Genomic DNA, 57671 nt, shown 5'->3' with positions numbered 1-57671 from the left:
CAAAAGCCTGATTTTACATTCTTAAGCATATTTTAATGGTGCTATACAGTATATTAGGACTTAAAATTATATTTTTGACTGATATTTAATAAACAGGCCGCCTGAATGAAGATTCCGAAAAGTATAAACAGAATACGAAGAAAAGCTACACAAGGCTTAACAAAAAACATAGGTAATTCGGCACAAAAGCAATACAGCCCACTACCTGCCGGTGCTACCATAAAACGTATACTGATTAGCCGCCCTAACGGAAGGCTGGGCAACCTCCTGCTCATTACACCTTTATTACAGGAAGTTACTGCAACGTTTCCTGACTGTACTATAGATGTTTTTGTAAAAGGCGGCCTTGCACCCATACTTTTTAAAAACTACGAGAATGTAAATTTTGTAATACAGTTGCCCGGAAAGCCTTTTAAAGACCTGTTTAAATACATAGGCAAATGGGTATCTATAAAAAAACACCGTTACGACATTGCCATTAATGTGGTAAAACATTCGTCATCCGGACGCTTATCGGTTCAATTTGCCAATGCTAAATATAAATTTTTTGGGGATGATGCTACCGATGCCGTTATAAGCCATCCTGATTATGGGCACATGGCAAAGTATGCCGTATACAACTTCAGGCATTATATAAGCCAGTTAGGTTTTCCTGAAACTGACAGGCCGGTACCTTTATTAGACCTTAAACTAAGCACAGATGAGCTTGCCAACGGTAAACGCGTATTGCAAAACATTGTAAAGAACGATAAAGAAACCATTTGTGTTTTTACGTATGCTACGGGCGCCAAATGTTTTCCGCCGGAATGGTGGGAACCTGTTTACCAAAGGATGCTTGCCGAATATCCCGGGTACAACATTATAGAATTGCTGCCTAAAGAAAATGTGTCGCAAATAGGGTTTAAAGCACCTACTTTTTATAGCATGGACATCAGGGAAATGGGGGCAGTTTTAGCACACACTAAAGTGTTCTTGGGTGCCGATAGCGGTGTTATGCATTTAGCAAGCGCATCGCAAACACCTACAGTGGGATTATTTTCGGGCAATAACCAAAAGGTATATGAGCCCTATAATTCCGGCAGTATTGCCATTAATACAAACGAGAATGGTATTGACGATATAATAAATACAATTAATGCCATACTGAAAACAAGTTAGTTACAGTCTCATAAAAATTCATAGGGATTTCGCCCGCAGCATCACATTTAAAAAATTAAAATTATACTTTACAAATATATTTTTATTCACTATATTTGCACCCTGAAAATAATGGCTTCGTAGTTCAACGGATAGAATGGGAGTTTCCTAAACTTTTGATCCAAGTTCGATTCTTGGCGAGGCTACAAGACCGGAAAGGAGTGAGAAATCATCTTTTTTCCGGTTTTTTTTATTCCATAACTCACTGTTAAACAGAAACATAAGCCTTGCCGCTTCGTTCACTCTAAAAGTTCGATATTCAGTTCCGTCAAAACAAATCTTTTCAGGAAAAATCGAACTAATGATCTCTCTTTTCTTCCTAATATCACCCTCTTTATAGATTAAATCGAGCCTAGATAGCACATTTACAGCGACATTGAGTAAGTTCGATATAGTTCGAGAATTGTTTTGTCTTCCAGATGCCTCAGAAAGCTCAGCTTCTAATCGGTTGATCTTATTTTCGCATTCTGTTTTAATCTCTTTATATTCCCTTCCCTCTATAGTTTCAGATAATAACAACTCCCTTGCTTTAGACAATCGTGCGTTTAGCTTATCAATTTGCTCGGCTATATCCTTTGTCCCATTCTCCTGCTGTCTGGTGCGCCTCTTATACAGATCGTTTAGAATAACCTTGTACAAATCTTCAATGGCAGGGTGAGGTATATATTTTTGCAGTTCTTCCTCAAAAATCACATTAAGCTTATCAGCCCTGTATCTAAATTTACATGGAGAAACACAATGGTAGTAGTAATAAAGGCTATACATGCCTTTAGATGCACTCCCTGTAAGCATACGGTCGCAATGAGGGCAAACCAGAAAGCCTCTTAGTGGAAAGTTCTCTTTTACTTCAATAGTCGTTCTTATTCTCTCTTTGCGCTTTTTACCATCTAATAAATCCTGTACTTTATAAAATAGTGGTTCCGAAATAAGCGGCTCATGCAGACCCGGTACGAAGTGAGCATCTTCGTCTTTATATTTTGGGATAAAGATTTTACCACAGTAAACCGGATTGCGGACAAGCATCCAAAAATTGGCGCGGCTACAAACAAGGCCTTTCCGATTTACTTCTTGGCGAACTTGGTCGGCAGCAAGAATCCCTTTGCCAAGCTCCTTAAATGCCCAAATTATAAGCGAAGCTTGCGGTTCTTTAATTCCTATGTATTTTTTTCCATCGTCGCTTCTTAAATTTTTATAGCCTAACGGTGCAATGCCAAGGCAACGCCCTTCTTTTTTAGCTCTTCGCATTCCGTGGAACGTATTTAATGCCCTGCGGTCATTTTCCACTTCAGGAGCAGCAAGATAAAAAGCAAGCATCATTTTGTTTTCAGGTACTGATAAGTCTAATGGCTGCTCTATTGCCTGTGGTTCTACGCCGTATGACCTTAATTTATTAATCATTTGGTAAGCGTCTCCCGCATTACGGCTGAACCTATCCCATTTGGTAAATAAAACCAAATCAATTTTACTCATGTATTTTTTTAGGTTAGTCTCCAGTTTTTTCCACTCTGGCCTGATAAAAGTTTTAGCAGAATGATCTTCGTAAATTACATTACGAACCTGAATGGAATTAATCTCACAGTACCTTCTTAATACTTCTTCCTGATTACGTTGTGAATACCCTTTATCGGCTTGCTCATCTGTGCTTACGCGCACGTATAAATCTGTTTTTCTCATAATTTAATTTTTTAATCTGTGTTTGTAATAACCTCAATACTCACGTGGGAGTTTTAAATATTTTGTAACAGCGATATCAGCGATCAGGTAAAGAAAACTGAGTACTGCTACTGCCTGCTCCTTTGTTACATTTAGTCCTTTTCTCCTGAGAATCTGCATAGCAATTTCAGGAGTAATTTTGTCTCTTTCATTTTCCATTGCTCACCTCCGTTCCCATTAAATGAAAAAAGACCGTGTAACGGCCTGTTTTTCTGATATGTAATTAACTCACTCTTCCATAAAATATATCTTGCTTGCTTGTGTTTTCTTAAATGATGGCTTATAGATAATATACCCGTAGTCACTTAGCTCCTTGATACATCTAAAATAGGTAACATGTGATTTTATTTTTGAAGTTTTCATTATATCCCGGCTAAATGCAGATAGAGGATTTATACTACCCTCTATATACCAGTGATATATAAGTGAAACAAAAAGCGCAATATGGGTTATCCCTATGCGGCCATCTTTTTGCTGAGCCTTAAAAAAAGCGCAAAGTACATTCATCTCTTTCATCTTCCTCTTCATTAATAATTGTACTACAAAGAAAATGCGTGATAAATCACGCAGCAAGCGCAATAAAAATTGCGCCCTAAGTTGTGCCCCAGCAGTTTGTCTAAACAACCCAAAGTTATTTTTATAAATTTACGAAGTCTTTTTTAATTTATCCTACGCAAAATTTGTCTAGGATAGGGCGGCAAGCAAGATGTTATAGAACGTGGTTAGCAACTTATTTTATTCTGATTTTTCTTTTAGCTTTATATGAAGTTTATAGCATTCATCCAGTATCTGTGTTTCTTCAAGAGGTATCAATTGCACAGCAATTGCAAGTACATTCGAAATATTCATGCTTGATGCCGACATAGAGGTTTGGGTCAGGTGTTCTTCCCCATCGAGCGCACTCATACAGACTCTCATAATATCCATGACTGTTAACATGAGGTCATTATAGCCCGCAAAGCTCAATTCAGCAGCAAAGCTATCTTTTCTATAACGGTGAGTAAACAAATTGAATTGCTGAGCTTTTTCAAGTTTATCAGCGAAGTCATTGACTTCTTTAATTTTATCTGTTTCCATAATTTATAATATTTGGTGTGATTACATCTTTCTTTTAAATTTAAGCATCCTGTTTTGAAATTAGGTAATCATTTAATTCAGTAAGTGTCTGTCCGGTATCGCCGGGCAGCAATTTTTTTACTAACTCAAGTACACTTACAAGTTTTTGGGTTGGATGTCTTATCTGACCACTGTTTTCAGTTCCTGAATTATAAAGTGTGTGTAGTGATATTTCAATCAGGTCTTCAATAACTACAAACAAATCAAAATAATTATCAAATTTCAGTTCGCAGGTATAATTACCATCGTCAGTCATCATATACGTGGGAAGTACTGGCTTATATGAAATTTGTTCCTTCTGCTTTTCCTCTTCCTTAAAGTTTTCTATATCGGTATGAGAAACTTTATCAGACTCATCCGCTTCCTCACTTTCCATTTGAATTTTTGCCTTTTCATAGCAGTTCGCCACAGCCTCCTTGAATAGCTTTTCCACTTCTTGCCTTAGCCATTGGGTTTTAAACAGTAGTTTTTCTAAGTCTTTACGGGTAACATCAAAGCGATCCTTATTCGATATGCTTGATACGCAGAAAAGATTAATTTCTGTAAACGGGTTTCCTCTTCATCAACCGCATTAAATAGCGTAGCTAGGGAGGGAGCAAAACGAGAAAGCTCAGACTGGTGTTCAGCCATATCTTTAGAGAAAATTTCTTTACCTAAGATAAATGATTCGGCAAACTTAAATAGTTGCTCTATCATTTGATGGAGCACATATGCCCCATCGAGGAACTTTTCATATTTAAGGCATTTCGGAAAATTGGCATACCTCCCGTCAACTTTTGCCATAGCGCGTTTAAAATGTTTTTTTGCCCTGGGCAATAGTAAACCTGCAATTTCTCCATCAGGATCCACCTTATGTGTGGCTGATGGATTTGAATAGATCATAATGCCTAAAGTACAATGCCGCAGGAAATATAAGTTTCCCTTACGCACTGCATCTGCCGCATAATCGCACGAAAATATCCTGTATGCAATCCAATTATAGTTTGAAAAGATACGGTTTAGCGGCAGGAGTAATTCATTATCAATACGGGTATATGTCGTATCAATCAAGAAGGTGAAGATTATTTCTGGGTTTCCGTTATCCACAGAGATATAAGCCTCTCCGACATTAACAATATCAATAACCTGATTTGTGATCTGTTCCAAAAGGTGCGCATGTGAATGGCCTTCCGGAATTAAGGTGTAATGCCTCATAATTTAAAGATTTGAAGTGGTACATAATTGAAAAATTGTATTTTTGTATAGTACACAGCAAGTAAAGGAGTTATGGTAGCGTACCGAACCACAGGCACTTGTATCATACCAAATACAACTTGTATTTTACCGACTAAAATTATTCTTACAGAATTTTCAATATCTTTGAGTTATGAGCACAGCAACTAAAAACCATATAGGAAGAAAAATAAGCCGCATCCGTGAACTTCGCGACATGAAACAAGAAGCATTAGCTGCCGCCCTTGGCATCAGCCAACAGGCAGTTTCTACCATCGAAAACAGTGAGACTATTGAGGAAGGTAAACTTGTAGAAGTTGCAAAAGCATTAGGAGTTAGCGTGGAAGCAATAAAGAATTTTTCTGAGGAAGCCGTTTTAAATATTATTGGTAACACTTATCATGTTGATAATTCTTCGGCTGTAAATTATGGATGCACTTTCAATCCCATGGATAAATTAATTGAAGCTTACGAAGAAAATAAAAAGCTTTATGAAAGGCTTCTTCAAGCAGAGAAGGAAAAGATTATCTATTTAGAGAAATTAATTAATAATAGATAAAAAATATTTTAATATACCTATATTAATTTATGCTCACAGATGTAATGTTAAAGAATAGTGTAGGTTTGATGAGATTATATCTTTCAAATCTTTTTGAATATATTACAGAAAGTGATTTTCAACAATTTATTCAAAAAGCATACTCTTTCACTGTACAAAATGAAGGAGTATCTCTGGGTAGAAATTTCGTGTCAACTTTTTTTGAATTATTGAGAGAGCATAGGGAAAATAATGAATCAATAATTAGAAATGAGTTTAGTTATTTCAATTTTCTACTAGGAGGATTTTTACAATACGGCAATCATAAAGAATTTCGTTGTTTATTAATAGCGACATTACTTAATTTTAAATCAAATAATTTTCATCACGTTTTAGGTGAAATTGCCGCTTGTCGAGATTTATGTGAAAGTTTCATATTTCATAAATACGAAAATATCTTACCTAACTGCAAAAGTTTAGACTTTAGATTTTCAGATTTGGCAGGTAATATTTTCTTTGTTGACGTGGTTACAATTGAGTACGATATTTCAAAATATGAGAAAGAAAATTTTGAAAAATTTATTAAAGGAAGACTTGCTCAAAAATTTAACAGTAAAACGGTAAATCTTGAAGAGAAGGACAAAAAAAATATATTTATTTATCCTATTCTTTTCGGATTTAGCACTGATATTATTATTGAGCATTCAGAATTTTTAAAGTCACTACAATACCTTCGATATCCGGAATATAATTTTCAATGTTTTTCTCCTAAAGCATTTGGTAACATTCAAGGAACTTTTTTTAATATGTTTTCTATAGATGAAATTGTAAACCCAGTGAGGTACTTTAGAAATTAAATATTTTAGCAATCATATATTAAATGCAGTAAATTTATATTATAATATTAACATATATGATGGCAAGTTTATATATTTGCATTAGTGTTCTTATGGGACTAACGGATTGCACGACTGTTCACTGGTAAATTCCTTTGGACTAGGTGTAATTGTTCTTCTAAAAACAGTTATTAATTAAGAGCTTATTTTTAATTGTGTATTCCGTGAATTTGTCTTGCCTTGGCAGGGCATTTTTGTTTTATTGTTACCATATGGAGAAATTTTTACTTAAAGACATAGAAAAACAAGCGAGGGAACTCTGTGAGAAATATAACACATATCACAATTTTCTTCATTTGTCGATTGAACGGAAAAACAAAATTTATTTAACTCCTTTCACGAAAGATGTTAGAATTCCTAAAGAGTGGAATGAGGATAATAAATATAATCCATTCTACGTCTATAAAAGAAGGGCACAAATAGCAAAATCTGTTAGTCGCAAGATACTTAATGGAACATACCTTCCCAATGCGCCTATATTAAGGGAAATACCAAAACCGAACGGCGGAAAAAGAACAATAAGTATTTATCAAATTCAAGATTCCGCGGTATCAGACCGTTTTTATCATAACTTACTAAGCAAAAATAAACATCGTTTTAGTTCTTTAACGTATGCTTATAGGAATGACAGAAATATTCATTATGCCATTCAAGACATCGCAAATGAATTGAGACAAGTTCCTCGAATATTTGTTGCAGAGTTTGATTTTTCAGACTTTTTCGGATCGATTGATCACGACTATCTATTTAGCCAATTGAATCAAAACGCTTTTTTGTGGAGCGACCGAGATATGGAAATTATAAAAGCATTTTTAAAGGACCGCAAAAAAGGAATTCCGCTTGGTACGTCAATTTCACTATTCCTTGCAAATGTGGTTTGCTGGAAACTTGACAGAATGTTAGAAGACCAAGGTGTAAGATTCGCAAGATACGCTGACGATACAATAATTTGGTCTAAAGATTATTCTAAAATAACAAAAGCATTTGAAATCATAAATAATTTTTCACAAGAAGCAGGAATTGATATTAATTATAAAAAATCTGACGGAATTTCTTTATTACAAAGTAAATATATAAAGTCTGAATTTTTAAATACGAAAGAATATGTAGAATTTTTAGGTTACAAAATATCTACAGAGAAAATCAGTATAAAAGACCAATCCATAAAGAAGATCAAAAAACAAATTACCTATTTGTTATACAAAAACCTCTTACAACCTTTAAAAGTTCCAGTCGTGCATAATTACAACTTTCCTGTAAATGACATCGATAAAAATTTTTTAAGCGCCATTTCTGAGGTAAGGCGCTATCTTTATGGTAATTTAACTGAGTCCTCGTTAAGACGTTATCTAAATGGAACATATAAAATGCTTCGATTTAAAGGCATTATGAGTTTTTATCCACTAATAAATGACATAGAGCAACTTCAATATTTAGATAGATGGGTAATCTGTACTATTATGAACATATTAAAACGGCGTGAGAGAGAATTAAACCACTTAAATCCTTCTTGGCCTAACAATCAATTCCCTTTTAATTTAGACAAAGATGATCTTCTGAAAAAGTGTAAAACTACAGTAATTAACGGACAAAAAGGGCTTTTAGAAATACCAAGCTTTCTTCGTATTCATAATGCAATTCAGAAGGGTTTAAAAGATAACGGAATCGAGAAAGTAATGAATCCACACTCCGGGTATTATGAATAAACTGTGTCCCATTTTATTTTAATATAACAAAACCTTCCGGCGCACCGTCAGGATTTGTTTTTGCCATTGTTTCAAGAGCATGCACTATAAGGCATGCACTTGTAGCTCTAGGCCATTCCTGATTGAATCCAAAATGACTTAAAGACAACTTTTACTACTTATAGTTTTTTACTCCAAACGGATAAAAAGGCAGCTAAGTTAGCGTGCGTCGCAGCTGCGCGCGCATAATGGTTCTGCTCGTCCCTCACAGCCCCACCCTTCGGGACTTATAGCGCTCCACTTTGCTTACCGCCCGCTTTCAACTGGCTTTCTTTTTTTCCGTTTTTTGTTTTGAAAAACTTTTGTTTTTTATGATAGCAGACGGCTTTAAAAGAAAAGTGATGAATTCGTAACACGTACATTTTAAACTTTTAAATCTTAGAAATCATGGGGCACAATCTTAATTTCAACGAAAGCACAGGCCGTTATTCTTTTTTCAGTGTAAAAGAAAAAGCCTGGCATAATTTAGGGCAGGTAGTAACCGATTACCCAACAAGCGCAGAAGCCATAAAATTTGCAGGGCTGGATTATGACGTAGTTAAGTCCCCACTGTACACCACAGGCGGTGATTTCATACAGGCTGGTAAGAATTTAGAAACTGCCAATCCACAAATCAGTGTGCCGAATTACTTTGCCAACGTCCGCAGCGATAACAATGCAGTATTGGGTGTAGTAGGTAAGGATTACCATATTATACAAAACCGTGATGCGTTCGCTTTTTTCGATGCTATTGTAGGCGGTGAAGAGGGTATTTTATACGAGACTGCCGGAGCATTGGGTAACGGTGAGCGTATCGTTATTACGGCAAAATTGCCGGGCTATATCCGTGTAGGCAATGGTGATGATGTGACTGAAAAATATCTATTCCTTACTACCTCGCACGATGGCAGCGGAAGCATAACCGCAGCCTTTACACCCGTTAAGATTGTCTGCCAAAATACTTTGAACGCATCCTTAAAAAGCATGACCAATGTAGTCAGGATCAAACATACTTCGGGAGCAAAACAACGCCTTGAGGATGCCCATAAAGTTATGGGACTGGCCAACACATTAAGCAGCCAATTGGAGAATATTTTTAATAATTGGGCTACCATTAGGGTAAAAGATAGCGAAGTAAAAAAGCTTATACAGTTAGCACTTTGCCCTAACAAAGAAACCTACGACCTATTAAAAAAAGGTGCGGAAGATGAACTTTCAACCGCTTTTAAAAATATCGTTGAAGATGCCTTTGCCTACGCTATGGTAAACGACACCCAACAGATGGAAACCACTAAAGGAACTTTATTTGGAGCTTACAACGCCGTGACTGGTTACTACCAAAATGTGCGCAACTTTAAAGATAGTGAAGCCAAATTGCAATCCATAGTCATGGGTGGAACGGCACAAGCCAAAGCCCAAAAAGCATTTGAATTGTGCAGCGACTATGCTAAAAATGACAACGGTATTTTTCTTTTAAACTGATACAGGCTTCTATTACATTACAACTCGACAGGCTTTCACGCCTGTCTTTTTTTATGATCCTAACCAAAATTTGTCTAAGATTGGAAATCTGCTTCTATCCTTCTTAACTTAGTATAAAGCATAAAAAGTCTGCCGGAGTTTGCCTCTTTGAAGCAAACAGCAAGATGAACGGTTGTTAAACACAACCGACATCTTGCCGCCCATACTCCGAAGTCGTGGGCGGGGACACTGGAATGTTTTAAAGCTGTTGAATGAATGAAAATGATATAATGATGAAAGCAGAAAATTCAAACAGGACACGCATTATCGGGCTGCGCCTGACACCCGGCGAGTATGCAACAATAGAAAAGAAATGGAAATCCAGCGACTGTCATAAGCTGAGTGATTATGTACGCCACGTACTATTCAATAAGCCAGTTACTACAACTTACCGTGACCAGTCCACTGATGATTTAATGGCGCAGGTAATGGTGACACACCGCGAAGTGAATGCCATTGGAAACAACTTTAACCAGGTGGTAAAGAAGCTGCATACACTTCAGCAGCTTACCGAATTCAAGCAATGGTATGCTGAATACCAAATTCACCGGAGGATACTTTCTACCCAGATAGAGACTGTGAAAAACATGATGCAAAAACTAATCGAATCGTGGTTGCGATAATTAAAACCGGACAATCCATTCACCGCACTTTCAATTACAATGAGAATAAAGTAAAGGAAGGTAAAGCGGAATGTATTGGCGCGGGAAACTTTGGAATGGATGCCGATAAGCTGACTGATACTATAAAGCTCAACCGCTTTACAAAGCAGCTACATCTGAATGAAAACGTAAAGGTTAATACGGTGCATATATCCCTAAATTTTGATGTGTCGGAAAGTAACATGCCAAAAGAAAAGCTGTTAGAAATTGCAGATACCTACATGGATAAGATAGGCTTTGGCAACCAGCCGTATTTAGTGTATCAGCATCATGATGCAGGGCATCCGCACCTGCATGTGGCGACTATAAATATTCAGTCCGATGGTAAGCGGATTGACTTGCACCATTTAGGCATCCGCAAGTCGGAACCGGCTCGAAAGGAAATTGAAGAATTATTTGGCTTGGTGAAAGCCCAAGATCAAAAGAAGAAAGAGTATAATCTTGAACCGATATCTCAACGGGTGCAATATGGAAAACTGGAAAGCAAAAAGGCCATCCAGAACGTATTGAATTTTGTAGTGAAGAATTATAAATATACAAGCCTGCCGGAGCTTAATGCTGTATTGAAGCAATATAACGTTTGGGCAGATAAGGGTACTGAGAATTCAAGGGTAGCGCAGCACAACGGCTTGCTCTACCACATACTTGATGCAGATGGGAAGCCGATAGGAGTTCCTATAAAGGCCAGTAGTTTTTACAATAAGCCAACCTTGGAAAACCTTGAAAAAAAATATAGCACTAACGAAATTATGCGCTCGCCGAATAAATCAAGAGTCAAAACTGCCATTGATATGGCTTTTATGAAAGACAACATTATTGTGCTACCCCAATTGATTAACGCTTTAGAGAAAGAAGGAATCGACACAGTCCTGCGCCAGAATAACGATGGCATACTGTATGGTATTACCTATGTTGACCACAAGACTAAATGTGTCTTTAACGGCAGTGCTTTGGGTAAAGAATTTAGTGCAAAAGGAATTCAGGAAAGATGTGCCATGAATATTACCGGCGAAAGAAAGGAGAATCAAATAGTGAAATCTCACACAGCGGAATCATTAATAGATATAATGGAGGAGTATAAAGGCGTGCTTTCTATTGCTGATATAGGTAAAATATTGGATGCATTAACTAAAGTTGAGTATACTTCTGATTATGTGCCGAGAAAATTTAAATCTCAAAAGAAGAGAAAAAGAAATAGGAATAATTTATAGAGAAGAAATAGGTTAGCAGAAGCTCAATAATGGCTTTAAAATTCATCAACTAGCAAATATAACTTTTCAACTTTCCTGAATTTTAAAGGATCAATGTGTGTTCCATCGGGATCAATTAAAATGGCAGGATTCAGCATACAATACACATCTGGATAATTCTCCATGAACGGGTCGGTATTTATAAATATGCTAGTCCTTGGGTCGTATTACCTTGCACCATAATAATAAAACCCAGTCTCGCTATCCAGTTCTTTACCGTTAAATTTATATGGCGTTTCATAATCTTCGGTAAGGCTATGCTGCTCTGCCATGGTTTCACCAAAAGGCAAATTTAAGAAAAACTGGTACGGCTGCACATTTATATCGGTTAAATAAGTACTGCTGCCCAAATGGTCCGGGTGAAAATAATATATATTACCCGGCGGTGGTGCAAGTGTCGCTGTTGTATTTAAAGATTTTTCTGTAGCATCTTCCTTTTTATCATTAGTTTCGGGCTCATACTTTTAAAGACTGTATAGCATCTAAATCTCACACATATTGCATAAGTCTAAAGCTTAAGCAATATGTGAGGGATAAAATATTTTTTTCAAGCAGGCTCATGTGCAGTATAGCCTAACACTGAATATTAAACTAAATAATTTTTAAAAATGTTTTGGGATACCTAAAAAATCAATTATATAAAAAGTATAGTTTTGAAAAAAAATTATAAATAAACCTGAAAAAATTACACTGTATAAAAAAACTTTTGAAATCCATTTACCGATTATGTGTTTACTAAATCTAGTTGATAAACCAATTATAAACGGTATAAATATCATAAAAAAAGGAAACATAAAATATGTTCCTAAGGGATATGCACTAGTACTAAATTTGTAATCAATATATAAAACACTATAAATTAAAAATGATACGAAGAACCCATATATACAATGTTTTACTTCAATATTTTCTTTTAATGTTGATTTTATAATCATAATAATCGATATCAAAACAAGGATAGCGTTCATTATTAGAAAAGGATAAATAATAATTCCCATTATTGTTTTATTTAATAAGATTTAAAAAAATTAAAACTAAAAATCTCTTGGTGAAATATGGATAATTTTATCATCCCTATTACCACTATGAACTGTATTCTGCTTGTTAGATTGCATTCTACTTATCATTGTTCCAATTAAATGACCCGTAATGATATTACTGAATAGACCACCGTTTACAATGTACTGTTCACCTGTTGGTTCTATACCTACGGCTCTGCCGCCAAGAACTTGGATTCTATTTAATGGGTCACTTTCGTGTATATAGTTCCTGCGATAATTACCTTTTTTTAATTTATTATTTTTACGTTTTTTTTTGGTTGCATTTGATATCCATGCAGGGTTAAAAGTTACAGAAGACCTTCCAGTTCTTAATGATGCATAATTTGCCAATCCTCCTCCTAATGAATGACCTACAAACGTCAATTGTTGGTCACCTATGTATTGTTCCATCTGCTCCGCTACTAATCCAGCTCTGTGATACTGATCCGAAAAGCCAACAACTTGAGTTAAATCATTTAAACCATCCTTTTCTATTTCCTCAGTTCCAGCAAAAACAAATGCATATTCAGTGACTCCATCCTCTTTAATTCTTTCATACATAGTTCCCTTTAAGCCGGTTTCTTCTACATTTAAGTTGAAACCGTACATGGCTGATTGTTGCCAACCACCCGCAAGATTACCTGTATTGCTATAGACATCCGAAGCCATTAATGCAGCCTCAAAAGGGGTTGGGTCTTTGCCATCTGGATCAACCAATACAACTGGATTCTGTACACAGTACACATAAGGATTGACATTAGGGTACTTCTCCATCAACGGGTCAGTACTTAAAAATATACTTGTCCTTGGATCATAGTAACGCGCTCCATAATAATACAGGCCGGTTTTGCTATCCTTTGCCACCACACCACCTGGCCCATTAGCTAAAACAGCCCACCGGGCTGTTTTTAACGCTATGTCGTCATTAAAATTTTAAGGCGTAGCATAATCTTCGGTAAGGCTATGCTGCTCTGCCATGGTGTACCTCACACAATATTATTTTGTTTGGTGTTCCATGAATCTCCGCTTTACTACGATTCGCCAAAAGGCAAATTTAAGTAAAACTGGTAGGGCTGCCCATTAATATCGGTTAAATAATTGCTGCTGCCAAATGGTCCGGGTGATAATAATATATATTACCCGGAGGTGGTGCAAGTACAGCCGCCGTTCTATGCGAATATTTTACAGCAAATCAGTTTTCCCTATCGCTTTGTGGATCATAATTTTTTTAAAAGTGTAACGGTTCGGTTGCCCTTTTATAGAATACTCAAACAATTATACTTTAAAATTTAATATCATTCATGTAAGAGTCTCATTATATTGTCCTACAAAATATGCACAAGTAAAGAGCTTTGAGAGTAGCAGGAGTAGAACTATACATAAGTGTGCTAATCAGAAATTTTAAAATACTTCTTTTGATAATTTATACTATCTCGTTTAATTTTAGCTACGAATAATGATTTAGGTATATCTATTTTGTAAAAAAGGTTATCAACATTTAGATATTCGTATTTTTTTGTGTTCAAATATTGTTCAAACTTTAAGATTTTATATTCTCGATTATAATAATATCTATTACTATACGAATATATTCCATAAACATTCTCAATACTTAAAAAATTACCGTCATTAAGTTTTATAATATAAAAATCATGTCTACCGTCAACACATTCATAAGAATGACGAAATTCATCTTTCAATGCCAATATTATATTTTCTCTTGTCATATCTCCGCAGAGATCATCATCATAATCAATTTTTCTCTTGTATCCATCTTTATCCTTTACTAATTTTTCAGTTAAAATTATTTTGTTATTTTTTTTACTACTGAATGTAAGAATCATTGAATCACCATGATTATGTATTTTAAGAGTTCTATTAATATTACTCTTCAAAGTAATAAATTCGTCAACATTTTTATCACAACTTGTTAAAAAAAATATTAATACTATTATAGAGTAGTAAGTTTTATTTCTTTTCATATTTGGCATATTTTTCTTTGTAAAACTTATCTTTAATTTTAAAAATTTCTTCAAATTTTCGATATCTTTTTATTAGCTCATTTTTTGACTCCGTATATCTTTTATATCCTCTATGACTAGTATCATTGTCTCGTATTGCAACATGATCATTCTCATTATTTTTTTGATAATCAGCATACCAGGTTTGGAAGCCATCAGCACCAAGTTCTTTAAATTTAGAGACAAGCAGATCCACTATATCTCCATGAACAAGTAATTCATGTCCAATAGTTTCGACGAGTTTCTCTTCTGAATATAATCCATCAATTACCATAGTAAACTCCAATTTCCCGTCATTAACCCTAGCTGAAAACCAGGCCTCAGCTACTGTACCCATGATTGCCCCTCTTTCACCACCATCTTTAGCGGCGTTTTCGAATACCAGCATTTTGTAATCTGAATATTTACCATCACTATCGGCTGTGTATCCAAAAGCTTTGTCGCCTTTTCCCATAAATTGAGATACAAAGTTCTTTCCATGAGAAGTGCCCATAAATTTACGCATTGCATTATTAAAAGTTCCTCCAGAAAAACCAAGTTTAGCGACTTTTCTTAACCCTACAAAATATACTAGGTATGTTATAAAGTCCCTACCATCAGGATCAATCAAATTAATAGGATTCTGTACACAGTATACATAGGGATTCACATTAGGATACTTTTCCATCAACGGGTCAGTACTTAGCCATATACTTGTTCTTGGGTCATAGTAACGCGCTCCATAGTAGTATAATCCTGTCTCGCTATCAAGTTCCTTGCCGTTAAACTTATATGGCGTTGCATAATCTTCGGTAAGGCTATGCTGCTCTGCCATGGTTTCGCCAAAAGGCAAATTTAAGTAAAACTGGTAGGGCTGCCCATTAATATCGGTTATATAATTACTACTGCCCAAATGGTCCGGGTGGTAGTAATATATATTACCCGGTGGTGGTGCAAGTGCTGCCGCCGTTGTACTTAAAGATTTTTCTGTAGCATCTTCCTTTTTATCATTAGTTTCCGGCTCATACTTTTTAAAGGTTGCCTTGCCCAGTTTGTCTTTTGTAAGCATTTGCGAGAGGTCAGCTATTTGTAGCTGGCGCAAAGCGTCTTCATCAAAACTTTCGGAGTTGTTACTTTCAGTATTATTACTCTGGCTATTACTGCTGTCCTGCTGAAGCGCTGTACGTGGCAATGCACTGTTAAATATGGTTATGGGCTGGTCGCCTATCCTGCTTACTATGCGCTGGCTGCCGGCATAATAATGCTTGCTGTAGTTCCCGTTGCTGTTTACTACTATAAACGCACTTGGATAAGTAGTATAAGCACTAAAACTTATACTGCTGTTTACCGGTGTACCATTCTCGTATACCGATGACATTAACGAGGTAGCTTTTAGCACCCTTTCTCCGCCAGCGTCATAAATGTAATGTTGCATGGTTTGGGTATCGCTGGTAACGCGAAGGCGATTGCTTTCGTCCCACACAAAAGTGCGGGTGTTTTGGCTTGGGGCTGTTTTAGTCTTTATGTTGCCGTTTACATCATACGTAAAGTTCTCTGCAGTTGCTGTACCTGCATTAATACTTTGCAGTTTGTGGGTATTAGCAATATATGTATAGTTGTTAGTATATGTATTTGCGGCTACCGCGGTATTATTTTTATTATGCCCCTGTGTCTTTTTTTCTATGCCATGGGTTGTTTTATACACCATAGCAAGGCTATAGTTGGCTTTAAAATCGTTATTATTTGCCTGCTGGGCAGTATTGCCTGTAAAATCTCCTGAAGCACTAACTAACCTGTTTAGTGTGTCGTAGGTGTAATTGTTTTTATAGGCACCGCCCATTTGGTTCGTGGTATTTGGCACGGCAGTATTGTTAATACCCATAATATTGCCCACATAATCGTAAGTATACGCATTATTAAACATGTTTTGCCCTGATGGCGTTTTGGCAACCATATTTGTCATACGTCGCAAATCAGCACTATAAGTATAATTAGTTACCGTATTGTTACCGTAGGTTAACTGGGTGCGCTGCTCATAATAATCGTACTGTATATCCTTAACATAAGGGTATGCGGCACCATTCATTGTCCCTGCTACAAAATTAAGGTTGCCTCCCTTATCATATTGATAAGTTACTTTTTCACCATCCGGATAGCCGATGTTTTTAATCCTGTTCCAGCTATCATAATTAAAGGTAGTAGTAAAGGTGCGGGTAGGTATATTAGGCCCTACAACCGTTCTTGTATTAGTTACAAGCTCTCCCATAGAGCCGTAAGCAAAAGTTTGGGTACCTGTTGCATCTTTTTGTGAAACAATCCTGCCCTTATCGTTACCTGCAGTGCCATAATCATACTTTACATTTGCAACGTTAAGGTTAGCCCCTGTGTTTGGATAATTAACCTCTGTAAGATGGTTAAAGTTGTACTTATATTTTATAAACCTGTCTGCAACCTGTATGGCTGTATTTGCTGCCAGAGTTGCTGTTTGCAGCTGTGTAATATTTCCTGCAGGAGCATATGTATAAGTTGTAAGGCCATTGTCAGGGTGCTTTAGCGATATTTTACGGCCAAGAAAATCATAGGTATACGTTGTACTAATGCCTGCATCATCTGTATAAGTTAATAATTCGCCTATAGCATTATACACAAAACTTGTTTTTATGGCTGTATTGCCTAAAAAATTTTCTGTTTTAACAATTCTGCCGTTTGCATCACTATAGCTGTTTGTTTGTTCTATCGCTGTAGCATTTTGGTCGGTAACTGTAGAAGTGCGCAATTGAGGATAGGTCCCATTGGTTACTACAGAATAATACATGTAAGACATTTTACCTGCCGGATCCTGAGTATTTGTAACGCGGTCTGCTATGTCATAATTTGTTATTACTTTGTTAGGCGAATTGTATTCGTTTACAGCATTATTTATACTGCTGCTCTTTGCTTCATAATATGGATGGAATTGCTGTATAGCCCGCCCATATAAATCGTACATTGTCTTTCCTGATATAGACATGGCTTCAACCACCCCACTACCCGTATTAGTCTCTATATCCTTTTTAACCTGTACCACACGTGCAAGGCCATCTATAAAAGTTATAGTTTGTATGTCGTTACCGGCATGATCACCATCATAGTGAGATGTTGTAGCAAACGGCATAAAATTAGCCTGGGTAACCCCCTGTCCCGCTACATATAACGGATTGTAGGTAAAAGAGATAGTATACGGCAACGAAGCTGCTTTTTCTTTAGGTGCCAATATAGTTTTTAGCCTGCCAGAAGCATCATAAGTATACTCCATTTTATTACCCGAAATATCTGTGCTTACAAGTACCTTATCAAAATTATAATCGTAGGTAGATGATGATTCGAATGGTGTTGATGATGCATAGTTAAACCCATCTACAACTTTAGTAAGGTATTTATTTTCTACTGTGTCATAATTATAATTGCGTACTACACGTTCTGAAGTGCTGGTACTATTACCCGGTAATGTTATCATGGCAAGATTACCATATTCGTCATACTTCATATCGGTTATTGCATCATTTGTGCCATCTATTTTAGCAGTAATTGATGTTACATATCCTGTAGACTCATCTACCACTGTAGTTCTTTCCCTTTTTATAATGTCAGTACCGGAAGATGTATCATATACACTAACCTTTTTAGGAACATTTATCAGATTTTTGGTTAAAAGGGCCGCAGATGAATGGTACTCAATATCGGTGCGATAATCGTCTGACAGGTCATTAACATTGCCCTGATAAGTATATTTTACCACGCGGGCATAAGTATCATATTCCATTTTAACACGCGATGCAACAGGAGTTGACCCCAGTTCATACACGTAATTGTCTGTTTGTGTAAGCAATACAACAGCACTTCCGCGTCCTTCTGTACCTCCTTTGTCATAAGCAATCGGTGTCGAAATGGTAGGATCAAACGCACCATTTACCATTTTTTTAACCTGGTAGGTATTGGTTGTTTTATTAATAAAATTCTGCCCTGCGTTAATAACATATGTTTCCAGTAATAGGCCATTTACATAATAACTGCTATTATGGTAACTTTGTACACTTACCCTGTAAATCTGTCCGGCAGTCGCTGTATAGTCTATAGTGTTAACGGCTGCAAATCCATAAAATTCCCGTTCGCGGCGGTCATAATAGCCCCCCTGATATTTAAAGCTTTTAGTATATTCATCTATACCATCGTTTACCCTGTCATATCCATCCTTTACAATCAGCTGCTTCATTACCCAATGCGAATTAGGGTCGGAATACGTTTTTATGCTTGGCTCATAGTCCACTACAAAACTTCCCCCTAAAGGATTTTTAACCGTTTTAAGCATGTTAGTACGGCCTATTGCAGAGTAGTTTACAGAGAAATTGCCATCAGTAGCTGCTGAGTTACCAGAATATTTTATGAAGTCAACATAACCGTCGCCATCAATATCCTTAAATATTTTTTTTGTCTGGTTAATGCTCAGGCTGGTAGTTGCATCGAAAGTACCACCGAATTTTATATGTAAAACAGGTAGTAATGGACAACACAAGGGAAAACCTATGTACGCCCCAACGGTTCCACTCAAACTCAGGGCCTGGCTGTTAGAATCTGAATCAAGCGTTAATGGTGTGCCACCGCTTACTGTTAAAGATGTTGCGGTTCCGAAGCCAGTACCTGTGTTATATTTTACAGTAGTACCCTCTACCCTGTCGGGCAGCCCATCACCATTTACATCAATGTAACTACTTTTAGTATTTCCACTACTGGCACTATATCCTGCATTCCCGGATACAGACCCTCCACCAAAAAAACGACTATTTCCAAGTAATGCTTGTGCTGTGTCTGCAAGACCAAAATTAACACTTGCCGTTCCGGGCGTTGTTTCAATATTTCCCAACGCATTAAAGCTTATATAGTCCTGGGAATTAAAAACATTTTGCCCTCTGTTAAGTTGAAATTTAAAACCACTAATATCATCAACCCTATCCTGCAGGCCATCTCCATTAATGTCCAGCCAGTAGCCATTCACTTTATCGCTACCGGCAAGGTTAATACCCAGACCTATGCGGCTCGAAGCAGGGCCAGCTTCATACTGTCCCGATTTTGTTTGTGAAGTACCATCTCCGGAAGTTCCCGATTTATTACTAATATTAAACTCACCGGTTTTTCTACCGGAGAGCAAATATCTACGCGAACCCGAAAGCCCTGTAACACTACTCTCCTCTTCCGTAATATTACCCGTCCCAGGGTTAGCTGTAGCAGCAATGTGTCCACCCAGCATGTTTGTTTTTTGTAGTGCATCTGTGGTTACAATATCCGGGTATCCATCACCGTTAAGGTCAACAAAATCAGTAACGGTATGGCTGTATGAACTGTTGCTGTTGCTTAATACTCCTCCCACACCTGAGCCACCACTCCAACCCACACTGTTGCTTCTTGCAACACTTCGGTGTATTTTATTGATAGCCTTCATACCCGTAGAGAGATTAGGTAAAAGTTGTGATGGCTCGGCATCTGCAGTAAGTTCCGGATAACTTAACCCTGACCCTGAAGATGATGAGCCTGGATTAATATCCTGACGCCCGCCTGCCCTTAGTTTATTGTATTTTATATATTGGCTGTTATATAATCCGTATGAAGTATCTTCCTGATAATTATAACTTTCCCTTACATGCTTCAAGGGCAATACAGCCATATTAAAAGGGAGGTTATCTGATATAGGCTGAACATTTTGAATTATCGTATCAACATTAGCAGGATCTATAGTTGACCCTTCGGCAGGTATATTACCAAATGTTGCTAGATAATTTTGTACACACTGTTCATAATTAGATGCTGCCGGATCGCAACCTGTATTAAAAAGAGGATTGTTATTTCTAATATCTGTTGTGTCAAAAGGTTGCGTTACAAGCTGGTCGTTAATAAGTTTACTGCTAAATGCGCCCGCGGGAGTATTGGCGTTAGTATCATATTCATCATTATACATAAACTGTCCCCACCCATTTTGCATATATCCGAAATTTTCAAATTCATTTTTATAATAGACCGAAACCGCTTCTGTTTTCATCGTGTCAGATGGGTTTGACTGATAGCCTATTACTGCAAGTTTGTTACCTACCGCTTGGCGGTATTTCTCAAAAAGTTCAATATTTTCTTTATCGACAAAGTAATAAAATTCTAAATTTCTTAAGTAAGCACTATTTGTTGTACCGTAATGAAGAAAAAAAGGTTCTGCACTGTCTATAGAGATTACTCCACTGGTAATTGTTACCTTACGTATTCTATAATCCTGATAAACCATAAAATTAAAAGAGCCATTATCTATGGATGAAAGGGCTGTATTATCTATAATCTCAATATTAGGTTTTACCCAGTAGTTATCAGCTGTAGCTGGTGGATTCCATGTAGGATGTGTAGGATCTGTTGCAGGTGGAAGAAGACAAAAATTTCTTTTTAAGGAAGCTATTCTATACATCGGAACTTCTGGTATTGGATATATAGTAAATCCTGAAGAGTTATTTAAGTTATCACTATCAGGAACAAAAGTCAGCTTTGGCTCCCAAGAGTCATTGAAAAAGATTGGATTATCATTAGATGAAGCTGCATCTAGAGTCCCGAAATAAAATGCTCCTTCGTCCGATATCTTAAACAAAAATGACGTAGTCGGATCTGTGACAGGTATATTAATTAAATCTGCTGTAGGACTTATTAATGCCTCATCTCCCCAAGGTATTTGTGGATTAGAAAGAGGATATATTAAAACATCTGTATTTACTCCCTGTGCATTGGTAGTTCTTTTAAAAATTTGATACATGTTGTCACAATCTGCAAATTGATTGTAGCAAGCTGCGTAAAATTCTTCCCATGTTATGCTTACTGTACCCGATCCAGGCATCGAAACAGGGTTATTATCCTTAATTGTAAAAGAACGTCGATTCGAAAAGTGGTCTTGCGGTGGATAATAATCCGGTCGATTAGTATACTCTAAATAAGGATTATCATATGTTAAAAAGTATATTGTTACATCAGTATTAACTATAGGGTTAGCCATATTCTTGTTATTATGAAACCTAAAATAAAGCCTATCACCTGTGGTTACATTTAGTAATCCTGAAGAAGGATCTTGCGGTAAAGGAAGTGTATAACTGTTTGTTATTGTTGCCGAGCGTAAAAGACTTACTGTACCATTATGAAAATGCTCTAATGTAAAGTTTGCTGATCCTGCAGACTCATTTATAAACGTTGCATCTATCTTAATTTGTCCCGTTGCAGGTGCCATCCAAACTTTAACCACATCATAACTATCATTAAATTCTTCCTCTTCTTCGGGTTCGTCTATCTCTGTCTCCTGTACACTTGGCCCGGGTTCTCCCACAGGGCTTATACCGCTGAGAACCATATTAGGCGTTACATTACTGTTAGAAGTAAATGTAGGCTCGCCTGTAGCGGTGTCAATACGATTAAAATTTACTACTCCATTATTTACGATATCCATTAACCCATCGCTGTTGGCGTCGGTAAAGTAAATTGTAGATTCTGATTTAGATTTTGTGCGCTCAGTACCCGCAAAAAAGTTTAAAAAGGTCACGTCCCAGGAGTCTCCAAAAATAGTTTTTGTGTTGGCCTTGGTAAAAGAGAAGTCGCTGATATTATGCATACTTTTACTCACACTCGCAAAACTATTGGTTCGCACACCCTGGCTACTTATTGTTATCCTGCCGGGATAGTACTGCAGACCATTATTTGTCTTGTAAACAATATCGTCTATGCCGTCGCCGTCTACATCCACAAGGGTTACCTTACCACGGCTTTTAACATTGTTCTCTCCAAACGGGGCACCAACCAACAAAGTTCTGTCCGGGCGATTTGTACTTCTTAAGGGCCAGATCTCTATACCAACACTGGGTTTAATAGAATATCCTGTCTCTGTACTTTGTGCGCTATTAATCTTGGAGGCATGCAGCAAATTGCCAAACTCCAAAGAATAGTCGGCCGATATCGTAGGTGTGCTAACCGTTTGATCTGCTTTAAACAGCCTACCTCCATTTGTTGCTACATCATCATAATAATCAAATGTATGAGCATGAAATATTACATTGTTCTTGTCTTTTTCTGTAACAGATTTTAATAATCTTTTAGAAAATGCCCCAGGGTCATATGCAAACAGATATGACCTTATTAAGGTTGTATTATACTTAATATCTATATTATTCAACACGTAAGGGTCCGCCTGTTTTAAACCCAGTCTTGCTGTAAAGGTTGCATCTGTCCGTATCGTTTTAGCACTACCAGTTAACGCATAATTAAAAGCTACCTGATATTTGCCGTGACCGGCATTGCGGCCCGTATAATATATATTTTTTATATAAAATGTATTACTGCCATTAAGCACTGCATTTTGTCCGGTTAGCCCTGTTATGTTAGCATTATCATATTCATATATTATGTTGTTGCCAAAAACATCTTCTACCATATATAGTGCCCAGTGTACTATTCTGCCACTACTATCCTTAATGACAGTATTTTCTAAAACATCATCATCTACGTATCCTCCATACCAGCTTATTGTACCATCTGTGGCCGTTACTTTCCAGTAATAATTACTTGGAGAGTTACCCTTGCGTTCTATTTTTGCAAAACTACCTTCTTTTCTTAGCGTAAATTTTTTATTCGCCGATCGCGCCTGGGTTTGAGGCACTGGAGTTATATTATCAATAGTGCTTATTTTATGGCGGTGTGGCAAAAAGTCACTTGGATACATTAACTGTTCACCGTTTAGTGAATAAAGTTCCGATTCGTTTACAGGGTCAAACGATGGCACGCCCCAGCGTGTGTCTATAGTAATTGCCGGAGTACTAATATTCCACCCCTGCCCAAGCCAGCCACTGCCGCCATTGTTACTGTATTGTAAGTTTACCTGTGGCTGCATACCTTTACGCCCGGCCGGTATTTTAATAGGGTACGATATATTTGCATCTCCTTTTTGTGATGCCTGCGGAGGGCTTATTAACGTCATTTCTGCAGATGGGTCTGCCGCCTTAATATCATTCATCATATTAGGCATAAACGCACTCGTTTCGGGGCTATCCGGCGACTGTATTATACCATTTATATAATCTGTAAAATGAGTGGTTTTAGATATGATTTTAAAATTTTTGTTATCAATACTGTCTAATTGCACCACTTTCCAACTTTTGGAATCTGTATCAAAGAAATAGGTTTTAATATCTTTTGGTGTATACCCTGTTGGCAGCAAGAGCGTATCATAAGCAATACCAATAGTTACAGGAGCATTAAATTGTGTTCCATCGGGTAAAAAGCGGTATGCGCTGGCCCCTTTTGTAACATTAATCATCCCCGATTCCATTGGTGGGATATCTATACCACGCAGTTTGGTTACAGAAAGTGTTTTGTCTGTTACTAATGCACTATCATTAAGCACTAACGAAGCTCCCTCTGTCTGGAGGGATTCATTAGAGTTTGCTTTGAAGAATTTTGAAAAATTAAGTTGCTTATCTTCTATTTTAAAAGCGTTGTCGGCTTCTGTTATATTGTCTATAAATAGGAGCTCCTGCCCTAAAAGTCCCTCTTTGTTTAGTGCTTTAACTACAATAAATTTATTTATTTTTATAGCGTCTGTAATAGGCACTATGCCCTCAAATTCATTATTGGTAATATTTAATTGTACATCGCCCGCATAGATCTTAGCATCACTATTATCTCCCCTTAAAAAACCTTTTACATATATTTTATTATCCTTACTAAGCAAAATACTGCGGTTTGGCAACACCATCAATGGGTTTACCTGTGCCGTTTGTTCAATTTCTAGAGTAAGGTTTCTTATTTTGTACAGATAATTAGCACCATCAGGGACTGTAAATAATATAGTGTTCTGCCCTTTTTTTAACCATGCGACATCTATCTCTTCTTTCTGCACAGACCAACCCGGCTGGGCTTTAATTAAATACCCTCCGGTAGATAGCCTTTCGTTAATGCTTCGCGCTACAGACTGATGGTCATTTAATCCATAAAGTTCATACGTTATATATACTTTACTGTTAAGTGTGGGTAAATCGTTTATTGTAACTTTAAAAAGATTATCTGCCGGATTATCTATAGGCATCTCCTGAGATATACCTATAATGCCTTCTTTCAAATCAGCAGGAAGAATTTTCTTTAAAACCCTGTTTACATTATCATATATAGCAGGCTGTACTTGTTTTATAAAAGATGGATTTAAATTTGCATACGGCTTTTGGCCCAGTGTTGCAGACTGATTTATGATTTCAGGTAAATTTTTAGAGCCATCAGTATAGCTGTAGATAGTATGCCTGTCCCTTTTATTAATATAAGCGTTTATAATGCCTTGCGCAGGTGCTACAAAGGTACTATGCAGCATTGCTACTAATACTACACGGTGAATTAAGGCAATAAATTTCCCTTTAACTGTAAAGTAATTTTTATTATATTCCATTAGTAAGGTGTTTTGTAATAAGGTAGTGTTAGAAAAACTATTCTATAATAAGTTTTACAGCCTCATCAATATTGTTTATTGTTGCTGTGATCAGGTATACGCCTGCTGTTAATAAAGAATCTGTATATGTATACTCTTTTATGAGGCCAAGATCTTTAACTACATAAGATTTACCTTCCATAGAATTTATTTTAACAGTTACCTTTGCTTCTTTGTTAAGGTTAAACCTAATGTAAAATGGCTGAGAAGCTTTAGTAGGATTAGGATATGCGGTCCACCCAGAATTTACATTAGCCGCTGGTAAGACTTTAAATGGAAATTCTTTTTCACAGCCATTATTGTTTGCTATCTTCAATAAATAGTCGCCTGTTTGTACCGCAGTAAATTGTTCATCGGCAGAATGAATTTCTCCATCTTTTAGCCATTTGTAAGTAAATTTTGTTTGTATATTTTCGGGGGTTATGGCCGAAACCTGTACCTGCTTATTATTGCCAAGATACCATGTTGATTTCAAGGAGAGGTTTATATCGGCAAAACGATCAAGGCTTATATTTAATGTCTTACTATTTTTTTTACTATCGGTAACGGTAACTGTATAATTATCGGCGGGTAAACTTATAAACCCATAATTTTCTCTAGTAATTATTTGCTTCTTACTTACAGCTTTAGATGTTACTGCAATTTCATAAGGAGGCTTGCCGCCCGCGATAGCAACATTGATAGCACCCGGCAGCGGTAAAGAACAATCTGTAAGCGCGTCTGCTTCAAAAAAGAAATCAGGGCCTTTTATGAAAGTAAAAATATCGGTTCTATCATTATCTAAATCCCAAGCTACGTCATTAAAATAGATAAACTCCTCATCCTCATTAGATTGCTTAATATAACGCGCTGTACCATAATTAAATGTTGTGGCCGCATCATCATTTATGGCAAGCCAGATGCTTTCGCTATCAGTAGCACCCGTCCCGGTAAAAGCAATTTCACTTTTATTAATGCGCACCTGGGTGTTAATAGTATGAAAACTCTCCTTAAAAAAACATTGCATTTTCCAGAGACGTTTCATTACTTTTATATCATCATTTTTTTTAGATTTATTAAACGACGTACTCTCTCCACTATCGCCCCATAGTAAAAATGTATTATTATCAAAAGTGTTTTTATTGCCTGCATTGGTAGTATCAATTATTCCCAATCCAATGTAAATTCCATCCTTTTCAGCATTGCCCGATTGCTTTTGGTAAAGTCCTGAAGCGTCATCCCTGCCAATACCTGTTACCCTTTTGTTAAATACTTTATTTTTTTTGAAATCCCAGATGGTGTCATTTGCAGTGTTTGTGTAATTAAAATCTCCAACTATGGAAAGCCCGAACTTAATTGAAAGGTAGGTTTCCACTTTTTGCCTTTCAAGCCTGCTCAATATCCTGGGATAATAAATTACCTCCATCAGCTGATGCTTACCATCCTCATTGCTTGTAAAGATATCTTCAATAGCGATGCTATTATTTTTTTTTCCTTTTTCATCTATAGCTGCAACAAAGCTTAAGATAATTCCCTTTTTAGAATCCACTTTCTTGTAAGGCATTTCTAAATCGGTAAGAACTTCTTTATTAGTGATAAATGTAGTGGTTTTGCCTTTATTTATATTTATTAAAGATTCCTCCTGATCAGTATCTGATTTAAAAACTGCAAAAAAAGAATACCTTTCCTCTACTACATTTTTATAAAGTTTATTTTTTAAATTTTCAAGATCTAATACTTTATTAAAATTAAAATGAGTGGCTTTAATTGTTTCGGGGTCATTTTTGACTTTCGCAAGTGCAATGTCATTAGATAAATCTGATTTTAGCCATAAGGTATGTCCATCCACATCTCCAGGGCTTTGGGCACTTAAAAATGTAGTAATGAAACACAAAAATAGGCATAAGCAATTTTTATGCATGAGCTTGTTTTGTTGGTTGGTGTGCCCAAATATATTTATATTATTTCATTAATTAACAAAATTTTATAAATTTAAAACAAAACAAATGTTATGTTAATATAGAAGTTATCTTAATATTTTAGTTTCTCAAGAGCAATAGTTATAAAAGCAAGGAAATTAAATCCTATCCAACTTGTCAATGTAGTGTCGAACCTATTAAGAATTGAGCAGTAGCTGTCCAACCAAGCATTAGTCCCTTCGATAGCATTGCGTTCTTTGTAAAGCTATTCATTTAATGAGCAATCCGAATCCTTGCTGCTATTCCTTTCTATTATACTCACTGTTAGCTAATATTTCTTTCTGCTCGCAATTTCGAATCAAACCTTGCATCTGCATTAATTAATATACCTTTTACGGAATTTCTGACGATTCAAGTGTTGCCGTTAAAACTTCAAACTGAAGTTCAATGTCAAATAGGTCATTATGATTCAAAGATGTGGATATATCCAAATTAAGTGTTTGAATATCATATAGATATAGAGTGCTAATTATTTTCTTTTTTTTCTTCCCTTATATCTGACCTCTTCACCACTAAGTGAAGCAGTAGTATAGCTACCATTTAAATCTGCACTTGACAAGTCTAATGAAGACTTATGTTTTTTAAGTAGTCGTATCCAACATATTTTCCAAGCCCATTGCTTACACAAGTCTCTATAATGCCCAAAGACTGTGTTGTAGCTAAGAACTTGTGTGCTAAATAAACTTTTAACAGGCAAAAGATGCCATTCCCCACCTGTTTTTAGCTTATTAAGAATGCAGTTTATTATCTATGAAACAGAGAAGTCTGTTTATAACCGCGTTTGCATGTAGTAAATTTGGAATTATTTCCTGTTCTATTGAATTTTGCTCAGTAATATTACATAATTGGGTTGTATTTGATATAGTTCGCAAAACAAATATCGGCAACCCTTTTTATCTTTTACATATTTTAAAAAGTCTAGACGACGTCACTAATATCTTCTCACACAAACAACAGAATAAGACATTAATTATTTTACTTATCATAAAAAAGCAATTACTTTAAATGAATCCATTATTTCCTAACTTGTCAAGATATTCTTTTTGCTGTTCCAATAATATTTTTTCTATTCCCTAATCGGAAATCAATATTTATCCTGCCATCTTTTACATACTTTGGAGTGTATTTTTACAATACCAAAATAAATATTTTTACCCAGCAATATCAGCCAAACGCTCTAAATCTTCTAGTAAATAGTTGGATTTAAATTCAGAGGGGGCTACAAGACCCGCTTCATGCAAATGGAGCGGTTTTTTTGTTTATACAAGTTGCATAACTGTAAAGGCTTATGCGAAACTTGAGGCATTGGAATTACTATAAGAAGTGTTGGCAAATATTTTCTGTAATTTCTTGTTTGACAGGGATTTGAAAACAACTGGACAAATGATAATTGAGGTCAATGTATAATACTATTCTTATGCCTTTTTTTTTAGATGCATAATTAAAATTATAAATGTTAAAATTATATTGCTTTCTGTTAAAATTTTTCTTAAAATTGGTATAACCAAACCAACAATAAGTAATGAAAAATATTGAAGCACAAACCTTAAATGTTTACACATCTAAATCAAGGGCAGATAAAGCAATAAGCTCTTTAAAAGGTTTATTAATCGGGATAAATTTAGATGGTGAAGTTAACGAAGCAGAGATTAACGAACTTAAGCTCTGGGCAAATAACCATAAAGAACTCATAAACCGCAATCCGTTTAAAGAATTTATGGATGTAATAGATTGTGCTGTTACAGAAAAAATCCCTTCTAAGGAATGCATTGAGGATTTATACTGGCTGTGCCAAAAATACGAAAATGATAATTACTACTATAATACTGTAACATCTGATTTGCAAATCCTTCAAGGTATTTGCCACGGTATATTAGCCGACGGCGTTATAAATGATAAAGAAATTTATGACCTTAAGCAATGGCTTAACGAAAACGAGCATCTTAGTACCTATTACCCTTATGATGAGTTAAGAAGCCTTATACTTTCGGTTTTATCTGACAAGAAAATAGATGAAGAAGAAAGAGTTGTGTTAATGGCGTATTTTAAACAGTTTGTAAATATACATAGTAAGGAAATAAGTTCTAAAATTAATGAGCAGACAAGCGATGTAAATATTTCCGGATTATGTACCAGCGACCCTGATGTGGTATTTGAAGGGAAAACGTTTTGTATAACTGGAGTTTTAAAAAGGGGTAATCGCGAAAACCTGCATCGTGATATACTAAAGTTAGGAGGCATACCTACAGATAGCATTACTAAAAAGACAGACTACCTGATTGTGGGCGATAATGGTAACCCCGCATGGGCATTTTCATGCTACGGCAGAAAGGTTGAGAAAGCGGTTAACTTAAGAAAAGACGGCCATACAATAATGCTTATTCATGAGTTTGATTTTTCGGATGTTATAGACGATCTATTGTCTTAGTTCCCAAATTGTAACTTAAAAATCAATTACTACTCATGGATGAATCAATTATAGATGTTACCGGCCAGTCATTTACTTTGCCGCAAAGTAATTCTGCAAGTCGTCGCGATGTTCCTTATTGGGGCCACGAATATGTGTCTTCCTATGCCGAAATAAATAATGCCGGTAAAGAGCAGCGCACTTTTTATAAAACATTCAGGGCAAATTTCCTTGGTGAGATCTATATGGATATCCAGGGTAATAGCAATTATGCCTTTATATTACTTTTCGATCTTTTAAACGACTATGAGAACCATAAAGATGCTGCCCGTTTAGAACTACAATTAAAAGTACTGGGTACGCATTACCCTAAAACAAAAATATATGGTATTAAATTTTTAATCCAGAAACTGAATGCAAGAGGCGATAATGATGCTATTGAAAGATTGCGGCGTGAAGAGAATTTTTATGAAGGGAGTTATAACGAAGATTATTGGAAACTGGGATCTAAATATAAAACCAAACTTAACCTGGGAAATGATGATGTAGTTTTATTAAACAAATTGTACAACCCTGACAACAATTTTTTTAATATCGAATTTTGTGGCCTTGAAGTTTTAAAACTTTATCTTGTTGCAATTAAGCGGCTTAATGAAATATACCAAAAGGAAACTTCGACGCTGGATGCTGAGCTAATTAAAATAGCAGATATAATAGCTATACAACATTTTAAATTTGTAAAAGGAAGCGGTAACTATAAATACTCTTTAGAAACAGTTGTGAATGAAATGCATTCAAATATTTTTAAGCATTGCGAAAATGCCGTAAGAGAGTATTATGGGCACAAGCGCAAATTAAACACCGATATAGCGTATACATCTATAGATATTAATAATGAATATCACGGCAAGCTTATAATACGATTACAAAAAGCACTGGCAATTTATGCGCCTACGCTATCTTACCCCAACCGTGATGCAGAACTGGAACTGAATGCCCAAAACCCAGCCCGATGGAAAATTAAATATGACGAACTTACTAATGTTTATAAAGGCGATAGTAAGCAATTTGTAAGTGATTTTATTATATTAGGCAACCTGAACAAACGCAACCCTGCGGTAGAGAATATTTTTTACGAAGCGTCAAAATTCATGGCACAGTATGATAAAATAGCTTCGCTAAGGTTATATATTTATTACTTGCATTACGACCTGAAATCTGTAAAATTTGACAATAAACCATTAGCAAAAACAATACAAAAAAGCTTGTTTACAACCAATGAGCAGCTGCATAATTTCCAGATTATAGTTAGTGAGATGGTTAACGATAAAGAACTTGACAAAGCACTAAATGCTATACCCAAAGTGTATGCCGCTAAACGCAAAAAAATACAGATAGACAGAGATGCCATACAGCAGGTACACGAAAAACATTCCGGTACTGTAGAGCTGCTAAATGAGTATCTTAAAGATGAATATGAGGATGAAACCACTGCATTTAAAACCGAAGAAATTAATGCTGATGAAATGGTTATGGAAATAACATCCAAAACTGCCGGTCAGGAAATTTCAGTGTTTAATGCCGGTATAAGCCTTACCCAAATACAATGCGAAATACTGGAACTGTTTGTAAAAGCAAACTTAACGGTTTATCACCATGATATAGAAATTTTTGCGCGCTCTAAAGGTGTTTTTAAAAATCAGTTGATAGAGAGTTTAAACGAAGCGTGCTATGATACATTAGACGATGTATTGATTGAAGAAGAAGATGAATATTATACAATAACCGAAAATTATTACCAAACAATAGTAGCAAAATGATAGATAACATAAAACCCAAAGAGGCAACAGCCATTATAAACTCTCTTATAGGAGGCGTAGTGCCTAAAATAGGAGTGCAGCATATTACCGTAGGCAGATCTGAAGAAATTAACGCTGTTGTAAATGCTTTAGATGATGTAAAGAATGGCCACAGTATGGTTAAATTTTGGATAGGCGATTTTGGTTCGGGTAAATCGTTCATGCTCCATTTGCTTAATACAGTTGCCTTAAAGCAAAAATTTGTAGTAGCAAATGCCGATTTTACGCCGGATAACAGGCTCTACTCTACCGATGGAAAGGGCGCAGCGCTTTATGCTGCTATAATGGATAATGTAGCAATACAAACCAAGCCCGAAGGTGGAGCACTACCTACGCTTTTAGAAAAATGGATTGAGCAGGTAGTTATGAAAACCGCCCAGGACAACAATATACCACTGGGAAACATAAGGGATGAACAATACCTTAACCTGATCCGAAACAATATTATAAAAACCATTAATGAGATAACCGAAGTTGGTGGTTTTGATTTTGGTACCGTTGTAATGAAATACTATGAGGGTTACATAAAAAATGACGAGCAGCTAAGGAGAAATGCTTTAAAGTGGTTAAAAGGCGAATACAATACCAAAACTGAAGCAAGACAGGATTTAGGAGTTAGGGAAATTATAACCGACCTTAACTACTACGATATGCTTAAAAACTTTTGCAAGCTGTTTGTTAGCATGGGATATAGCGGCTTTATGATAAACCTGGATGAGGCAATAAACCTTTACAAGATATCTACAGCAGCAATGCGTGAAAAGAATTATGAAAAGATACTTTCTATTTATAATGACTGTTTTCAGGGCAGGGTAAGCAACCTGTTTATAAATTTTGCCGGGACTAAAGAAGTATTAGAGAACGAACGCAGGGGGCTGTTTAGCTATCATGCCCTTAAATCGCGTTTGCAAACCAATAAATTTGAAACTGCCGAAATACGTGATTTTGCACAGCCTGTTATAAAACTTTTCCCGTTAGACCATAATGAGATTTTTGTGCTGCTAAAAAAGCTAAAGGCCATTTTTGATATTAATTATAAGGTTACAACAAATATTACAGATGATGATGTACTTGGCTTTATGGAAGAAATGTTTAATAAACCGGGAGCATCAGAATTTCTTACACCACGTGAGGTTATCCGTGATTTCTTAAACATCCTTAATATCATCAGGCAAAACCCTGATCTTGACAAGGCAAAATTATTTGGCGATATAGAGATTTCAGACGAAAGGCCGGATAAGGTTTTAATGGATAGCATAGAAGAATTATAATGTCGTTCGATCTGTTATCAGAACCCATCCGTAAATACATAAGAGATAAGCAGTGGGAGCAGCTGCGGCCTATACAGAGTGTTGCAATACAGCATATATTATGCACAGATAACCATTATATTTTAGCATCGAGAACAGCTTCGGGTAAAACCGAAGCTGCTTTTTTGCCTATCCTTTCAAAAGTTAACTTTAACGATCCGGGTGTACAGGTATTGTATATTTCGCCCCTTATTGCCCTTATAAACGACCAGTTTTACCGTGTAGAAGACCTGTGCAAAAGCATGGAGGTTACCGTGACTAAGTGGCATGGCGAGGCAAACAAAGGGCTTAAAGAAAAGCTCATTAAAAATCCATCGGGAGTTGTTTTAATAACGCCCGAATCTATAGAGGCAATGTTTGTAAACAAGCCTTATAATGTAAAGCAGCTTTTTGCCAACTTAAAATTTGTGGTAATAGACGAAATTCACACATTTATAGGCTCTGATAGGGGCATACAGCTTAAGTCGTTACTTTCAAGGCTTCAGGATATTAATGTTGGTTCTTTCAGGATCATTGGTCTCTCAGCTACTATAGGCGACTATAATGAGGCTAAGAAATTTACTGGAAACGAAGATAAAACAGTTGTATTGCTTGATAGAACTAAGAAAGACATAAATGCTGTGTTTAGATATTTTGAAGCAGATACTCCGGGTATGACACCCCTTGCACTGCTAAAAGACCTGTATGTAGAAACCTGTAACAGTAAAGCATTAATATTTCCTAACAACAGGGGGCGTGCAGAAGAGATAGCGGTAAATCTTAAAAAAATATCAGACAGGGTAAAAGGGCATCCTAATTATTTTTCGCATCACTCATCTGTGCACAAAGAAGTAAGAGAATATGTAGAGTATTTTGCAAAAAACAGCAACCATCATAATTTTTGTATTGCCTGTACATCTACATTAGAACTTGGTATAGATATTGGCAATGTAGATGAAGTTGTACAAATAGATGCTACAAATAGTATAGCATCGTTAATACAGCGTGTGGGCAGGAGTGGCCGCAGGGAGGGAGCTACAAGTAACCTGTTCCTGTATGCTACCGAAAAGTGGAGTTTATTACAATCTGTAGCATGCTGGCTGTTATATAAGGAAGGGTATATAGAGCCGCCTGCCATTTGCAAAAAGCCTTATGACTTATTACTGCACCAGGCGCTTTCTATCGTAAAAGGGCATTCTGGTATATTAGTATCAGAACTAATTTTAAGACTAAAAGGCAATTTTGCTTTTAAGGAGATTGAGGAATGTGAGATAATAGAAATTATAGGCCATCTTATTGTAAACGATATGCTGGAAAAATTGCAGCATGAAGTAATTATAGGTGTTGAGGGAGAAAAGATAGTTAATAGTAAAGATTTTTATACTGTCTTTACCATAGAAGAAAGTTTTAAAGTAGTAAATGCCGGATATGCTATTGGCGAGATACCCTGGTCACCTCAAATTAGGGAAGATGAGAATATCCTGCTGGCTGCCAAGATATGGAAAATAATATTTGTAGATTTTAAAGCAAAAAAGATTGAGGTACTTACGGCAAAAGACGGTAAGCCTCCTAAATTTTTTGGAGGCGGTGGCGTTACAGATGTTAAAGTACGGCAAAAGATGCTGCAAATATTATATGATTATGATGATTATGATTTTTTAAATGAAGCCTGCCTTAACAAGTTAAAAGAAATGAGGGATGATTTTGCTACTTTTAAAATTATGGATATTGATAATGAGAGGCCAATGCTCATCTCAGAAAAACACTTGCGCTATTATACTTTTGCCGGAACAAAGATAAACCGAACATTAAATTTGTTATACAATATGCGTGACCTCGATGCTAATTATGATGAATATACCAGCAGTTTTAAATTTGATATAACCGCTATAGCGTCACATCATGAGCTTTTGCAATTGCCGGGACAACGGGAGGACTGGGATAGTTATATAGGCGATAGGATCTCTAATGGGATTTTGCCCGATTCTAAATGGGGAGGATTGCTACCTCATAAATTTCAGATTAGTATAATGCGTCAAAAATATTATGACATAGACGGGGCAATGGATTTTTTAGAACATATAAAAATAGTTAGTAACCTTTAATTTAATCAAATTTACTTGTAAAAGGGGGCTCTTTAATTTGGGGGCAATATAAGTTTGGATAAACGTTCCAAATCTTCCTCAAAATAGTTCGGCATTTGCTCGGATGAGGCTACAAGACCCGCTTCATGCAAATGGAGCGGGTTTTTTTGTACTATAATATTGCATATTATTTTTTGTCTATAAATTTTATAGCTTCCTGGATATTTTCATCTGATAACAGATCGTCAAGATTATCCTTTTTAGAAATAGCAATGTCCGGGACAATGTGCTCGTAAAAAACTCCGTTTCTGTCACAGTCGTAGGCGATGCTTAAAACCAGTGTAGCACCATAGGGCAGCGACCTCATAGAATTTGATGTTGTCATTCCCATTGTTTGCTCGCCTATAAAGATGGCATTTGGCCGACCTTTAAATGCCATAGCTGTTACTTCGCCCGAACTTGCCGTTAAGCTCCCTGTTATTACAGCCACTTTTGCTTTATCAAGCAACACTCCTTTTGGGTCTATGTAAGATACCTTGCTGGAATTATCTATATACTTACCTCCCGATAATTCTATTGTACCTATCTGTTTTTTATTAATATCAAGCGTACCCCAAACGTTGTCATCTCCTAATAAATCATATAGAGCGAGCAACATAGGGTAAATATTTCCGCCAGTATTAAAGCGTAAATCTATGATCCAGCCTTCAATATTGTTTTGTGTTTTAAGGGCCGCTATTTTATCATACAGTGGCTGTGCTATTTTATGAATATTTTTAGAACTAACATCGCTAAACGTTATGGCAGGTATTAAAATATAAGCATATTTACCGTCGATCACTTTAGCTTCAAAGGCAGGCTTAGAGGCATATTTAGCTTTCCATTGATCGCTAAAATTTTCAGGCAGGAATTTTACCGGCACACTATATCCTTTATCCTGATAAAATACTTTACAGTGTGTTGCCTCAATTTTACCAAACAATACTGCCACCTCTTTTAAAGACTCTTTAAAATTTTCATATTGCAGTAAATTTTTATTGGTTTCGGCCTCAACCACTTTCCAGTCTGTTTTATCTTTATACAAATATTCCTTTTTTAAGGCCGAGAACAACTTACCATAAAATACCGAAATACTATCCTTAGATGCTGACGTTTGTTGGGCATTTAAATGAAGTGAGAAAATAAATAACAGTGCGAATACTTTTTTCATAAATTACCGTAGAATTTTAGTTGAAACATGCTAAGTAACATTAATAGACCAAAAAAGACTGCAATTGTTACACTTTACGGTGTCCTTATTTTTTATTTAACTTACTACACAGCTTTTTGTTTATATTCGTTCAAACAATAAACTATGAACGCAAAAAGTACTTGTACGATAGGTTTAGCATTTTTCTTACTAAGCTATATACTATTTTCTTTGGGCTCTAAACAAATGTATTTTCAGAAACCGATAGATTTTGCACACTGGTTTAATCTAATTGGGGCAGTGTTGCTGTTTTCATTCAATAGGGTATTTCCAAAAAACACCCTTAATTCAGTCGCTTCTTTTGTAACAACATTAGGTATTATTGCCCACGTAGGTTTGTGTACCATAGACTTTATTATGTGGAGTTTTGGCAATAACGATTCAGCCAAAGTAGCATTAAGCGAACATATAAGCAATACCCCGGCTATTGTATATCCCTTTGTTATTATTGGCCCATCGCTTCTTTATATAGGCCTGGCATTACACGCAGCAAATTTTATCAAAACGAATACCTTAAGTGCGTTAATGGTTATAGCGGTTGCCCCGGCAGTAGGCATTTCGTTTTTTGTATTGAAAAACGGAATTTGTATGGTAGTTAGCTGCCTGGTTTTCGCTTTAGGATTACTTTTACTGCTTAATAGAAAAGAAGCTGATAAAACTATTGCTTAGAAACTTATACGGCTACAAAACTAAAAGCAGTACAGCAATGTGCTGCTTTTTTTTATCCAATTATTTATTTTTCAACTTCTTACATTTACTCAATTCTAAAATTTTACTCATAAATTTATGAAATGCCGTAAAGTGCTAAATTTTCAAAAAAACATAAACAATTGATTTAAAGAATCTTAAGAGTATGGTTTATTTATTGGAATACATATAGCAACCAATATACCACTATGAAAAACAAGGCTTTAGTAATCTGTTTATTCTTGTTAGCATTTACAGCAACAGCACAAACACCCGAGGAGATACTTATTGCAAAAAGGATTATACTGCCTGCTATACCAGCCTCTATAGGCACTTACACCAGTGTTGTAAGGGTTGGCAATCTATTATACCTGTCAGGCAGAGGCCCGTTGCAGGAAAACGGTCAATACACAACCGGTAAACTTGGTAAAGACCTGACTACAGAAAAGGGCTATGCCGCAGCAAGGCTTTGTGCCATTGCGCAAATAGCCGTTTTAAAGGCAGAACTGGGCGACCTTAAAAAAGTAAAGCATATTGTAAAAGTCACCGGGTTTGTAAATGGTACTGATATTTTTATAGACCAGCCTAAGGTAATTAACGGATTTTCTGACGTTATGGTCGAAATCTTTGGCACTAAAGGTATCCATTCAAGGTCGGCGGTTGGGGTTGCATCATTGCCACAGGGCTGGCCTGTAGAAGTAGAGATGATCGTAGAGATAGAAGATTAAAACAACTATAAACTTTAATACATAAAACCAATAAAAATGAAATCAACAAATCGCTTCAGTCAGCTAAAAAGAACATTTTTAGCCGCAACATTAATTGTTGCCTCGTTATCAACTACAAATGTGGCAGCACAGGCTGCCCCTAAGGTAAAAAATATTGTAATAGTACACGGCGCCTTTGCCGATGGTTCAGGCTTTAAAGGGGTGTTTGATATTCTTACTAAACAGGGCTATAATGTAAGTGTGGTACAAAACCCCTTAACATCATTACAGGATGATGTAGACACCGCAAACAGGATAATAGACAAACAAGACGGGCCTGTAATACTTGTAGGCCACTCGTGGGGTGGAACGGTAATAACACAAGCCGGTAACAACCCTAAAGTTGTAGGCCTTGTTTATATTGCTGCATTTGCTCCCGGCGATGGCGAAACTACATCACAATGGGCATCGTCGCTTCCTGCAGCACCAGAGAATGGCATACTGCCTCCGGATGAAAAAGGAGTAATTTATTATGATAAAGCTAAATTTCACGCTGGCTTTGCCGCCGACTCCAGTAAAGAGCTTGCTGCCTTTATGTATGCATCTCAGGGGCCAATATTTGGCAGGTGTTTTAGTGATAAAGTAACTACTGCTGCCTGGAAAACCAAACCAAGCTATGGCATTGTTGCTACCGAAGACAAATCTATCAACCCGGATATTGAACGCAATATGTACAAGCGCGCTAATTTTAAAGTAACAGAGGTTAAGGGCAGCCATACTATATTTATATCTCAGCCTGCTAAAGTTGCCGCAGTCATTGTTACTGCTGCCACAAGCACAAAATAATAAACCTTAAGGTTAGTTTAGTCAATGTTTTTTTTCTTAAAGCCCGGTGTGCGTAACCGGGCTTTTTCATTTTAATTTCGGTTATAACTATAAAAGTCGGCTATCATTAGCTTAAGCTATTAAACGGCGAATTTCACCCCTTTAATTTTCCAATATACCACCCATAATCCCAATAAAATTAAGTTTAATTTGCCTCACTATAACGTTATAGTTATTTTCACTATAGCATTCCCATATAGTTACACACGAAACCAAATTAAACCAATTATGAAAAAAATTTTTACTTATTTATTTGTGGCCGGACTGCTGGCATCTTGCAGCGACGATAACCAGCCTAAAGAGGTTAATGCAGATGTACCTGAAACACTTGCAGCATCTGATACGATAACATCATCTACCAGAAACTTTAAGGGTGTAAACTGGGCAGATACCAGGGATAACTTTGTTGATAACTGGCTTATCCTTTCCGGCCTTGAAATGAACGATAACGAGAGCACCATAGCAACCAAAACAACCACTATACTCTCCGGCTTTAAGGCAAATGGTGCCAATACGGTTCGCTTGCCCGTTAACCCACCAACTGTTTTACAAAATTACTGGCCTAAATATGCTTCTGTAATCAGCCAGACGGCAGCATCAGACATGAAGGTTATTGTGGCATACTGGGAAGGTAATTCGTCTAAAGATGGTAAGGTAGACGGTACCGGCAGTGGCTTTTGGTCTATGTGGGATAAGCTAGTTGCCAAGTATAAAGGCAACCAGAATGTGTATTTCGAAATCATGAACGAGCCGCACGGTTACAGCGAAGCCGACCTTAAAGGGCTTTATGCACAATGGCTTGAAAAGTACCCTGATGTACCTAAACGCAGGATACTTTTAGACGGTACCGGCTATGCAACAGGGGTTAACGAAATAGGAAATGATGCGCGTTTTAACGGCTGTCTTTTATCTTTTCACTATTACACATGGTTTACGGGTGCCTACCAAACCACAGCCGACTGGGAAAGGCCTGTATTAGATATTGCCCAACCTGAAAGAACTGTAATGACCGAGTTTGGCGTACCTATGACAAATGGTAAAGCATTTACATCGGCTCCGGGTTATGATAATGAGGTAACCTACCTTCAGGGCATTACGGCACAGCTTCATGACAAAGGCATGGGCAGCGTGTACTGGCCGGGACTTCGCACAAACGATTCTTACAGTATGTTTACTTATAATAACGGCACACTTACAAAAAATAACGAATCGGGGCTTAGCAGGCTGCAGTATGCATGGGGCAGCGGCACGGCAAATCCTTTTTATGCAAACTTTTCAGGCAGCGATTTTTACAAAATAGTAAACAGGAACAGTGGCAAATCAATAGATGTTAATGGCGGCAGTACAAACAATGGCGGTAACATTATACAGTGGGATTACTCTGGCGGCAACAACCAGCAATGGAGTTTTAACAGTACAGGAAACGGTAACTTTTCTATAATTAACAGAAACAGCGGCAAGGGCTTAGATGTAAACGGAGGTTCTACAAATGCAGGTGCAGGTATAATACAGTGGGATTATTCCGGCGGTAACAACCAGCAGTGGCAGGTTACAGATATTGGTTTTGGCTATTACAAAATAATCAACAAGAACAGCAGCCAGTCGCTCGATGTTAATGGTGGTTCTACCTGGAATGGCGGAGACATCATTCAGTGGTACTGGAACAACGGCTACAACCAGCAATGGACAATAGCCACGCCATAATATAATGAACTCATCTTGACTTTTTTCAATTGGCTGCAAAATGATCTTTTCGCTTCAATCAAAAAAGTCAAGACGAGTTCTATAGCAAATAACAATAAATACAAAAAGAGAGACCGTAATGATCTCTCTTTTTTCAATTAACTTTGTTACTTAACTTATTTATGGCACCGTAAGTTACACGGTTTCTTCTTTTATAAATTCACCATTGCTTTTGTAGTAAGCTGCAACGTCTTTACCGTCTTTAGTAAGTACCAGTTTATAGTTGCTTCCATCTTCTGCAATTAGCGCTTCTACAAGGGCATAATCTTTATATTTTGCAACAGCTGTTTTAAGTACTGCAGGTGCAATTTGCGACTGCTCTATTTTATTATAATCACCCTGGTCTGCCGTTGCTGCCACAGGTTGTGCAGTTGCCGTAGCATTTGTCTGGGTGGTTGTAGCAGTTACTCCCGGCTGTGCGGTTGCAATTGTTGCTGGTTGCGCTGTAGTTGTTGTAGCCTGTTGGGTTGTAGTTGCAGGTGATGTAGTTTGTGTTGCTTTATCGGTTTGAGCTGTGGCTACTGCTGTAAATGCCAGCATGAAAGCACCTAAAAATAAATTTTTCATGATGTATAGTTTTATTGTTATTTCTGTTTAAGTAAATGAAAGAACCATACCAAAATCGCTAACCGTCTATTAGTACACTGATTTTATGCAACTTAACCTTAAAAGCTATACTTCTGAAAAATTGAGGAATTCCACAGTATGTGGAGCATAATCCACAAAAATTCATATTTCTTTAACAAAATAAATTGTTCGGGAACATCCTGAATACGGCTTTGATTAAATTTAAGCACGCTGTACCTTTACATCACTGATTAGTTAATCCATTCAACCTAAAAATATATTAAATGAAAAAATTATTTACAATGGCATTGCTGATTTGCTTATTTGCCTGTACTACCAAAACAGAAACACCCAACGGTGATGTTACTAAAACCGGGGAACCAACTATTCCTGTAACCAATAACAATGATACCGGCAACGACGAAGCGATAACAATGCTTAATTCTTTTTATAAGGAATATGTTACGGCTTTTGCCGACACTACACATACGAGTGCGCAGCAAACAGATGCTGTTATAAAAAAATACTGCACGCCACAACTTACTAAAAAAATAGCAGAGGCAAGTTTAGATTCCGATCCTTTTATTAATGCACAGGATGGTGACATTTCTATACTGAAAACGCTTACTATAAAACATACTAAAAAGGATATATACAAAGCCTGTTATACAGAATCTTACAGCAATACAACCAATTGTACCGATGTTACCGTTTCAAAAATTGGCGATGCTTACAAAATAAGCCATGTGGTACTCATAGAATTATAGGTACTATACAGCACTTTCTTCTTACAGTCAAAAGCTTAGATTCTGTAAAAAATATCAGATATTTGTGCCATAATAACGATACACTACAATTACACCTTACATAATGAACTACAGAAATTTTAAGGGAGAAAATATAGCCGAAGTTGGATTAGGCACTTGGCAGTTAGGCAGCGCCGACTGGGGTGTGGTAAACAGCGACCAGGCTTTTGAAATATTACAGGCATATACAGATGCCGGCGGAAACTTTATAGATACTGCCGATGTTTACGGCATGGGGGTAAGCGAAAAATTTATAGGCGAATTTTTAAAAACGTCTCCTAAACAATTATTTGTAGCCACAAAACTGGGCCGCAGGCACGATGCGCCTAACGGCTGGCCACAAAACTTTACTTATGATGCCATTAAGCGCCATGTAGAAGATTCATTAACGCACTTAGGCGTAGACCAATTATTTTTAGAGCAATTGCATTGCATCCCTACCGAAGAATTACGCAAAGGCGATGTGTTCGATCATTTGCGAAAGCTGCAAAGCGAAGGCCTTATAAAACACTTTGGCGTAAGTGTAGAAACTGCCGAAGAAGCACTTATTTGCCTGGAGCATGAAGATGTTGCATCACTGCAAATTATATTTAACCTGTTCCGCCAGCATTTGGCCAACGAGTTTTTTGATACCGCACAGCAGCAGGGTACAGCACTTATTGCACGTGTACCGCTTGCAAGCGGACTGCTAACCGGTAAGTTTAACGCCAATACCATCTTTGCAGAGAAAGACCACCGTAATTACAATGCCGATGGCGGCGCATTTAATGTGGGCGAAACCTTCTCGGGCGTTGAATTTAAAGAGGGCGTTGCCCTTGCCGAAGAAATTAAGGCGTTATTGCCCAAAGGTAATTTGGCACAGCAATCTATCCGCTGGATATTAGACCACCCAGCCATAACAACCGTTATACCGGGCGCAAGCTCTGTAAACCAGGTTCAGGGTAATGTGGCAGCATCTGCATTAGTGCCGCTTGGCAATGATGTTCATACCCGTTTACGCAGTTTATATGATGCTAAAATAAAGCCGCAAATAAGAGGTGTTTATTAGTGAATTTTCAGGCTTAATTTCTTAAAATTTACAATAAAATTATAATGGATACTTTGTTATGTGCCTTATCTTTGTTAGGTAAGGCATAAATTTATCAGATTGCTAAAAAAGCGTCTAAATATATTATTTTTGCCTATCAGCAGTACAAAACAAACAAACTTACAGCCATGATAATTTATAACGTAACCAGCAATGTAGACGAAACTATTCACGACAAATGGATGGCGTGGATGATGGAAAAACACATACCTAAAATTATGGAAACCGGTAAATTTTACAAGATAAAAATTGTAAAAGTACTGGTAGACGAAGAGCATGGTGGCACCACATACTCTGTACAATATTTTGCCGACAGCCGCGAAAAGCTTGAGGAATATTATAAAGAGCATTCTCCCGAGTTACGTGCAGAATCGCAGCATTTATTTGGAGACAAAGTACTTCAGTTCCGTACAGAGCTGGAGATCATAAAAGAATTTAAATCGGTTTAAAAGCCACTTGCCCGGAGCCTGTTATGGTACGGGCTGTTATACTATACCATGGATAAAGTTAAAGCCAAAAAACACCTGGGCCAGCATTTTCTTAAAGATGAAGGCATTGCCAGGGATATTGCCGATACACTCTCGCTACAGGGATACAGCAAAATACTCGAAATAGGCCCCGGCATGGGCGTACTTACTAAGTACCTGCTTGCAAAGGATACTGAAACATTTGTTATTGAGATTGATACCGAATCTGTTGAGTATTTGCATGCGCACTACCCTAAACTGGAAGGGCACATTATATCAAAAGATTTTTTGCGCTACAACTTGTCCGAAGATTTTGGCGATGAAGAGTTTGCCATCATAGGTAATTTCCCTTACAACATTTCTACCCAAATTGTTTTCAGGACCCTCGAAATGCGCTACCGCATCCCGGAGTTTGCAGGCATGTTCCAGAAGGAAGTAGCCGAACGCATCTGCGAGAAAAAAGGCAGCAAGGCTTATGGAATACTATCGGTACTGGTGCAGGCATTTTATACTGCCGAATACCTTTTCACGGTAGATGAGCATGTGTTTAACCCGCCGCCAAAAGTAAAAAGTGGTGTGCTGCGTTTAAGGCGAAAAGAAAATTACCACCTGCCGGTAGATGAAAGGCTGTTTTTCAGCGTAGTAAAAATGGCGTTTAACCAGCGCAGGAAGACATTACGTAACAGTTTAAAAACATACAACCTTTCGGATAGTTTAAAGGAAGATGTTATCTTTGACCTCCGTCCGGAACAACTTTCGGTGGAGCAATTTATAGACCTTACCCAAAAAATAGCGGCCAATGGAGTTTAAGATCAGCAGGGATTTCATAACCCAGATAGAGCAGTACGTTAGCGAGAACAGGGAGAACGAGCTGCACGCTCTTCTGTCGGATATTCACTACGCGGATATTGCCGAGATAATGGGTGAACTGGATGACGCTGATTCTATTTACATTTTCCACATCCTTGACAGTGACAAAACTGCCGAGATACTTCTTGAACTTGATGAAGAAGTAAGGGAAAAGATTCTTAAAGGCTTATCGCCAAAAGAAATTGCCGAAGAACTTGATGAGCTTAGCACCGATGATGCTGCCGATATCATCTCTGAACTGCCCGAAAGCAGGCAGGGAGAAGTAATATCTGAACTTCTTGATGTAGAGCACGCTAAAGATATTGTAGACCTGCTTCGTTATGACGAAGATACCGCAGGTGGTCTTATGGGTAAAGAGCTTGTAAAGGTTAACGAGAACTGGACTGTACTTACCTGTGTAAAAGAAATGCGCCTGCAGGCCGAAAATGTGCAGCGTGTGCACTCTATTTATGTGGTAGATGATGATAACCGCCTTAAAGGCCGGTTATCGCTTAAAGACCTACTTACTACAAGCACAAAAACCCACATAAGCGAAGTTTACATACCCAAGGTAGATTATGTAAAAGTGACTACGCCCGATGTAGAAGTTGCCCGTATAATGCAAAAGTATGACCTTGAGGCCATACCGGTTGTAGACGAAATGGGCCGTCTTGTAGGCCGTATTACCATTGATGACATTGTAGACGTTATAAAGGACGAGGCCGATAAGGATTACCAGTTGGCTGCGGGTATCTCTCAGGATGTAGAGGCCGATGACAGTATTTTAGACCTTACTAAAGCGCGCCTGCCGTGGCTGGTGCTTGCCCTTTTGGGTGGTTTTATAAGTGTAAAGCTGCTTAACAGCTTTAGCGGTGCCATGCAATACCATAAGGAACTTTTCTTTTTTACCCCGCTTATTGCCGCAATGGCCGGTAATGTGGGTGTACAATCATCGGCAATTATTGTGCAGGGTCTTGCTAACAACAGTATATCGGGTTCGTTATGGAACAGGCTTATTAAAGAGGTCATGCTAAGCCTCTTAAACGGTGCCATACTGGCCAGTATACTTATTGCAGGGAGCCATTTGTTGCTTGGTGTAAGTTATGAGGTTGGTTTAACAGTAAGTGTATCATTAGTTTCGGTTATTATAATAGCCTCACTTATAGGTACTTTTGTACCTATTTTACTTAATAAATTTGGCATTGACCCGGCACTTGCCACAGGCCCTTTTATTACTACCAGTAATGATATTTGTGGGATACTTATATACTTTTCTATTGCTAAATTGATACTTGGTTTTTAATTTTTGAGGTTAATACACAAAAGTAAGGACACAAATTTTCACTAATTCTTTCACTTTCGCTGTAAGCTAAAGCTATTACACAAAGTCGCACAAAGAAGGCATAAAATTGCACAAAGTGTAGACCATCATCCTCTTCACGCACTGTCACCGCGAGGCAAGAAGCGGCCTTATTAATCTGTGTTTAAACTATCGTAAATACAACACACCCGCAACCCCACTCAGAGCTATCGTGTGGACACATCTCCATAACCATTCTTTTTGACCTTACCCCCCAACCCCTCTCCGAAGGAGCGGGGAGCCAACGAACGGGTATCTTACAAAATTTTTGAGGTAAATATTTTAAAAATGCAATTTACATATCTGAGTGTAGCTACTCCCTCTCCTTTGGAGAGGGTGGGGTGAGGTCGATAAATGTGTCCACACGATAGTATCAAGAGGGGAGTCAGCTACACTTGTACTGAATGAGACTAAATTAATATTTTATTCTACTCAACACCTTCCATTTTCACTTCCCCACATTCTCTAAAAATGCCGCAAAGTTATCTTCACCCGCTACATTCAGTTTTTTACGGATGCGGTAACGGGCATTCTCTATCCCACGAAGGGAAATACCTAATAATGGCGATATCTCTTTGTTGCTCAGGTTCATTTTTACAAAGGCACACAGGCGCAGTTCACGCTTAGTAAGCGTAGGATTAAGTTCCTTTAGTTTTTCAAAAAAGTTGTGATGAACCTTTTCAAAATTCACGTCAAACACTTCCATGTACTCCTCGCCTATTTTATGGCGGTCGAGTTTCTGGAAAATCTCCAGCAACTTTTTACGCGACTCTTCGTTCCTAACGTGGTCTTTTAATTGCTTTAGGTCGTCAGTAATTTCGGCAAACATATCTTTCTTTTGCACCAGCAGCATAGTAAAGTTAGCCAGTTCTTTACTCTTATTAATCACATCTTCTTCAAGGTGAATTTTATCGCGTCGTATCTCTTCTTTATCGCGTTGTAGTTTTAATTGCTCCAGTTCAAGCTCCAGTAGTTTACGGGAGCGTTCTGCCTCACGTTCACTTTTCTTGCGTTCGTGGCGTATGCGTCTTTTTACCAGCAACCTGATACCCAACACCACTAAAACCGTTAGTACACCATACAATACATAAGCCAGTGTAGTTTGGTACCATTTGGGCACAATAGTGAACGTATAATACGTAGCCTGGCCTGTAAGCCCAGCGGTATTGCGGCTTTTTACTTTAAAGGTATATGTACCCGGTCGCAGATGAGTGTACTCTTTATAAGGAATATTTTGCCACACACTCCATCCGGGATCAACATTTTCCAATATATAGCTGTACTGTATCTGGGTGCCGTGTGTCATTTTTGGCGCGGCAAAATCAAAACGCAAAATATCGGTCTGGTTAGGTAATGGTTGCGGGCGGCCAACTACGGTCGTTAGCGACAGCAACTCCTGCTTTTGGTTTCGGGAAAAAGACACCTGTGTTATAATCGTTTTTATATCAGGGCTGGCTGTGCCCTGGCTAATATTGTAAACAAAAAGTCCATTTGTAGTACCAAAAAGCATTTTATCATTGGGTAACGGCACAAGGCACTCCATACCGCGGTTAAAAGTCCCCTTAAGGTTTAAGAACAAGTCTTTAAACAACTCTGGGCTTTTACTGCTTGTGTAAAAATAACCAGCCTCGTCGTCCTGTACAAACCATGTGCGGTTACCCTGTTGTAATAATTTGCGGGTATTTTTAGTCGGGTCCAGTATGTTATTCAGCCTCTTGTGCGGTACAAATTTATTGAGCTGTTGGTTAAACGTATAGATGCCGGTATTAGTAGTAAAAACCACTTCGCCCTGCCAACGGGTAACATTAACATTAAACGAATTTTTAAGCCCGTTATTAGTAGTAAAATGGTCTACCGCGTTAACACGGTTGTAGGTGGCATTAATATGAATTTTAAAAATACCCTGATACCCATGGCATATCCAATAGCTATCCGGTTCATCCGCGGCAACGATATCACGCGCCGACTCATTAAAACCGATTATCTTATCGTGCAATATCCAGTTGGCATCTTGTTTTTCTAACAGATAAATGCCATTGTAATGCGATGCCAGGTAAAAGCTTTCCCGGTTTTTAATAGGCGTCACTTTCCAAAAGTTACTCGCCGTACCAATCTTTACAGCTACGTTAGCAATAATTTTAAAGAGCCCACTATCGTGAGAAACAATAACATCGCCCTGAAGTAATTGTACAGACCATGCCTGCCCCTGCAAACCTGATATTTTTTTAAAATCAGAAGTGGTAGTATTAGTCGCAGCATCGTAAGCTGCAAAATATACGCCTTGTGTAGTGGCAAGATATAGCTGTTCATTATGTACCAACGCATCATAGACCGATGCTTTGTTAAATAGCGATGTGTAGGGCGATTTAAAATCTACATAGGTAAGTCCATTATTTTGCAACACCCAAATGTTATTATCTCCGGCATTATACAAGCCGTGAATAACCGATTCCGGCGATGTTTTAAGCAGTGCAGGGTTGGGTACTATTTGGGCATTGGCATTCAGAGTAATTATGCCTGAGCCTACGGTACTCACATAAATGGTTCCACCCTTTTGCTGTATAACTCCCGAAACCTGGTCGTGAATATCATTGCCAAAAATATCATTAAGCAATTGCATGCTCCCTGTTTGTACATCTGCCTTATAAACAGAACCTTGTACGGTAATAACAAGCAGGCTATTGGGAGTTGTTCCGGGCAGGATAGCTGCTACTTCCTCATTATTATATTGCGCCGATTTAAAAATCAGGTTAAGCTGCCTGCCTGTAGTATCAAGCCGCAGGATGCCATGATTGCTTTCGTGAACGTAATAGCTATTGCCTACTAACCCCGAATAGCCAAACAGTGTGGTGGCAGGCAAATGTGTAGCGGTTTTACCGGCTGTAATAATAATTTCATGGTTCGCCCTGAAGAGCGTTTTATTGCCCAACACCCTTATGTTCCAGATGTTCTCTATATTATGCCCTTCCAGTTGCAGATCATGAGTAATGGAAGTATAATAATAATTACCGTTTTTATCTTTTTGTACTGTACCTGCTTCGTTATAACCACCCGCATAAATCACTCCATTGCTGTCTTTGCTAAGGCTACGTACAGATGAATTATTAGGCAGGATAACTTTTTGCCAATGCTCACCGTCAAAAATTACAACACCATCGTTATTGCCAAAAAACATAGTCCCATCATTGCCTTCGCAGGCAGCCCAAAACTGTGGGTCGGCATTAAAGTCGGTTTTGGCATACTGGCGCATTTTTATAGTGTTGCTCTGTGAAAAGCCAACGCATTGCAACAGCAGCAATAAAAAAAGATATAGTAAACGTTTACTCAAAAGAAATTAGTTAATTATTTGATTGCGAAAACGATATAAATTTACACGTTTTCTACAAATTTTAAGATCCAAAATTACAAAAAAGTGTATAAAAAATAACTTTATATTTTTTTGACTTTCAAAACATTAAAAATAAAAAGTAATATTTTGAGTAGCATGTTTGAGTAATGGCGTAACCAAAGTGTAGCTTAAATTTTTAACACAGTGCTTTATAACCTTAATTTAGCCTTTGTGAAATTACTATCACAATCATCATCAAACACAATAATCAATGTTTTCATTCAAAAAATTAGCCGCGTTTTTTAGCATTATACTACCGGCAGCTATATTACTTACAGGTTGCGGAGCTGCCTCGGTATCATCATCCGATGCAAAGCTATGGGTTACCACACCAGATAAATCAATGCTTTTACAGGAACAATCTTTAACCTCATCACCGTCGGCAAATAACGTACAGCTAATTATCAATGCTAATACCACCTATCAGGAAATGGATGGTTTTGGGTATACACTTACAGGTGGCAGTGCATTGCACATTGCAAAGATGAGTGCCTCCGTACGTGCCCGATTATTGCAGGAACTTTTTGGCACAGGCACTAATGATATTGGCATTAGCTACCTGCGTATAAGCGTGGGCGCGTCTGACCTTGACGAAAAAGTATTTTCGTACAACGACCTGCCTGCCGGCGAGACCGATGAGGCTATGGCAAAATTTGACTTGGGTTATGATAAAAAATACCTCATCCCGGTATTGCAGGAAATTTTAAAGATAAACCCTGCCATAAAAATATTAGGTTCGCCGTGGTCGCCACCCGTATGGATGAAAACCAACGGCGATACCCGTGGCGGCAGCCTTAAGACTGAATACTACCAGGCGTATGCTAAATACCTGGTAACCTACATTCAGCAAATGAAGAAAAATGGCGTTATCATAGATGCCTTAACCATACAAAACGAACCGTTACACCCGGGTAATAACCCGAGTTTATTAATGCCAGCAGAAGACCAGAAAGCATTTGTAAGAGATGCTTTAGGGCCAGCCTTTTCCAAAAACTCTATCCAAACCAAGATCATTATTTATGATCACAACGCCGACCGTCCTGACTACCCTATCTCTATTTTAAACGATAAGGAAGCAGCCAAGTACATCGACGGGTCGGCGTTTCACTTGTACGGAGGGAAGATAGAGGCATTAACATCGGTACATAATGCACACCCCACAAAGAACCTTTATTTTACAGAAGAATGGGTGGGCGCTCCCGGAAATTTTGCTAAAGAACTGGACTGGCATGTTACTAACCTTATTATTGGTGCGCCGCGCAACTGGTGTAAAAACGTATTGGAATGGAACCTCGCAGCCGATGAGAACCAGGATCCGCATACCGATCGTGGTGGCTGCGACCGCTGCCTGGGAGCTATTACCATAACAGGAGACACCGTTACCCGCGAACCTGCCTATTACATTATTGCTCATGCCTCTAAATTTGTAAGGCCGGGATCTGTAAGGATAGCATCTGAAAATGCAGGCGAAGTACTTAACGTAGCCTACAAAACACCGGAAGGAAAGATAGCGGCTATAATCCAGAACACATCTAAAGAAGTAAAAACCATAGATGTATCCGCAGGAAATAAAAAAACAACCTTAACACTAAAACCGGGTGCAGTAGGTACCCTTGTATTATAATTATGGCATCAAACATTAAATTATTTGTTGTGGGCGCATTTGCTATTGCAGGCTTTACAGGCAATGCCCAGCAAAACCAGGCAGATATAGATAAAAAAGTAGAAGCGCTTATACGTAAAATGAGCATTGAGGAAAAAGTGGGCCAGATGGCACAGATAACCCTCGACGTTATAGGCAAAGGTGGCGATCGCTACAGTGCCGCACAACCCATAAGCCTTGACGCTGCAAAAATGCAGGATGCCTTTGCTAAGTACCACATTGGGTCGGTACTAAATGCCGCAGGAAACAAGGCACTAACGCCGCAAAAATGGTTTGAGGTAATAAGCGAAATTCAAAAAACATCGCTAAAGACCGACCGTAATAAAATACCGGTAATTTATGGCGTAGACGAAATTCACGGGGCAACCTATACCGTAGGCGCAACTATGTTCCCGCAGCAAATAGCACAGGCAGCAGCCCGTAACCCAAAAATGACCGAGCAGGGTGCAGCTATTACAGCTTATGAAACCCGTGCAAGCAACATTCCGTGGAACTTCTCTCCGGTGCTTGATTTAGGAGGCGACCCACGATTTTCCCGTATGTGGGAATCTTTTGGGGAAGACCCCTATCTATGCTCAGTATTGGGCGTAGCCATGATAAATGGCTACGAAGGTTTAGATAATGATATAGCAAATCCGCAAAAGGTTGCCAGCAGCCTTAAGCACTTTTTAGGCTACCATGCCACGGTATCGGGCAAAGACAGGACACCGGCATATATAAGCGAAGAAGCATTGCGCGAATACCACCTGCCATCGTTTAAGGCAGCGGTAGATGCAGGTGCGCATACCATAATGATCAATTCGGGCATTATCAACGGGGTTCCGGTGCATGCTAATTATAATATCCTTACCAAACTTTTAAAAGAAGAGCTGGGCTTTAAGGGCCTTGTGGTAACCGACTGGGCAGATATTGAAAACCTGAACAGGCGCGACCGTATTGCCGCTACGCCTAAAGAAGCCATTAAACTGGCCATTAACGCCGGCATAGACATGTCTATGATTCCTTACCAGTATGAGGTTTTTTGTGATAATTTAATACAACTGGTAAAAGAAGGTGGTGTAAAGCAGGAAAGGATAGACGATGCCGTTCGCAGGATACTTAAAGTAAAGTATGCACTGAACCTTTTTGATAAACCGAACACCAACCCGAAGGATTACCCGAAATTCGGCAGTAAAGAGCATGAAAAAGCAGCTTACGATATGGCCGCCGAAGCAATCACGTTACTTAAAAATGAAGGCAATGTGCTTCCGCTAAAAAAGAATATAAAGGTATTGGTTACAGGCCCTAATGCTAACAGTATGCGTACCCTTAACGGGGCATGGACCTACAGCTGGCAGGGTGACAAAACGGAGGAATTTGCCCAAAAATATAACACTATACTGGAGGCCGTCCAGAACGAAATAGGCAAAGCTAATGTTACTTATGTACCGGGTGTGAGCTACAAAAATGACGGCCACTACTATGATGAATTTGCTGATAAGATGGACGAGGCTGTTGCCGCAGCCAGGAATGCCGATGTGGTTCTACTTTGCATAGGCGAAAACAGTTATACCGAGAAACCGGGCGATATGAACGACCTGTACCTTAGCGACCTGCAAACGGAACTGGCTAAAAAACTTACCGCTACAGGTAAAACCGTAATTTTAGTATTGAACGAGGGCCGCCCAAGGCTAATAAGCAAGTTTGAGCAGGAAGTAAAAGGCATTATACAGTCATACCTGCCGGGTAACTTTGGTGGCGATGCTATTGCCGATGTGCTGTTTGGCGATGTAAACCCATCCGGTAAACTGCCATACACCTACCCAAGGTATCCTAATGCCACGATATCTTACATACACAAACCGAGCGAAGAGCAGAAAAAGGCCGAAGGCGTATACAATTATGAAGCAGATTATAACCCACAATTCCAGTTTGGTTTTGGGTTAAGCTACACAACGTTTGACTATAAAGACCTTAAAGTGAGTAAACCGTCTATTAAAAAAGGCGAAAAAATAGGTGTAACCGTTACTGTTATCAACACCGGTAAAGTAGCCGGTAAAGAGGTGGTGCATTTGTTTACAAGCGATGTTTATGCAAGCAGCGTAACACCCGATGTTAAGCGCCTGCGCCGCTTTGAGAAAATTGAATTAAAACCGGGCGAAAGTAAAACGGTAAGCTTTGAGCTGGAGCCGAAAGACCTTAGCTACGTGGGCCGCGACGGGAAAACTATCCTTGAGGCAGGCGACTTTGAAGTAATGATAGATAAACTAAAATCTACATTCGCAGTATCTGAATAATTATTGTAATCATATAATTAGAGTTTTAGGTTAGTACTTAGAAGGGCCGGAGTTGTTACCGGCCCTTTGCTTTTTGTGCTTTTTTCCGGACTCGAATTTTATCAATACCGTTTGTAGAAATGTTATAGTTGATGTATTTAATAATGTCACGCAAAGGCGCAGAGACGCAAAGCGGGAATGATTACATTTGTATACCCAGCGACTGATAAGTCGCAAAGCTTTGCGACTTATCAGTCGCTGGAAAAAGATGCAGATTTAGGGTACAAACTTTGCGTCCCCGCGCCTTTGCGTGACATTATTACCACTAACATCACGAACGGAATTATTGAAAATTTGTATAATTGGTGTAAAACCCATACCCAAAGAAATTGTATTTTTATATCCAAAGAAACCGCAATGAAAATCTCTGTTATACAAACTTCCCTTATCTGGGAAAACCCCGAAGCTAACCGTGCCAACTTTACCCAAAAGATAAACAGTATTACAGGTCGTACCGACCTTATAATCCTGCCGGAAATGTTTGCGACTGGTTTTACCATGAACCCGCATGCTGTGGCTGAAGCTGCAAACGGAGCAAGCGTACAATGGATGAAGCAAACCGCAGCGGCTAATGATTGTGCCATTACCGGAAGTTTGGTAATTGAGGAAAATGGTAACTATTACAATCGCCTGTATTTTGTGTTGCCCGATGGCGAAGTTAAAACCTATAACAAACGTCATCTTTTTAGCTTTGCAGGAGAAGATAAATTTTATACCGCCGGAACAGAAAAACTAATTGTTGATTACAAAAGCTGGAAAATATGTCCGCTTGTGTGTTACGACCTGCGTTTTCCTGTCTTTGCGCGCAATGTAGAAGAGTATGACCTGCTTATTTATGTTGCCAACTGGCCGCAAATACGCACCCTTGCATGGGATTCGCTTTTAAGGGCACGTGCCATTGAAAACCTTAGTTATACAATTGGCGTAAACCGTGTAGGCGAAGATGGAAACGGGCATGCCTATAGCGGCCATAGCCAGGTTATAGATGCTTTGGGAGGTTATGTTACTGAACCTTTTGAAAATGATGATATTGTTACTGTTGAGCTTAACAGGGATACCCTGCTTGAAACCCGCAAGAAATTTGCATTTTTAAACGACAGGGATAGCTTTGAAATAGTATAATTTTGTTGCATTTACCACAAAGGACACCACATATTTACACTAAGGGTACGAAGCGAAGCGTACAATAATGATAATAATTTTATAAAAGAACACAAGGCTTTATGAAATATTATTCATAAAGCCTTGTGTTTATATGTAAAGCAGGTTCTTTAAATTACTGCCCGCCACCATCAAGTTCCTGTTCAACGTCCCACATTTCGCGGACATCTATCAATACGTCATCTTTGCCTTTAGGCCCATGGTAATAAATTACCTCTTCGGGTTGTATTTTTTGCAGGTAATCTCCGGTATCCCACTCACGGTTTTTGTTGTCGTCATATATTATCCTAAGTAAATACTTATTAGGCAATATAGCGTCGAAGTTTAGGTTTGTTTCTTTATCACTGTAGGCACTGGCATACACTTTACCTTTCTCATCAGTAATTTCTACAATAACAGGAAAGCGCTTTACTTTTAGCAGTTTAACGTCAAGGTTAGCATAATCTGCATACGTTCGGGTATTCAGCTTATAGTTAAGGGTATCATTTTCTTTACCGTAAAAATCAGTCAGCGCACCCGGCATCAGGGTCATAGTGTATTTTTGACTTTCCTCTTTAGGGAAATCAAAAACAAGCTGCTGCTTCATATCGTCATAAACCTGAGTAAAAGCCACAGCGACGGAATCTTTATTTACCAGCGTTATCTTAGAAGTATCTATACTAACAATAGGTGTACTTGCCGTTAGCGTAAAGTTTTCCCTAAAATGCAGCCCGCCTTTTTGCACAGCATCTACCTGCAAGGAGTCCTTAGATTTCATTTCTTTAAACTTAACCACAAAGTTCTGAACAACATCATTGCGGCTAATCTGTACTTTTAACGAATCGGGCTTTAGCTCCCGCGGCAGCCAGAGTTGCAGGGAATCTTTATCGGCAACCTTTGTGAGCATCGATTTTATTTCCTCTGTACCCGTACCGTTTTTAACCGTAGCCTTCATGCCTTTATAATCGCCTTCATAGCCCACATATAACCTATTAGACGATGTTTGCGTAGGTTTAACAGCCTTATAAGTACCTTTCTCCTTAAACAGTTTAAGCTGATAGGTAGTGTCGTTAGGCACCGTAATAGTTTTATTAAGAAATGCCAGTTTATCTGATTTTGGATTGTACAAATAATTACCGCCCACATCCTTAACAGCAAACAGGTGGTATTTACCGGCCTTAAGGTTCTCTAACGAAAAGTTAACCATACTGTCGAGAGTATTGGTTACATACCGCGGCCTTTCTTTATAAATGGTACTGTCGTTAAAGGTTTCGTTAGCTTCATACAGCATTACTGTCACAAAATTATCGGTCTTTATGCTGTATGCATCTTTAATGCTGCCTGTTTGTGCAAGCGAGTCGATGTAACTCCCGGTAGAAAACACAAACTTAAATTGCGAGTAGGGGTTGCCCTCGTTATTATCGGTAATACTTTGCCCAAAGTTAAAGCTGTAGGTAGTATTGGGTTGTAAGGTATCGCGAATACTAATATTAATAAACTTACTGGCACTGCCGGCAGGTACTATATTAGGCTGGTTTTTTAACGGTGGCGAAATAATAAGCTGCTTATTAATATCTTTAATTTTAATGTATTCGCTAAAATTAATACGTATCTCTTTACCGCTAAAGTTAGTGCTCATATTTTTAGGCGAGCTGGTTACAATAACAGGCGCAATAGTATCTTTAAGACCGCCGGTAATGCTGCCCTTTTTTGCACAGCTTACAGCAGCCAGCGACATAAGCACAATAAGAATGAGTAATTTAAGCTTTGGCATATAATTTTTTTAACTGTACAAAATAACAATTATATTTAGTGGTATTAAAATGTTTTTGCCGGAAATTAAGAATGCGCATAAGCAATGGTTACAATGCTCACTTTAGCATTGGGTATTTGCAGTAATAATTTTCCGCAGGCCTCCAGTGTGGCACCGGTAGTTATAACGTCATCCACCAGTAAAAAGTGTTTGCCCGCATCGGCATCTGTATACTTTACATCAAATGCGCTGTTTATAATGCCTGCACGCAGCTCGCGGTTCTTTTGGGTTTGCGTTTTGGTATAGCTGGTACGCAGTAAAATAGCCTCGTTATAATGCACGCCCATACCTTGGGCTACTGCCCTGCCAAATTCTGTAACCTGGTTGTAACCCCGCTCCCTTAGTTTTTTTGGGTGCAGTGGCACAGGTATCACATCGGTTACGGTTTGTAACGCGGCAACATCTTTAAGTTGTGGCGCATACCACTCGCCCATTAACCTGCCCACCTGTTGCTGCTTACGGTATTTAAGGTTGTGGATTAACTCCTGAACGATTCCTTCTTTATGAAAATACACCAACGCCGACGCGTGCTCTAAATGCAGCCTGCCGTAAAATTTCTTAGCCGTTTCGTTATGTACATCTACATGATGCTGTGTAAAAGGCATGCTGTGCCTGCAGGCGGTGCACACTATGGTTTCGCCCTCCAGCAACAGGCCATCGCAGCCGGGGCAGGTAACGGGAAACAACAGGTTAGCAAGGCTTTTAAGCATGGGTAGGTTTTGGGGCTAATATAAAATATTTGACTGTAAAATTTATACACTTTATCGAACAAAAAATTTAACCACAAGGTGCACAAAGATTTCACTAAGTGCACAAGGCTAACCACCTGAAGGTGGAAGGACACAAGGCTGCATGACAATTACTTTAGGTAAAGCTTTGTGTTCCTTTAGAGCAACTTGTTGCTGCTTTTGTGAGTAATACAAATTGATTATACCTTGTGATCCTTGTGAAATCTTTGTGCACCTTGTGGTAAAAATTAATTAAAAGCCGATTTTCTTAACAAATTATGCCACACAATAATCCCTTTTTATATTTTTGCAGCATGGCAAAACAAGAAGATCAATTTAAGAACGTTATTTCGCATGCAAAAGAGTACGGATACATATTTCCGTCGAGCGAAATTTATGATGGTTTAAGCGCAGTATACGACTACGGGCAAAATGGTGCCGAGTTAAAGAAGAACATCCGCGAGTACTGGTGGAAAAGCATGGTGCAAATGCACGAAAACATTGTGGGTATAGATGCCGCAATTTTTATGCACCCAACCACATGGAAAGCCAGCGGACACGTAGATGCGTTTAACGACCCGTTGATAGACAATAAAGACAGTAAAAAACGCTTTAGGGCCGACGTGCTTATTGAAGACCACGCCGAAAAAATATACCAGAAAGCGCAAAAAGAAATAGAAAAAGCACGTGCTAAATATGGCGATGCTTTTAACGAAGAAGAGTTTAAAGCCACTAACGGCCGCGTTAAAGAATACCTTGCTAAAAACAGGGAGATACTGGAACGTATGGCACGCGGACTTGAAACAGAAAACCTGGCCGATGTAAAAGCCCTTATTGAAGAGCTCGAAATTGCCGACCCTGATACCGGATCTAAGAACTGGACAGAGGTACGCCAGTTTAACCTTATGTTTGGCACTAAGCTGGGCGCCGAGGCTGCAAACGCTATGGATTTATACCTGCGCCCGGAAACGGCACAGGGTATTTTTGTAAACTTCCTAAATGTGCAAAAAACCGGCAGGATGAAAATTCCGTTTGGTATTGCACAAACCGGTAAGGCATTCCGTAACGAGATCGTGGCACGCCAATTCATTTTCCGTATGCGCGAATTTGAACAAATGGAGATGCAGTTTTTTGTAAAGCCCGGCGAAGAAATGAAATGGTATGAGTACTGGAAAGAAACAAGGCTTAAATGGCACCTGTCGCTTGGGCTTGGTAAAGAAAATTACCGTTTTCAT

General features: G+C 38.0%; 39 protein-coding genes and 1 tRNA gene (1 of these 40 cut by a window edge). 25 read left to right on the top strand and 15 right to left on the bottom strand.

The window, feature by feature from the left end; all coding sequences use genetic code 11:
• Nucleotides 1-105 precede the first annotated feature (105 nt).
• Nucleotides 106-1158, top strand: a complete 1053-nt coding sequence (locus F565_RS0109635) for a glycosyltransferase family 9 protein (protein ID WP_020213014.1) — start codon at nt 106-108, stop codon at nt 1156-1158.
• Nucleotides 1159-1271: 113 nt separating this feature from the next.
• Nucleotides 1272-1343: transfer RNA gene (locus F565_RS0109630), tRNA-Arg, on the top strand.
• Here the strand turns inward: F565_RS0109630 and F565_RS22665 are convergent.
• The 5 genes from F565_RS22665 to F565_RS0109600 all read right to left on the bottom strand — a co-directional run bounded on the left by F565_RS22665 (nt 1306) and on the right by F565_RS0109600 (nt 5220).
• Nucleotides 1306-2871 carry a recombinase family protein gene (locus F565_RS22665; RefSeq protein WP_081621332.1) on the bottom strand — a complete coding sequence of 522 codons (1566 nt, stop codon included), beginning with the start codon at nt 2869-2871 and terminating at the stop codon, nt 1306-1308. The two genes, F565_RS0109630 and F565_RS22665, sit on opposite strands and share 38 nt — an antisense overlap.
• A 267-nt stretch (nt 2872-3138) precedes the next feature.
• Nucleotides 3139-3534: a hypothetical protein gene (locus F565_RS0109615; protein WP_231559609.1), complete on the bottom strand. Its 396-nt coding sequence runs from the start codon at nt 3532-3534 to the stop codon at nt 3139-3141.
• A gap of 111 nt (nt 3535-3645) precedes the next feature.
• The gene (locus tag F565_RS0109610; RefSeq protein ID WP_020213011.1) at nt 3646-3987 is read right to left on the bottom strand and encodes a hypothetical protein; all 342 of its coding nucleotides are present in this window, start codon (nt 3985-3987) and stop codon (nt 3646-3648) included.
• Between the two features lie 40 nt (nt 3988-4027).
• Nucleotides 4028-4459 (bottom strand): hypothetical protein, encoded by a 432-nt coding sequence (locus F565_RS0109605; protein WP_020213010.1) that lies wholly within the window; start codon nt 4457-4459, stop codon nt 4028-4030.
• Between the two features lie 38 nt (nt 4460-4497).
• The gene (locus tag F565_RS0109600; protein WP_020213009.1) at nt 4498-5220 is read right to left on the bottom strand and encodes a hypothetical protein; all 723 of its coding nucleotides are present in this window, start codon (nt 5218-5220) and stop codon (nt 4498-4500) included.
• A 172-nt stretch (nt 5221-5392) separates the two neighbouring features.
• On the opposite strand from F565_RS0109600, the gene F565_RS0109595 reads away from it, so the two are divergent.
• The 6 genes from F565_RS0109595 to F565_RS0109570 all read left to right on the top strand — a co-directional run bounded on the left by F565_RS0109595 (nt 5393) and on the right by F565_RS0109570 (nt 11790).
• Nucleotides 5393-5797 carry a helix-turn-helix domain-containing protein gene (locus tag F565_RS0109595; protein WP_020213008.1) on the top strand — a complete coding sequence of 135 codons (405 nt, stop codon included), beginning with the start codon at nt 5393-5395 and terminating at the stop codon, nt 5795-5797.
• A 29-nt stretch (nt 5798-5826) separates the two neighbouring features.
• The gene (locus F565_RS0109590) at nt 5827-6633 is read left to right on the top strand and encodes a hypothetical protein (protein WP_020213007.1); all 807 of its coding nucleotides are present in this window, start codon (nt 5827-5829) and stop codon (nt 6631-6633) included.
• A 251-nt stretch (nt 6634-6884) separates the two neighbouring features.
• On the top strand, nt 6885-8378 hold the full coding sequence (locus F565_RS0109585; protein WP_020213006.1) for an RNA-dependent DNA polymerase: 1494 nt from the start codon (nt 6885-6887) through the stop codon (nt 8376-8378).
• A gap of 426 nt (nt 8379-8804) precedes the next feature.
• The gene (locus F565_RS0109580; RefSeq protein WP_020213005.1) at nt 8805-9878 is read left to right on the top strand and encodes a DUF932 domain-containing protein; all 1074 of its coding nucleotides are present in this window, start codon (nt 8805-8807) and stop codon (nt 9876-9878) included.
• A gap of 251 nt (nt 9879-10129) precedes the next feature.
• On the top strand, nt 10130-10540 hold the full coding sequence (locus tag F565_RS0109575) for a plasmid mobilization protein (RefSeq protein ID WP_020213004.1): 411 nt from the start codon (nt 10130-10132) through the stop codon (nt 10538-10540).
• The gene (locus tag F565_RS0109570) at nt 10528-11790 is read left to right on the top strand and encodes a relaxase/mobilization nuclease domain-containing protein (protein WP_020213003.1); all 1263 of its coding nucleotides are present in this window, start codon (nt 10528-10530) and stop codon (nt 11788-11790) included. Before F565_RS0109575 ends, F565_RS0109570 begins: the two co-directional genes overlap by 13 nt.
• 206 nt (nt 11791-11996) lie before the next feature.
• On the opposite strand, the gene F565_RS21430 is transcribed toward F565_RS0109570, so the two are convergent.
• The 5 genes from F565_RS21430 to F565_RS0109535 all read right to left on the bottom strand — a co-directional run bounded on the left by F565_RS21430 (nt 11997) and on the right by F565_RS0109535 (nt 27213).
• Nucleotides 11997-12179, bottom strand: a complete 183-nt coding sequence (locus F565_RS21430) for an RHS repeat-associated core domain-containing protein (protein WP_020213001.1) — start codon at nt 12177-12179, stop codon at nt 11997-11999.
• A 684-nt stretch (nt 12180-12863) separates the two neighbouring features.
• Nucleotides 12864-13733, bottom strand: a complete 870-nt coding sequence (locus F565_RS0109550) for an RHS repeat-associated core domain-containing protein (protein ID WP_231559608.1) — start codon at nt 13731-13733, stop codon at nt 12864-12866.
• A 524-nt stretch (nt 13734-14257) separates the two neighbouring features.
• The gene (locus F565_RS0109545; protein ID WP_020212998.1) at nt 14258-14851 is read right to left on the bottom strand and encodes a hypothetical protein; all 594 of its coding nucleotides are present in this window, start codon (nt 14849-14851) and stop codon (nt 14258-14260) included.
• Nucleotides 14838-25346, bottom strand: a complete 10509-nt coding sequence (locus F565_RS0109540) for a SpvB/TcaC N-terminal domain-containing protein (RefSeq protein ID WP_020212997.1) — start codon at nt 25344-25346, stop codon at nt 14838-14840. Before F565_RS0109540 ends, F565_RS0109545 begins: the two co-directional genes overlap by 14 nt.
• 37 nt (nt 25347-25383) lie before the next feature.
• Nucleotides 25384-27213, bottom strand: coding sequence for a T9SS type A sorting domain-containing protein (locus tag F565_RS0109535; RefSeq protein ID WP_169336020.1), 1830 nt, complete (start codon nt 27211-27213; stop codon nt 25384-25386).
• 1652 nt (nt 27214-28865) lie between these two features.
• Here F565_RS0109535 and F565_RS0109530 point away from each other — a divergent pair.
• The 4 genes from F565_RS0109530 to F565_RS0109515 are packed head-to-tail and all read left to right on the top strand — an operon-like array spanning nt 28866 to nt 35003.
• The gene (locus tag F565_RS0109530) at nt 28866-29771 is read left to right on the top strand and encodes a BRCT domain-containing protein (protein WP_020212995.1); all 906 of its coding nucleotides are present in this window, start codon (nt 28866-28868) and stop codon (nt 29769-29771) included.
• A gap of 35 nt (nt 29772-29806) precedes the next feature.
• The gene (locus F565_RS0109525; protein ID WP_020212994.1) at nt 29807-31570 is read left to right on the top strand and encodes a tellurite resistance TerB C-terminal domain-containing protein; all 1764 of its coding nucleotides are present in this window, start codon (nt 29807-29809) and stop codon (nt 31568-31570) included.
• On the top strand, nt 31567-32880 hold the full coding sequence (locus F565_RS0109520) for an ATP-binding protein (protein ID WP_020212993.1): 1314 nt from the start codon (nt 31567-31569) through the stop codon (nt 32878-32880). Before F565_RS0109525 ends, F565_RS0109520 begins: the two co-directional genes overlap by 4 nt.
• Nucleotides 32880-35003, top strand: a complete 2124-nt coding sequence (locus F565_RS0109515) for a DEAD/DEAH box helicase (protein ID WP_020212992.1) — start codon at nt 32880-32882, stop codon at nt 35001-35003. The genes F565_RS0109520 and F565_RS0109515 overlap by 1 nt, the downstream gene beginning before the upstream one ends.
• 166 nt (nt 35004-35169) lie before the next feature.
• On the opposite strand, the gene F565_RS0109510 is transcribed toward F565_RS0109515, so the two are convergent.
• The gene (locus tag F565_RS0109510) at nt 35170-36192 is read right to left on the bottom strand and encodes a S41 family peptidase (protein WP_020212991.1); all 1023 of its coding nucleotides are present in this window, start codon (nt 36190-36192) and stop codon (nt 35170-35172) included.
• Between the two features lie 225 nt (nt 36193-36417).
• Here F565_RS0109510 and F565_RS0109505 point away from each other — a divergent pair, with 225 nt between their 5' ends.
• From F565_RS0109505 to F565_RS0109490, 4 genes are all read left to right on the top strand, one after another.
• Nucleotides 36418-36900: a hypothetical protein gene (locus tag F565_RS0109505; protein ID WP_231559607.1), complete on the top strand. Its 483-nt coding sequence runs from the start codon at nt 36418-36420 to the stop codon at nt 36898-36900.
• A gap of 260 nt (nt 36901-37160) precedes the next feature.
• Nucleotides 37161-37646, top strand: coding sequence for a RidA family protein (locus F565_RS0109500; RefSeq protein ID WP_244874856.1), 486 nt, complete (start codon nt 37161-37163; stop codon nt 37644-37646).
• 36 nt (nt 37647-37682) lie between these two features.
• Nucleotides 37683-38471 (top strand): alpha/beta hydrolase, encoded by a 789-nt coding sequence (locus F565_RS0109495; protein ID WP_020212988.1) that lies wholly within the window; start codon nt 37683-37685, stop codon nt 38469-38471.
• 267 nt (nt 38472-38738) lie between these two features.
• Nucleotides 38739-40214 (top strand): RICIN domain-containing protein, encoded by a 1476-nt coding sequence (locus F565_RS0109490; RefSeq protein WP_020212987.1) that lies wholly within the window; start codon nt 38739-38741, stop codon nt 40212-40214.
• 174 nt (nt 40215-40388) lie between these two features.
• Here F565_RS0109490 and F565_RS0109485 read toward each other — a convergent pair whose 3' ends face one another.
• A complete protein-coding gene (locus F565_RS0109485; RefSeq protein WP_020212986.1) occupies nt 40389-40820 on the bottom strand; it encodes a hypothetical protein in 432 nt (143 codons plus the stop codon).
• 284 nt (nt 40821-41104) lie between these two features.
• On the opposite strand from F565_RS0109485, the gene F565_RS0109480 reads away from it, so the two are divergent.
• The 5 genes from F565_RS0109480 to mgtE all read left to right on the top strand — a co-directional run bounded on the left by F565_RS0109480 (nt 41105) and on the right by mgtE (nt 45332).
• Complete coding sequence (locus tag F565_RS0109480; RefSeq protein ID WP_026299980.1) at nt 41105-41587, top strand: hypothetical protein; 483 nt, start codon at nt 41105-41107, stop codon at nt 41585-41587.
• 103 nt (nt 41588-41690) lie between these two features.
• On the top strand, nt 41691-42674 hold the full coding sequence (locus tag F565_RS0109475) for an aldo/keto reductase (RefSeq protein ID WP_020212984.1): 984 nt from the start codon (nt 41691-41693) through the stop codon (nt 42672-42674).
• Nucleotides 42675-42841: 167 nt separating this feature from the next.
• Nucleotides 42842-43162 (top strand): DUF4286 family protein, encoded by a 321-nt coding sequence (locus tag F565_RS0109470; protein WP_020212983.1) that lies wholly within the window; start codon nt 42842-42844, stop codon nt 43160-43162.
• A gap of 48 nt (nt 43163-43210) precedes the next feature.
• Nucleotides 43211-43990, top strand: a complete 780-nt coding sequence (gene rsmA, locus F565_RS0109465) for a 16S rRNA (adenine(1518)-N(6)/adenine(1519)-N(6))-dimethyltransferase RsmA (RefSeq protein ID WP_020212982.1) — start codon at nt 43211-43213, stop codon at nt 43988-43990.
• Nucleotides 43980-45332, top strand: coding sequence for a magnesium transporter (gene mgtE / locus F565_RS0109460; protein WP_020212981.1), 1353 nt, complete (start codon nt 43980-43982; stop codon nt 45330-45332). The genes rsmA and mgtE overlap by 11 nt, the downstream gene beginning before the upstream one ends.
• 505 nt (nt 45333-45837) lie before the next feature.
• Here the strand turns inward: mgtE and F565_RS0109455 are convergent.
• Complete coding sequence (locus tag F565_RS0109455; RefSeq protein ID WP_020212980.1) at nt 45838-48639, bottom strand: helix-turn-helix and ligand-binding sensor domain-containing protein; 2802 nt, start codon at nt 48637-48639, stop codon at nt 45838-45840.
• A 349-nt stretch (nt 48640-48988) separates the two neighbouring features.
• Here F565_RS0109455 and F565_RS0109450 point away from each other — a divergent pair, with 349 nt between their 5' ends.
• The 3 genes from F565_RS0109450 (at nt 48989) to F565_RS0109440 (ending at nt 53877) form a co-directional block, all read left to right on the top strand.
• Nucleotides 48989-50401: a glycoside hydrolase family 30 protein gene (locus tag F565_RS0109450; protein WP_020212979.1), complete on the top strand. Its 1413-nt coding sequence runs from the start codon at nt 48989-48991 to the stop codon at nt 50399-50401.
• Between the two features lie 2 nt (nt 50402-50403).
• Complete coding sequence (locus F565_RS0109445; protein ID WP_020212978.1) at nt 50404-52716, top strand: glycoside hydrolase family 3 N-terminal domain-containing protein; 2313 nt, start codon at nt 50404-50406, stop codon at nt 52714-52716.
• 396 nt (nt 52717-53112) lie between these two features.
• Nucleotides 53113-53877, top strand: coding sequence for an amidohydrolase (locus F565_RS0109440; protein ID WP_020212977.1), 765 nt, complete (start codon nt 53113-53115; stop codon nt 53875-53877).
• Between the two features lie 154 nt (nt 53878-54031).
• Here F565_RS0109440 and F565_RS21425 read toward each other — a convergent pair whose 3' ends face one another.
• Both F565_RS21425 and F565_RS0109430 read right to left on the bottom strand, forming a co-directional pair.
• Entirely contained in the window at nt 54032-55669 is a 1638-nt protein-coding gene (locus tag F565_RS21425; protein ID WP_020212976.1) for an Ig-like domain-containing domain, read from the bottom strand.
• A gap of 65 nt (nt 55670-55734) precedes the next feature.
• A complete protein-coding gene (locus F565_RS0109430) occupies nt 55735-56418 on the bottom strand; it encodes a ComF family protein (protein WP_020212975.1) in 684 nt (227 codons plus the stop codon).
• 332 nt (nt 56419-56750) lie between these two features.
• Here F565_RS0109430 and F565_RS0109425 point away from each other — a divergent pair, with 332 nt between their 5' ends.
• Nucleotides 56751-57671, top strand: the 5' portion of a protein-coding gene (locus F565_RS0109425) for a glycine--tRNA ligase (protein WP_020212974.1). The gene runs 621 nt beyond the window's last position; 921 of the gene's 1542 nt are visible here — the first part of the coding sequence; the start codon lies at nt 56751-56753; the stop codon falls past the right edge of the window.

Source organism: Flavobacterium rivuli WB 3.3-2 = DSM 21788, from assembly GCF_000378485.1.
GTDB classification, from domain to species: domain Bacteria; phylum Bacteroidota; class Bacteroidia; order Flavobacteriales; family Flavobacteriaceae; genus Flavobacterium; species Flavobacterium rivuli.
Note: the sequence above shows the minus strand (reverse complement) of the source record. Positions and strands in the feature narration are given on the sequence as shown.

Excerpts from the sequence above, each read along its gene's own strand:
- F565_RS0109635 (WP_020213014.1), top strand. The coding sequence starts at position 106 with ATGAAGATTCCGAAAAGTATAAACAGAATACGAAGAAAAGCTACACAA.
- F565_RS22665 (WP_081621332.1), bottom strand. The coding sequence starts at position 2,871 with ATGAGAAAAACAGATTTATACGTGCGCGTAAGCACAGATGAGCAAGCC.
- F565_RS0109610 (WP_020213011.1), bottom strand. The coding sequence starts at position 3,987 with ATGGAAACAGATAAAATTAAAGAAGTCAATGACTTCGCTGATAAACTT.
- F565_RS0109600 (WP_020213009.1), bottom strand. The coding sequence starts at position 5,220 with ATGAGGCATTACACCTTAATTCCGGAAGGCCATTCACATGCGCACCTT.
- F565_RS0109595 (WP_020213008.1), top strand. The coding sequence starts at position 5,393 with ATGAGCACAGCAACTAAAAACCATATAGGAAGAAAAATAAGCCGCATC.
- F565_RS0109590 (WP_020213007.1), top strand. The coding sequence starts at position 5,827 with ATGCTCACAGATGTAATGTTAAAGAATAGTGTAGGTTTGATGAGATTA.
- F565_RS0109585 (WP_020213006.1), top strand. The coding sequence starts at position 6,885 with ATGGAGAAATTTTTACTTAAAGACATAGAAAAACAAGCGAGGGAACTC.
- F565_RS0109580 (WP_020213005.1), top strand. The coding sequence starts at position 8,805 with ATGGGGCACAATCTTAATTTCAACGAAAGCACAGGCCGTTATTCTTTT.
- F565_RS0109575 (WP_020213004.1), top strand. The coding sequence starts at position 10,130 with ATGAATGAAAATGATATAATGATGAAAGCAGAAAATTCAAACAGGACA.
- F565_RS0109545 (WP_020212998.1), bottom strand. The coding sequence starts at position 14,851 with ATGAAAAGAAATAAAACTTACTACTCTATAATAGTATTAATATTTTTT.
- F565_RS0109540 (WP_020212997.1), bottom strand. The coding sequence starts at position 25,346 with ATGGAATATAATAAAAATTACTTTACAGTTAAAGGGAAATTTATTGCC.
- F565_RS0109530 (WP_020212995.1), top strand. The coding sequence starts at position 28,866 with ATGAAAAATATTGAAGCACAAACCTTAAATGTTTACACATCTAAATCA.
- F565_RS0109525 (WP_020212994.1), top strand. The coding sequence starts at position 29,807 with ATGGATGAATCAATTATAGATGTTACCGGCCAGTCATTTACTTTGCCG.
- F565_RS0109520 (WP_020212993.1), top strand. The coding sequence starts at position 31,567 with ATGATAGATAACATAAAACCCAAAGAGGCAACAGCCATTATAAACTCT.
- F565_RS0109515 (WP_020212992.1), top strand. The coding sequence starts at position 32,880 with ATGTCGTTCGATCTGTTATCAGAACCCATCCGTAAATACATAAGAGAT.
- F565_RS0109510 (WP_020212991.1), bottom strand. The coding sequence starts at position 36,192 with ATGAAAAAAGTATTCGCACTGTTATTTATTTTCTCACTTCATTTAAAT.
- F565_RS0109505 (WP_231559607.1), top strand. The coding sequence starts at position 36,418 with ATGTATTTTCAGAAACCGATAGATTTTGCACACTGGTTTAATCTAATT.
- F565_RS0109495 (WP_020212988.1), top strand. The coding sequence starts at position 37,683 with ATGAAATCAACAAATCGCTTCAGTCAGCTAAAAAGAACATTTTTAGCC.
- F565_RS0109490 (WP_020212987.1), top strand. The coding sequence starts at position 38,739 with ATGAAAAAAATTTTTACTTATTTATTTGTGGCCGGACTGCTGGCATCT.
- F565_RS0109485 (WP_020212986.1), bottom strand. The coding sequence starts at position 40,820 with ATGAAAAATTTATTTTTAGGTGCTTTCATGCTGGCATTTACAGCAGTA.
- F565_RS0109480 (WP_026299980.1), top strand. The coding sequence starts at position 41,105 with ATGAAAAAATTATTTACAATGGCATTGCTGATTTGCTTATTTGCCTGT.
- F565_RS0109475 (WP_020212984.1), top strand. The coding sequence starts at position 41,691 with ATGAACTACAGAAATTTTAAGGGAGAAAATATAGCCGAAGTTGGATTA.
- F565_RS0109470 (WP_020212983.1), top strand. The coding sequence starts at position 42,842 with ATGATAATTTATAACGTAACCAGCAATGTAGACGAAACTATTCACGAC.
- rsmA (WP_020212982.1), top strand. The coding sequence starts at position 43,211 with ATGGATAAAGTTAAAGCCAAAAAACACCTGGGCCAGCATTTTCTTAAA.
- mgtE (WP_020212981.1), top strand. The coding sequence starts at position 43,980 with ATGGAGTTTAAGATCAGCAGGGATTTCATAACCCAGATAGAGCAGTAC.
- F565_RS0109455 (WP_020212980.1), bottom strand. The coding sequence starts at position 48,639 with ATGCGCCAGTATGCCAAAACCGACTTTAATGCCGACCCACAGTTTTGG.
- F565_RS0109450 (WP_020212979.1), top strand. The coding sequence starts at position 48,989 with ATGTTTTCATTCAAAAAATTAGCCGCGTTTTTTAGCATTATACTACCG.
- F565_RS0109445 (WP_020212978.1), top strand. The coding sequence starts at position 50,404 with ATGGCATCAAACATTAAATTATTTGTTGTGGGCGCATTTGCTATTGCA.
- F565_RS0109440 (WP_020212977.1), top strand. The coding sequence starts at position 53,113 with ATGAAAATCTCTGTTATACAAACTTCCCTTATCTGGGAAAACCCCGAA.
- F565_RS21425 (WP_020212976.1), bottom strand. The coding sequence starts at position 55,669 with ATGCCAAAGCTTAAATTACTCATTCTTATTGTGCTTATGTCGCTGGCT.
- F565_RS0109430 (WP_020212975.1), bottom strand. The coding sequence starts at position 56,418 with ATGCTTAAAAGCCTTGCTAACCTGTTGTTTCCCGTTACCTGCCCCGGC.